This is a genomic window from Cetobacterium sp., assembly GCF_051658645.1.
GTDB lineage: Bacteria > Fusobacteriota > Fusobacteriia > Fusobacteriales > Fusobacteriaceae > Cetobacterium_A.
On sequence record NZ_JBOFMZ010000064.1, the window covers coordinates 57,672 to 115,342 of the forward strand.

A 57,671-nucleotide genomic window follows, 5' to 3' on the forward strand; every position below is an offset into this window, starting at 1 on the left:
GTTAATTTGAAAACAGCATTTTCAGGAAGTACCATTAAACAAATTAGAACAATGAATCCTATCATAGCAATACCAGAAGCTTTTAATCCTTTTTTCTCTTCAGGAGTAATTTGACCATTTAAATCAACATCAACCTTAGGTCCTTTGTAACTTCCTAGTCTAGGCTCAACAATTTTATCAGTAAGCCAACCACCAACAAACGTAATAAAGAATGTTGATACAAACATAAAGAAGAAGTTTGCAGTAGGAGTAACTGAGTATCCAGGTAAAACGATTTGAGCAGCAGCAGTAGTTATTCCACCAAGTAAAGGATCAGTAGTTCCAATTAAAAGGTTAGCAGAGAATCCACCAGAAACTCCAGCAAACGCAGCGGCTATACCAGCAAGTGGATGCCTTCCAAATGATAAGAAAATAACTGCTCCAAGTGGAATAAGAACAACATATCCAGCATCTGATGCAATATTAGACATAACACCAGCAAATACAACTATTGCAGAAACTAGTTGTTTAGGTGTTGAAATAACAATTTTTTTAATTAAAGAGTTTAATAGTCCAGTTCCTTCAGCTAATCCAACTCCAAGCATAGCAACAACAATTGATCCAAGTGCCGCATGACCTGTAAAGTTTTTAACTGTTGTACCAAATATTTCTCTAATACCACTTCTTGTTAGAAGATTTTGAACATAAGTTGTTTTTTCAATAACCTCACCGGAAGTCCTTGAAATTTCTTTATAGTTAACAGAAACACCCATGTAAGAAAGAAGTACAGAGAAAATAACTGTAATAACAAAGAAACCAAAGAACATTGCAACTGGATGTGGCAATTTGTTTCCAGTTACTTCAACAAAGTTTAAGAATTTTTCGAAGAAGCTCATTTTTTTTGTAGAATTTTTAGCCATTTATTCCTCCCTAAATATTAAAGTATGTATAAACATATGAAAAAATTGAAAATTTTTTTTCAAATTTTAGATTTATAAAATATATAACTCCTATTCATATTTTATAATCTCAAATAATTTTAACATAAATTTAATTATAAATCAATATAAATTTTCAAAAAAAAACAAAAAACCGCATTTTTTTTTTCATAAACATGCGGTTAAAAAACTTAAAGTTTGTTTAAAGAACAATTAATTAGAAAAACTACTTGCATTTTCTCCAGCGAGCTTTCCAAATACAGCTATATCAACAACAGCATTTCCACCTAATCTATTAGCACCATGGACTCCTCCAGTAACTTCACCAGCAGCATAAAGCCCACTTATTGGTTCGTTATTAGATAGAACTTCGGCTTTTTCATTAATTCTAATCCCACCCATAGTATGATGAACAGCAGGAGCTACTTCAACACTATAAAAAGGTGGAAGATTTAAACTTGTTTTTAAACTTTGTCTTTTGAAATCAAGATCATTTCCAGATTTCACATTTTCGTTATATTTAGTGAAAGTTTTTTGTAATTTTTCAGAAGAAATATCTAATTTATGAGCTAATTCTTCTACTGAATGGGCTTTTGTTAAATAGCCTTTCTTTTCATAACTATCAATAGCTTTTAAACTTTTCTTAACATTTTCATCAAATACAAGAAAAGCACTTTTGTTTTTTTGTTCAAGTTCAGCTTTTGAAACAACATCTCTTGTGTCTAATTCATTCACGAATCTTTCACTATCTCTATTGATAAGTATAGCTCCATTACCTCTAACAGCTTCTGTAATCATAACACTGTTAGAAGGAATAACAGTTGGATGAGTTTGAATTTCATTCATATCTACAAAATCAGCATTAACAGATTTAGCTAAAGTTATACCATCACCAGTAGCACCTTTGTGATTTGTTGTACCAAAACCTTCTAGAGAAGAGTTATTTTCAACAATCATATCTGAATTTGCTCCAAATCCACCAGTGGCAATAACAACAGCAGTAGAGTTAATTATATATTTTTGTCCGTTAGGAGCTTTTACAACAACTCCTCTAATAGCTTCACCATCATAAATAAGTGATTCAGCAAAAGTAGAAAGCCTAATATCCACACCAGAAATTTTAGCTGATTTAGAAAGAGCAGCAATCATATTTGGCCCAACAGATGCTCCACCAGTAGGTCTATGAGTTCTATCAACACTTTGTCCTCCCATTCTTCCAAGGTCGTTTAGGTCAACTCCTTTTGCAATTAACCAATCTACAATTTCAGAAGATGAGTAAGCCATTTTAGTTACTAAAGCTTTATTATTTGTATTTTTTCCACCTTTCATAGTATCTTCAATAAAAGTTTGAACAGAATCTTTTATATTCTTAGATTTTTGAACAGATGTTTCAGCTGCATTAAATCCACCAGTAGCATAATTTGTATTTCCACCTAAAATAGCGGCTTTTTCAATTAAAATAACTTCAGAACCTTTATCTTTAGCAGCAATAGCAGCACTAAGACCAGCTCCCCCACCACCAATTATAACAATATCAGTAGTAATATCGTTATAAACGACAACTTTTTTTTCTCTAGTTTTTAAATCAGCATCAGAGTCTTTAACAGCTCTAGTTATAGCTCTTTTTAGTCCAATACTAGTAGCTGTAGCTCCAGCGATATTATCTACTTTAACAGATTGAGTTTCAATAATTTCAGAAATAATAGAGTTCATTCCATCCATTGTAAAACTACTTTCGTTTTGTTCTAAAATTTCAATATTTTTAATTTCATCATTTGTAATTTTGACTTTAACTTTGATATCCCCATTGTACCCCTTTGCAGAAGAGATATACTCTTTTGCACTAATTAAGCATGTCGTAAAAATAAAAATACTTAAAAATATTAATTTTGTTTTTTTGAAAAATGTCATAAAATACCCCACTCCCTTTTGTATTTTTTTAAATAATTTTTTTACCGTGATATTCTGTATTAGGAATTAAATTTTCAACTTTATTAAAATTATACTTTGTAATCCCACCACAAACTACAATTTTAATTTTATCTTGAGCTATTTTGATAAATTTGTTTAAAAGCTCTGCTCCCTCAATAGCTGTATCTTTTTTTCCAGAAGTTAAAATTCTATCAATGCCCATTTCTGCAAGTTTTAAAATATCATCTTCTGGATATTCTACTTCATCGATAGCTTTATGGAAAGTTATACTCATAGGTTTAGTAAGCTGAACAAGTGTTTGAAGTAAAGAATAGTCAATTTTTTTATCTTTATTTAAAACACCAAAAACAACCCCCAGAACACCAAGCTCTTTACATATTTTGATATCCTCTTTCATAATTTCAATTTCACCTTTTGAATAACAGAAATCTCCACCTCTAGGTCTAATCATAACAAAAGTAGGAATTGCTAGCTCTCTTATTTTTTTTATAGTTCCAAACGAGGGAGTTGTTCCACCTTCATGTAAGTTTTCACAGAGTTCAATTCTATTGGCACCTTTTTCAATAGCAGTTAAAGCTTCATCGTATGATCCAACACAAGCTTCTAAGATAATAGGTGAATCAATAACCTCAATAAAATCACCAGCAGAAATTTCTCCCCCAAGAATTACTCTTGCAAAAACACCTTCACGAGGCATAATACAATCCCCTACTCTATGGTATATTTTACAATGATGATGACATTGCTTACCTTTTTGAGTTATTTCAAGAAGTGCATCTCCTATTTTTAATGTAGCTCCAACAGCTAAATTTTTTAAATCAACACCTTCAACAATAAGATTTTCACCAAAAGCTCCAAAATCAACATTGCCACCTTTTTTATTGAAGTCGTTAATTTTTTCAACTTCTAATAAGCTTATTTGTCTATGCCAATTACCAGCATGAGCATCTTTTTGAAGCCCAAAATTTTGAATAAGAACACCTTTTTCAATTACACTTTTTTCGGTACCTTTTTCTTCACTAATACAAATTGCAATAATTTTACCCATTTTATCCTCCTATTTCATTCATACCTTTTGTTTCTATTTTTTTAATATCTTCAATACTTTTAATGCAATCCATTTGATGTTCTTTTGGTTTTTTATTATATATTGCATCTTCTATAATTTGAGCTAAATCTTCGGTTGAAACATTTGCTTTTAAATATGGAATAAGATCAATTCCTTCATTATAATGTAAGCAAAGTTTTAAGAAACCTTCAGACGTAACTCTAACTCGGTTGCATTTGTCACAAAATCTATTTGAAAGTGGACTTATAAATCCAATCTCACCAAGGAATCCATTTATTTTATAATAATTTGCAGGTCCATCGGTTTCTAAATTGTTGTGTTTTTCTAAAATATAGTGTTTTTTTATTAAAGATAATACTTCTGAATTTTTAACAGAAGTAAATTTTTTACCTTCTCCAATAGGCATAAGCTCAATAAATCGAACTCCAATATTTAAATTTTTTGTTAGATTTACAAAATCAAATATTTCATCATCGTTAACATCTTTCATAATAACTACATTTAAACGAACTTTTTCAAAGTTTTTTAAACATGCTTTTTTTATGCTTTCAAAAACAGTATGAAAATCACCACCACGTGTTATTTCATTATATTTTTTTGGATTTAAACTATCTAAGCTAATATTGATTCGATTTAATCCATTCGCTTTAAATAAATCAATATTTTCTAAAAGTTTAAAGCCATTAGTTGTAATAGCAATTTTATCGATTCCATTAATCTGATGAATTTTTTTTAAGATATCTAAAAAATCACTTCGAACACAAGGCTCGCCTCCAGTGATTCTAATTTTTTTAATTCCAATTAAAGAAAATGCTTTTACAATTTTTTCAATTTCATCACTTTTTAATAAATCTGAATTGTTATGAAATTTTGTAACTTTTTCGGGAAGACAGTATTGACACTTTAAATTACAATGATCTGTAATTGAAAGTCTTAAATAATTAATCTGTCTTTTACTTTTATCAAACATATATTCTCCTTAAACAACTAATTATTAATTTTTATAATTACTTTGAAACTCTATTTTAGATTTTAAGAATTCTTCCATTTCTTGTAATAACTGAAATAATGTAGCTCTGTTTTCAAATTCAGCTCGAGTTTTTGGTAAGGGGAAATTTGAAAAAAGTTCGGTTAAATTTTTATGTTCTTTAATTAATGGAACTGTATTTCCATCAATGCTAACACTATCTGCGACTTTCCATATAAAATCAGCAATAATAAGACTATATTCATGAGTTATATATAATCTGCTAAAACAAGTTCTCATTCTTGTTAAAATTCTATATTGTCTTCTTCTTAAAGAGAAAAAGTCTAGATTTTCATTACATTTATCAAAAAGAGAGTTATCATAATCTAATAAAGAAAATTTTCGTCCCTCTTCAATTGTGGATTTTAATAGTTTGAAATTTTTATTTTCATTTACAGAAACACAGCTACACTGTAAACTTTCAGCTATGTCAATTAAAATTGTTTTTAATACTGAATCTACTTTTGATTTAGTATTATCAATCGCCTTTGAGTTAGTTGGCATATATAGATTAAGCAAGTTTCCTATAAAAAGTCCTAAAATTAAAACATAAAATTCATTTAGTAAAAAATTAACAGAAATAGCTTTTTCACTTAAAATATGTGTTGCTAAAACTGTAGTAACTAAAAACCCTTGTGTAATTCTAAATTTTATACAAAGTGGCATAAAAATAAGAATGAAGAGGCCAAATGTGACATACTGGTATCCTAAGAAAAAAGATAGAAATATAAAAAGTGACATTCCTAAAATAACAGCTAAAAAACGTTCGATAGTAATTTTGATACTATCACTTTTTGTAGCTTGTATAGATATAATAGCAATTATACTAGCTGTTAATCCATATTTTATACCAAAATAATCTGCAATATAATAAGCTAAAAAAGAACCTAAAGCAGTTTTAATAACTTTGTGATCAAAATATTTAAACATCAAAAACCTCCTGTATACTTTTTTCTGAATTGAAGTGGTGTATAAAGAAATTTATTCTTAAAACTCAATGAAAATTTACTTGAATTTGAAAAGTTTAATTTCGAAGAAATCTCAGTGACACTTAGTTTAGTTTCAAGAAGAAGAACTGACGCATATTCTAATTTTTTATTGATAATATATTTTGATGGACAGAGCTCAAAATTGTTTTTAAAGAGTTGCAACAAAGCATTTTTATTGTACCCAAAAACAGATTTTAATTGATTAATAGATAAATTAGTATTTTCTAAATTATCATCAATATATTTGGTTATTTTTATTAGATTATCTTCTGATAAAACCTTAAATTTTAGTCTCTTTTCTTCTTCTAAAAGTTCTAAAATAATATTTGTTAAAAAATTTAGAACTAAGATTTTATTATTTTCTAATAAACTTAGTTTTTTAAAAAATTGAGATGATTGTTTATCAATTTTCCAAGGTATTTTTTTTATAGAACAGTTAATCTTCTGAATATTAAAATCTTTTAGAAATTTATCTTTTATATGAATTGTAAGATAGTTCACATCATTTGTCAAAACTTTATATTGTCCTAAAGAGATTCCCTTAGTTATAAGAGCTTCATTTTCATTCAAAATAATTGTATCTTTTTTAAAACCAATCTGTCCGAGTTCACAAAATCTTATTGTTAAACCAAAACTAGATAACAGTGAAGGGCTAAAATCTTTAAAAAAATTTTTTCTTATTGAAATAATATCACAGTATGCATCTGAATAGATATCAAAAAACTCTTTTTCAGAAGAAAAACCTTCTAATTTTTCTTGAAACATCTCTTTATTAAAATCAAATACATTAGATATTATAGTTGAATTTCTTTTTAAAAAATTAATTAAAGAAGCTTCATAAAAACCGTTTTTCTGGATAGCTTCAATACTTTGAAAAGCGTCTAATTTTAGTATTTCTCGATTTCTATAATAGTCCACAGCTAGTTTGAAATTTTTTTCTTTTGTTTTATTTGTAATAAAGATAATAGATTCTTTTTTATTTAAAATATCAAATATGTTAAAATTATTACTCATCATTTTTTCATGAAAAAAAGTTATTATCTCAAGTTGATCATCTAATAAAAATTCCTGTATATTTTCAATTAAAAACTTATATAAATTTAAAATTTTTAAATACTCGTAATAAATATTTTTATTATGATTTTTTATTATATTTTCCAATTTATTTATAATATTTTGGTCCATAAATTCACTTCCTTAGAGTTTATTTATTATAATATATCAAAAAAAAATTAAAAACAACCTTTTTGTTTTTTTTATTGTGAAAAAAAGTACTATTTTTGAATTTAGAGATACTTTTTAATGTACTAAAAGTGAAAATATGATTTTTTATATAAATAACTATAGTTTTTGTTTCATAAAAAAGTGACTAAAAGATATTTTTTATAAACTTCAAAAATTTTATACTCTCATATAAGTTAATTATTTTATAGGAGGTTGGAATTGAGTATAAAAGTCAATAAAAGAGAGTATAATTTTAAAGAAAATACTTTACTTTTAGACTTTTTAAGATCTTTAGATATAGCTATTCCAAGTTTATGTCATGATGATAGAATAGATCATAATGAACAAGAATGTGGAATATGTGTTGTAGAAGTAAATGGAGAGTTAAAAAAAGCTTGTCATATAAATTTACAAGATAATATGGTTATAAAAACGCATAGTGAAAAAGTTCTTGAAAAACGTAGAAAAGTATTAGAAAGTATAATTGAAAATCATGCTCTTGATTGTTTAGGATGCAAAAAGTCAGGAGAGTGTAAGTTACAAGATTATTGCTATGAATATGAAGTTCATCAAAGCAAAAATAGTTATGAAGAAGAACTATCAATAGATAATTCAAATCCATTTTACACAATTAATCCAAACAAGTGTATCGCTTGCGGAAAGTGTGTAGAGGTTTGTAAAAATCTTCAAGGAAGTAATATTTTAGAACTAAAAGAGATTTCTGGAAGAAAATATGTAGGACCTAGAGAAGATAAATTGGTAAATAATACAAAATGTATGTCTTGTGGTAACTGTGTAAGTGTTTGCCCAGTGGGAGCATTATTACCGAAAGAAAAAGAAAGTTTTAGAATATGGGAAACAAAAGAAGTAAGAACAACTTGCTCGTATTGTGGAGTGGGGTGTCAAATAGATTTTGTTGTTAAAGATAATAAAATAGTAGATGCAAAGCCGTCTAATATAGCACCTAACGATGGACTATTATGTGTAAAAGGAAAGTTTGGTTATAAATTTGTAAACCATCCAGATAGAATAGAAACACCTTTTATTAGAAAAAATGGTAAGTTAGAGCCAGCAACTTGGGAAGAGACATATTCTCTAATAGGCAGTAAAATGAGTGAAATAAAAGAAAAGTATGGTGCAGATGTATTTGGTGGATTAACTTCGGCTAGATGTACAAATGAAGATAACTATATTTTCCAAAAACTTTTTAGAGCAGTAATAGGAACGAATAACGTTGACCATTGCGCTCGTCTTTGACACAGTTCAACAGTTGCCGGGTTAGCAACTACGTTGGGAAGTGGAGCTATGACAAACAGTATTGAAGAAGTCGTAGACTCAAAAGTTATCTTTATAATAGGGTCAAATCCAAGAGAGAATCACCCTGTTATAGGAGCTAAAATAAGAACAGCTAAATTAAATGGCGCAAAAGTGATTGTTGCCGATCCTAGAATGATCGATTTAGCTGATGATGCAGATGTATTTTTACAAATTAAATTAGGAACAAATATAGCACTTATAAACGGAATGATGCACGTAATAATAAAAGAAAAACTTTATAAAAAGGAATATATAGAAAAACAAACTGAAAATTTTGAAGAACTATCTCAATTAGTACAAAAGTATACTCCAAAATATGTTGCAAATATTTGTGGAATAGATGAAGAGTTAATAGAAAAAGCAGCAAGAATATATTCAGAAGATGTAGCTTCTATATTTTATGCAATGGGAATAACTCAACACAAACATGGAACAAATGGGGTTATGAGTTTATCTAATTTAGCTCTTTTATGTGGAAATATAGGAGTTAAATTTGGAGGTATAAATCCTTTAAGAGGTCAAAACAATGTGCAAGGGTCTTGTGACATGGGTGGACTTCCAGATTCATATCCTGGATATCAAAAAGTTTATAATTCAGATATTAAAGCAAAATTTGAAAAAGAATGGAACGTTGAGTTATGTGATAGAGTTGGATATACGATTCCAGAAATGATGCATAGAGCAGCTCATAAAGATTTAAAATGTTTGTATATAATGGGAGAGAATCCAATGGTTTCAGATCCTGATATAAACCATATAAAGCATTCTTTAGAATCTTTAGATTTTTTAATAGTTCAAGATATATTTATGACTGAAACAGCAGAGCTTGCTCATGTAGTTCTACCAGCACTATCTTTTGCTGAAAAAGATGGTACGTTTACAAATACAGAGAGAAGAGTTCAAAGAGTTCGGAAAGTTGTTGAAAGAGATGGTGTAGAGCCAGACTGGAAAATAATAAATAATATTATGAATTTATTGGGATATGATGAAGTTTATTCTTCACCAGAAGAGATAGCAAAAGAGATAGCAAAAGTTACACCTCAATATAAGGGATTAACTTATGAATTAATAGAAAATATAGGAGTACCTTGGCCAATTAAATCGAATGGAGAGGGAACCGCTATTTTACATTTAGATAAACCAATAAGAGGTAAAGGTATGTTTGTACCTTCTGAGCAAGAGCTTTTAGGAGAAAATCCTTCAGCAGAATATCCATATTTAATGACAAATGGTAGAAATTTATATCATTATCATACAAGAACTATGACAGGAAAAGTAGATGGACTAAATGAAAAATCTCCAGAATCATATATTGAGATAAATCCAGAAACAATGAGAAAACTAGATATATTAAATGGTGAAATGATAAAAGTTATATCTAGAAGAGGAGAAATAACAACAAAAGTAGCTGCGAACGAAGGAATACTTCAAGAGTTATTCTTCATGCCTTTCCATTTTGCAGAGGGAGCTTGTAACGTTTTAACTGGTGCAGATCGTTTAGATGATAAATCTGGGATACCAGAGTTAAAAGTAACTGCGGTAAGAATCGAGAAGTTAATTTAGTGGAGGATTTATGAATTATCAAATAGAGATTGATGGAGTTTTAACAAATATAAAATCTACTCATACAATATTAGATAGATGTAGAGAGTTAGGTATACATATACCTACTCTTTGTCATCATGAGGATTTAGGAAGCCAAAAAGTTTGTGGAATATGTTTAGTTGAATGTAATGGAAGTTATATAAAATCATGTGAGACATATCCTGAAAATGGGATGGTTATAAAAACTAATACTCTTGAAATATGGAATAAAAGAAAAGATATCTTAAACAAAATTATGGAAACGCATCCAAATGATTGCTTAACTTGTGAAAAATCAAAAGGAGATTGTGAATTACAAAATGTTGCTTTTGAATATAATATTGTAAACAGAAATAAAGAAGAGATTAATAAATATGAAATAGACAATAGTTCATCTGGAATAACAAGAAATTTAAATAAATGTATTTTATGTGAAAAATGCGTAGCTGTCTGCAAAAATGCTCAAGGGTTAGGAATTTACGAAATTATTCAAAAAGATGGAGTTAAAGAGATTGTAATTAAAGATGGTAAAAAATTAGGAGACAGTGATTGTGTATCATGTGGACAATGTGTTAAAGTTTGTCCTGTAGGTGCTTTAACAGAGAAAAATAGTGTTACACATCTAAACAATTTATTAAAATCATCAGAAAAACATATAATAGTTCAAATGGCACCAGCTATAAAACATACAATAGGAGAAGAGTTCTTTATTGAACCAGGAGTAGATGCTACATCTAAAATGGTAGCAGCATTGAAAAAATTAGGTTTTGATAAAGTCTTTAGTACTGATTTCTCAGCAGATGTTACAATAATGGAAGAGGGTACAGAATTAATTGAAAGAGTAATAAAAGGTAAAGGAAAGTTACCAATGTTTACATCTTGTTGCCCAGGATGGGTAAATTATGTAGAGCAATCTTATCCAGATTTTATAGATAATTTATCAAGTTGCAAATCGCCACAACAGATGTTTGGAGCTCTTGCAAAATCTTATTATTCTGATAGTGTGAATATAAAGAAAGAGGATATATATGTTGTAGCAATTATGCCTTGTACTGCTAAAAAAGGCGAAAGCGAAAGAGAGCAGATGAGAGAACATGGAATTAGAGATGTAGATTTAGTTATAACAACAAGAGAGTTTGCTAAATTGATAAAAATGAACGACATAGATTTTGAATCACTACCAAATGACTTAACTTATGATTCATTTATGGGACTGGGTTCAAGTGCAGGTAGAATGTTTGGTTCTTCTGGTGGTGTAATGGAAGCTGCTTTAAGAACAGTAACTCATATATTAACTGATGGTAAGTTGGACAAAATAGAGTATAAAGCTTTAAGAGGTTTTGAAAATATAAAGTCAGCAGAGATTGTTTTAGAAGATAAAACAATTAAGGTTGGAGTTATAAATGGAATAGGCTCTGCTAAAAAAGTACTAGATGCGATTCAAAAAGGTGAAATTTATTTTGACTTTATAGAAGTTATGGCTTGCTATGGAGGTTGTATTAGTGGAGGAGGAGCTCCAATTCCAGATAACTTAGAGATTAGAAAAGCTAGAATGGAAGGAATGCATAGTTTTGACTCTAACTCTACGTTAAGAAAATCTCATGAAAACATAGAAGTACTAGATTTATATAAAAATTATTTAAAAGAACCTTGTGGTCATAAAAGTCATCATATATTACATACAACATACTCTAAAAAAAGATAAACACAAAAAATAGGATATTAATATATAGGATATTAATATTCTATTTTCTTTTAAATAAAAAAAAGGAGAAGCTATGAAAAAAATTTTAATAATAGTAGTTTTATTAGCTGCTACAAAAATATATTGTAAAGATCTTTTAATGGGAACAACAACATCTTTAGATGATACTGGATTTTTAACAGAAATATCAAAAGTTTTAAAAGCAGATTCAGGAATCGAGCTGAAATGGATAGCGAAAGGAACAGGGGAAGCTTTAGAATTAGGAAAAAGAGGAGATGTAGATATTTTATTTACACATGATCCTTCACGAGAGGAAAAGTTTATAAAAGATGGTTATGGAACAAAAAGACATCCTTTGATGAATAACTATTTTGTTTTTGTAACTAATAAAGAAAAAGATATAGCAGCTTATCCAAAAAGTTCAGTAGAATTATTAGAAAAAATTAAAAAAGAAAATTTGATATTCGTATCAAGAGGAGACAACTCAGGAACGCATTCTAAAGAGCGTAGTTTATGGAAAATGGCCCAAATAGAGACTGATTTCAAAAATTACAAAGAAGCTGGATTAGGAATGGCTAAAACATTGAATTTAACTTCAGAGTTAAAAGGAATAACACTATCGGATAAAGGAACTTATTTAAAAGTTAAAAATAAGTTTGGATTGGAAGAGATTCCTTTAAATGAAAAAGAATCATTGAAAAATATATACTCAATTTTAGAACTGTCAAATGTGGATTCTTCTAAAAAAGAGGACATAGAAAAATTCTTGAAATTTATGGAATCTAAAAAAGCCATGAAAATAATAGAGAACTATGGAAAAACTGAATTTAAAGAACCGTTATTTAATGTGGAGAAGTAATTTGAATAAAGAAATTTTTGAAATAATTTATTTATCTTTATTTGTAAGTGGTTTAGCTAGTATTTTAAGTTTCTTATTAGGTTTTTCTATAAGTATATGGTTATTTTTAAAGAAAAATACACTATCTAAAAGGTTGTTAGAATTTTTTAGAGCTCTTACAGGAGTTCCAACAGTAATTTATGGGCTGATAGTTTTGTTACTTCTTTCTAGAAAAGGTATTTTAGGTTTTTTAAATGCTTTATTTACACCAACAGCAATTATAATAGCTCAGTTTTTACTCTTACTTCCTTTAGTAGTAACTCTTTCTTCTGAAATTTTAGAAAAAGATGGAATACGTATATTAAATACTTGTAAAATTCTACATATACCAGAAACAAAGATAAAAAAAGTTTTTTTTAAAGAGTTAAATAAGAGTTTTTTAGGAGTTTTGTTTATAGCTTTTTCAAGAGCAATATCAGAAGTAGGAGCTGTTATGATTGTAGGTGGAAATATAAAAGGATATACAAGAGTTATGACAACTTATATTTCATTATCTACATCTATGGGTAATTATTCCAGCTCTTTAATAATAGCTGGAATTTTGCTTTTTTTATCTTTTTTTGTAAATGTTATAGTGAAAAGGGTGAAATAGTTGATAGAGATAAAAGAAATTAAAAAATACTATAAAGATAAGCTTATTTTAAAAATAGATAACTTTATTTTTAAAGATAAAAAAATTTATTCTATAATGGGAAAAAACGGTTCGGGAAAGAGTACACTTTTAAGCGTTTTAGCTCAAGTTATAGAGAGTGATAAAAAAATTATTTATTACAAACAAGAAGATCTTATTTTATGTCCTCAAGAAGTTGTTTTTTTAAAAGGAACATTATTTTACAATTTAGTAGAACCTTTTAATTTAACAGGTCTATATTTAGACAAACAAAAATTAGCAAATTTTTTAGTAGACTTTGGATTAGATAATTTAAAAAATTCAGAAATAAAAAATTTGTCTGGTGGAGAAAAAGCAAAAGCACAATTTATAAGAACACTACTTTATAATAAAGAAGTAGTACTTTTAGATGAACCGACAGCGAGTATGGATAAAAAAAGTAGTTTTATTGTTGAAGATGCTATACTAGATTTAAAGAAAAAAGGAAAGATAGTAATAATAGTAACTCACGACTATGAGCAAGCTTGTAGAATAAGTGATTATATATATGAAATGGATAATGGAGAATTAGTATTGAAAAAGGAGTTTTTATGTCGGGAAAATTAAAAGTTTGTGAAGAAGCACCAGTTGAATTAAGATTAAATAGAGAAAAACTTGTGACATTTATGTGCACACCTTATAATTTAGAGGATTTAGCATTAGGGCATCTTTACACAAGAGGTTTAATAAACCAAAAAGAAGATTTAGAAAGTGTTGCTGCTTGTAAAGATTTAAAATTAATAATGGTATATACAGACAAAGAAGTAAAAGACGATTTGTTTACAATTCCTAAAGTTGTATTAAGTGGATGTGGTAGCGGTGCTCTTTTTGATGAAAAAGTTATGACAAAAGAGAAGATAGAGTACAAGAATAAAATTTCTTTAGAGTTGATAAAAAAAACAGCTAGAAATATGTTGGAATCAGCAGAGATGTACAAAAATACAGGTGGAATGCATTCGGCATCAATCGGAACTTTGGATGGAAAAGCAGTTTCAAGAGAAGATATAGGAAGACATAATGCTGTTGACAAAGCTATTGGAGCAGCTTTAAATGCAGAATTTGATTTAAAAAATTGCATAATAACAACAACAGGAAGATTATCATTAGATATGGTATTAAAAGCAGTAGCAACTAAAATTCCAGTTATTGGAACAATAAGTATTCCAAGTAGTCTTGCAGTTCAGTTAGCACAAAAATTAGGTGTTTGTTTAATTGGAAGAGTTGCTAAAAACGATCCGATTGTTTATACTTTTCATGAGAGATTAGAAGTGAGGGAAAATGAAATTTTTTAAAACAGTAAGCTTAGAGTTTGCAATAGAAAATATAAAAATGAGAATAGAAAAAGAGTTAGAAAAAGAGGAATTACCTCTACATTTAGTTTTGAATAGAGTTATAGCGGAAAATATTTTTGCAACAATGAACCTACCATCTTTCACAAGATCAACAGTAGATGGTTATTGTGTAAAGGGTCAAGATATTTATGGTGGCAGTGAATTTTCTCCAATACCGTTAAAACTAATTGGAGAAAGTGAGATGGGTTTAGAAAATAACTTATCTATTGAATCAGGAGAGTGTATCTATGTTCCTACAGGTGGAATGTTAAGTAATAATTCAGACACAATGGTTATGATTGAAGATTGTGAAACTTTAGGAGATGAAATTTTAATAAATAAAGGAATAGCACAATTTTCAAATGTAATTTTTGAAGGAAGTGAAGTAAAAAAAGAAGAGTTATTAATAAAAGAAAATCAGAAATTGAACTCTTCTCACATAGCGGTATTAGCTTCTATGGGAATAAACAAGGTAAAAGTGTTTAAAAAAATTAGATTTTCAATAATATCAACAGGAGATGAAGTTGTAGAGTTAGGAAATGAGTTGAAAAAAGGAGAGATATATGATATTAATACTCATATATTTAGAGCTTTAATAGAAGAGGGATTTGGAGAAGTTCAAAGTACTTTTTTAGTTAAAGATAACTGTAACGATTTATCACGGACTTTAAATAAAGCATTAGAGAATTCTGAGGTTGTTATGATTTCAGGTGGAAGTTCTGTTGGAGTAAGAGATTTTACAGAAAAAGCAATAAAAGATATTGGTGGAGAAATTTTTGTTCATGGAATAGCTTTAAAACCAGGAAAACCAACAATAATTGCCAAATATAAAGATAAGTTTGTATTTGGTATGCCAGGACATCCACAATCAGGAGTAAGTGTATTTAAAGCTTTAATAGAACCCATTTTTTTAAAGAAAAATAGAGTAAAAGTTTATGGAGAGTTACAAGAAAATATATATGGTGATCCAGGAAAAACAACTTATATAAATGTACGATTAGAAAATGATACAAAAAAACTATTCGTATACCCAATTAAGAGTAAGTCAGCTATGGTGAAACCTCTTTTAGAAGCAACGGGGTATATAGTAATTCCAGAATATAAAGAGGGACTTTATAATGGTGAAATGGTGGAGGTTGTATTAAATGACTAAAAGAAATATATATATTGATAATATTGATGTAGACAAGGCTTTAGAAAAGTTTTTTTTTAATTTAGATATAAAATCAGAATTAGAATTCATTTCTACAATAGAATCTGTAGGAAGAGTAACATCAAGAGCAATTTTTGCAAAGTATTGCTCTCCAACTTATCCTGCAAGTGCTATGGATGGAATATTTTTATTTTCAGAGAAAATAAAATTCGCTGATGATATGAATCCAGTTTATTTAACAGAAAATGATTTTAAATATGTTAACACAGGAAATACTCTTGATTTATCTACTGGAGATTGTGTTGTTATGATTGAAGAGTTAATTCATTCTGGAGAGGGAAAATTTAAACTAATAAAAAGTGCAAAACCTTGGCAACATATTAGACCAGTTGGAGAAGATATTGTAAAAGGTGAGATGATTCTAAAATCAAATCATAAAATCCTTCCACAAGACTTAGGAGCTTTAATAACTGCTGGAATAAAAGAGATAGAGGTTTATAAAAAACCATCTGTTGCAATAGTTCCAACAGGAGATGAGGTTATTGATATATTTAAAGAGGATTTTAAAGAGAACTCTGTAATAGACTGTAACTCTTATATTTTTTCAGCTCAAATAAAAGAGTGGGGTGGAGTTCCAACTATTGAAAAAAAATTAAAAGATAACTTTGAAGAGATGAAAAGTGAGATATATAGTTTATCTAAAAAATATGATATTGTTTTAATAAATGCAGGTTCGTCAGCGGGAAGTAAAGATTACGCCAAAAGTGTAATAGAAGAGATAGGTGAAGTTATAGTTCACGGTGTTGCAATAAAACCAGGAAAACCAACAATTCTAGGTAAAGTAAATGGAAAACCTGTTGTAGGAATACCAGGATATCCAGTTTCAGCATATTTAGCTATGGATATATTTGTAAAACCTCTTTTAGAGAAAATTACTTTTTTATTAAATGAAGTTAAATATATTGATGGAGTTTTAGGTAAAAAAATAGTTTCATCTTTAAAACATAAAGAGCTTGTAAGGATAACTTTACAAAAAACAGAAAAAGGTTATATAGCTATGCCATTAGCTAGAGGAGCAGGTATAACAACAAGCTTATCTAAAGCTGATGGAATATTAGAAATTCCAAAAGAAGTTGAAGGGATTTCAGCTGGAGAGAAAGTAAAGATAAAACTATTAAAGCCTTTAAAAGAGATTGATGATAACTTAATATCTGTTGGAAGTCATGATATTGTTATGGATCTAATTGGAGATTCAATAAAATTATGTTCGACTCATGTTGGAAGTTTTGGTGGAATATTGGCTATTAAACAAGAAAATGCACATATAGCACCTATTCATATGTTAGATGAAGAAACTGGAGAGTATAATATAAGTTTTATAAAAAAATATTTTCAAAATGAAGATATGTTTTTAATAAAAGGTATTGAAAGAGTTCAAGGGATTATAGTGAAAAAAGGAAATCCTTTATCTATAAAAAGTATAGAAGATTTATTGTCTAAAAAAGTAAAATTAGTTAATAGACAAAGAGGTGCAGGCACAAGAATTTTATTTGATTATCTTTTAAAAAAATTAAATGTTAACATTAAAGAGTTGTCAGGGTATGACTATGAAGTATCAACACATTTAGATGTAGCAATGGCGATAAAAAATAATATGGCTGAAGCTGGTCTCGGAATAATGGAAGCTGCAAAAATAGCAGATTTAGATTTTATTCCTATTGGAAAAGAAGAGTATGATTTTTTAGTTAATCCAAAAATGAAAAATGATAGTAAAATACTTCAGTTTGTAGAATTTTTAAAATCAGATTATTTTAAAAATGAAGTAGAAAAACTAGATGGTTATTCTCTAAAAAATCCAGGTGAAATAATAGAAGTTAAAAAATCAAAATAAAAAAAAGCTCGAATTATTTGAGCTTTTTTTTGTTAAAAATTAAAGAATATATCTATTGTTTCATCATCAGGCTTCTTTCCTAAATAAGAACCAATTATGAATACAACTAAACTCATAAAGATAACTGGAACAATTTGGTGAAGTCCAGAGAATGTTACTTTGAAAACTGAGAAATATATATATGATGCTACCCCGAAAATCATAGAAGAGATAGCGCCAACAGCATTTGCTCTTTTCCAATATAATCCCATGATAATAGGACAGAAAAATGCTGCTTCTTGACCAGCAAGAGCAAAAAGATTTATCCAAACTAAAAGATCAGGAGGATTAAGTGATAATAAAAATACAATAAGACCTATAAATAGTGATGTAAATAGTGAAAGTTTTTTTATTGTTTTATCTGTAGGTTTTTTATTAATATAGTTCATGTATAAATCCTTAACAATTGTTGCTGAAGAAAGAATCAAGAAAGAATCCACAGTAGACATTATAGCAGCTAGAGGGCCACCAATAAAGACTCCAGCTAAAATTGGATGTAAGTTACCAATAGCGAGCGTGGGGATTATTTTATCGCCAATTGCGACCCCAGGAAGGATAGCAGCTCCCATCACACCTATAAGATGCATTAAAAGTAAAAGAACGCCAACAACTGATGTACCAATAATCATTGCGTTATGCATAGATTTACTATCTTTGAATCCCATACATCGAACTGATGTAGCAGGTAAACCCAAAATAGCAACGCCTACTAGCATCCAGAATGATAATATAAAAGGTTTTGCAATATCTCCACCAGCATCAGGAGTTAATAAAGCAGGATTTGTATTTTGTATTGTTCTCATAATATTTTCCATTCCACCACCTGTTTTCAATAGAGTGAAGAATAAAATACCAGATGCAATTAACATAACTCCACCTTGAATAGCATCAGTTAAAGCAACTGCTCTAAATCCACCAATTGTAGTATAAGTTATAATTACAAATGAAAAGATAACTAAACCAACAACATATGGTAAACCTGTTACACTTTCAAACAGACGAGCACCGCCAACAAAGTTAGCAACAATAGTACCTATAAAAAAAATTAACATAGTAACAGATCCTAAAATAACAACAACATCATTTTTATAACGAGCTCTTAATAAATCAGTTATAGTTAATCCATTGATTCTTCGAGAGATAATAGCCAAACGTTTTCCTAAAATTCCTAAAGTTAAAAATGCAGTAGGAGTTTGAATACAAGCTAAAAGAACCCATCCTAATCCCATTTTATAAGCAATTCCAGGTCCACCTATAAATGAACTCGCTCCAATATATGTAGCAATAATTGTCATAGCTAAAACAAAACCACCCATATTTCTGCTTCCGATAAAGTATTCTGTCATAAAGTCAACGTTATCACTATTTTTAATTTTATTAACTTTCCAAGCGACACCCAACATTAAAAAAAGATATAAAATAATTGGTAAAAGTATAAGCATAAAAAATTCCCCCTTAATCTAAATCAATATCTTTAAAAAATAATTTTACAGCTATAAAAACTAGAAAATTGATGACAACCAATCCTAAAACACACGAATAGAAAAACCAACTAGGTAAACCAAAAATAAAGGTATTGTTATCCCACTTATAGATAAAGGCAAAAAAATACCACCAACAAAAATAAAAAACATAAAGAATAATTGTAATAATAGCTTCTTTGTTAATTTGATTAATCTTTTTTTTCACTTAAAATCCTCCCTAACGTAAAAAAAGAGAGCTAAGTTGCTCTCTTTAAATTTTTAGAACTACTGTCTTTCACTTTTTAACTTTTCAGCCATAGCTTTAGCAATATTTTCTAATCTTTTTTGATCTTCTAAAGTTGGTTCTCCTTTAGCTTCAACAGATTCACCAATAACTTCAATTCCAGGAAGAGCAGCAGCAAAAGCTTCAATACCTTTTACACCACCACCACTCCATAGCATATTTCCAAAGATTCCAAGATATCTATTTTTTAAACCATAATTTTTTAATTTATGTAAAAGCCCTTGTAGAGCTGGATAAACATCGTTGTTATGAGCTGCAGATCCAATAATAAGCCCCTTATATTTCCAAATATCGCTGATAATATAAGAGTGATCAGTTTTTGAGGCATCGTATACTTTTATATTTTTAATTCCATTCCAAGAAAGTTCTCTAGCAATGACATTTGCCATTTTTGCAGTTGTTCCATAAAGAGTTCCATAAACAATTATTACTCCCTCTTCTTCTGGTGTAAAACTAGCCCAATTAGAGAAATGTTTAATAACTACAGAAACATCGTGTCTCCATAAAATTCCATGTGAAGGACAGATATATTTTATTTCAAGTGCACCTAATTTTTTTATTGCATTCAAAACTTGAGTTCCATATTTACCAACAATATTAGCATAATATCTTCTCATTTCATCTTCGTAGAATGAAAAATTAATTTCGTCATCAAAGATTCCACCATCTAAAGTACCAAAACTTCCAAAAGCATCATTAGAGAATAAAATCTTATCAGTTATATCATAAGTAACCATTGATTCTGGCCAATGTACCATTGGAACCATTGCAAATGTTAAAACATGAGTACCTAAATTTAAAGTATCACCCTCTTTAATACAGATAAACTTTGTTTCGTCAAAATTATGAATAAAAGCTTTAATCATTTTTAAAGTGATTACGTTTCCAATTATTTTGGCTTCTGGAAATTGTGACATAACATCACCTAAAGAACCAGAATGATCAGGTTCCATATGATTTACTATTATGTAGTTAAGAGGTTTTCCTTTTAATATTCCGTTTATTTTCTCAATAAACAAACCAGCTGTAGAGAAATCAACCGTATCAATAATACAAGTTTTTTCGTCATTTATTAAATATGAGTTATAAGCAACTCCCTGTGGTAATGGCAGATAATTTTCAAATCTTTCTGTTTTTCTATCGTTAGTTCCAATCCAGAAAACTTTTTCTGTAATAGGTGCGTGATAATGCATATTTTCCTCCTTGATAATTTTATTTAATTAATATAATAATTGTATATATTTTAATCTAAAATCATTAAAAATTCAACTATAATCGTAAAAATAAACAAAAATTAAATATAGATTAACAAAAAGTGTACAAAATAATATAAATAATACATAAAAGTGGGTTATATAGATACGAAAATACAAAAAAAGTTTTACGAAAATATCTACAAATGGTATAATTAAAACAAAACTGATACACAATTATTTTAAAAAGGGAGTGTGAAATGGATCCGATATTTTTTGAAATAGGAAGTTTTAAGTTAAGTTACTATGGATTGTGTTATGCAATAGCATTTTTTGTAGGAATAGAGCTGTTGAAAAAAGAGGGTATAAAAAAAGGAATATCAAAAGCTGTAATAGAAGATTATGCTTTTATAGCTATGATTTCAGGTCTTCTAGGAGGAAGGCTTTATTATGTTTTATTTAATTATAGTTATTATTTAAGTAATCCAGCAGATATAATAGCTGTATGGAAAGGTGGAATGGCAATTCACGGCGGAATACTAGGTGGATTTATTGGAACTCTAATATATTCTCAAAAAAAGAAACTTAATACATTTCAATTAGGAGATATGGTAGCACCGTTCATGCTTTTAGGTCAAGGTATAGGAAGATTTGGAAATTTGGCAAATGGAGAGGTTCATGGAGTTCCTACTTTCACACCTTTAAGTATAATATTTAAGATAAAACCTAGCTTTTATGAGTGGTATAATAAGTATAATCTTTTAGACTTAGCTCAAAAATCTGAATATAAAGAATTAGTTCCTTGGGGATTAGTATTTCCAACGACATCTCCAGCTGGTTCAGAGTTTCCTAATTTACCTCTTCATCCAGCGATGCTTTATGAAGCAGGACTTAATTTTATAGGTTTCTTTTTTCTATATTTTTGTTTAAAAAATAAAAATTATGCGACAGGAACAGTTTGGTGGTCATATATAATTGTATATAGTATAAATAGAATAATCGTAAGTTTTTTCAGAGCTGAAGATCTTATGTTATTAGGACTTAGAGCACCTCATATAATAAGTTTAGGAATGTTAATTATAGCTATAATAATGATTTTTATTATTAATAAAAAATCTTGGAGGGGAAAATAGTGAAAAAAATCTTAGGAATTCTGTTCGTGTTTACAATTTTATTTGGAGGTTGTACAAGTTTAAAAAGTAAAAATAAAAAAGTAGTAGGAAAAGAATACATTCTTATCCAAGAAAATGTAATGCCTAATATATTAATAGGATTTGATGAACACAATTTTTATGGATTTTCAGGAGTAAATAATTATTTTGGTAGATATAATAGAAAAGGAAATAAAATAAAAATAGAAAAATTAGGTGCTACATTGATGGCTGGTTCTGAAAAAGTTATGAAAATAGAAAAGGAATATTTAGATAAACTTGATCAAATAGTAGCAATAAGTTTTGAAGAAAATATATTAGTCTTAAAATTAAAAGATGGATCTTTATTAAAATTTAAAGAAAACAAAAAAAGATAGATACTTATCTTTTTTGTTTTTTTTGTTAAAATTAGTCTAAAATTCTTTTTCTTGAATTTCCTCTTATATCAACTTCAATAATTCTTTCAACAGTATTATTTCTATGACCTATTAAGTAACGAGTCATATTAGCAGCAGAACAAGAGTGGTTTGGAATTATTTGAACAATATCACCAATTTGAAGCTTAGTATCTCCATCTTTCTTTACTTTAGCTACCTCTTCTGATAATCCAATTATAGTAAGTTCTGGATGATTTTTGATAATTCCAAATCCTTTTGTTAGAGAATTACCATGAGCACCTTGATCGAGTCCAAGACACTTGCTTCCACAGTCCAATATAAATAAATCTTCACTAGGATGAGATACAACAGTTGCTAAGACAGTAAGAGCACAATCCTCTTCTTTTGCAGCTCCTAAAGCAACTTGTATAGCATCAAAAAAAACATAGTTTCCAGGTCTAGAAATTGTTATTTCTTCTGATTTAATAGCTTGTTCAAAAGTTGGAGTAGTTCCAGTAGCAACAAATTCAATATTAGCACCAACTTCAATTAAAAGATTTTTTGCTAAAGTCATAATATCAATCTCTTTTTTAGTAATTTCTTCAATATAATCTTTTGAGAATCCATAAACTTGTCCAGTATGAGTAGAAATACCTTTAAATACTAAATTCTCATATTTTTGTAATGATTTAAAAAGATTGACAGCTTCTTCTGGAGAAACTCCAAATCTATTTAATCCAGTATTGATAATTATTTGATAACTTATTTTATTTGTTTTAAGTTTTTTAGAAAGTTCTGTAGCTGGAATTTCATTATCAAAAGCGACAAATAGCTTACAACTATTATTTAATTTTATAACTCTATCTAAATTGCTATCTCCAATAACAGGATAAGCTAACATTACTTTTTTAACACCACTATTTTTTATAACTGCTTCAGCTTCATCAAGAGTTCCAACGAGAACGCCCTCTGCACCAGCTTCAATTTGTAATTTTGTAATTTCACTACTTTTATGAGTTTTTAGCATTGGAAAAAGTTGAACAGAATTTTCATTTGCCAAAGTTTGATATTTTTTAATATTATTTTCTAAAATATCTAAATTTACTAAAAAGCTAGGCGTTGTTAACGATAATATATTTTTCATGTAAATCCTCCTAATTAAATTTCTAATAAAAATATACACCACTTATAAATTAAAGTCAAACTTTATTTTTATAGTTTTATAAATTTTTAATTTAAAAAATGATGGTTGTAAAATTAAAAACAACTTGGAAAAAGGAAGACTATTTGATACTATTGTATATGTAATATATAAATATCTTTAAAAGAAACAATATTTAGAGGGAGGAATTATGAGCATTTTATTTGGAGTTGTATTTTTTATTTTGGGAAGTTTAATAGTTTATGTTTTTCAAAAGAAAATATTTAAGGGAATAACTGAAGAGGATGTTGTTTGTGAAGTAGTTCAAAAAGCTTTTATAAGAGTAAAAAATTCAGAGCATAACGAACATAAATTGGTAAGAGAATTACTAAAAAGTGATGCTTTTATAAAAGATTTATCATTAACAGCAAAATTTCAAGGATCAATAGTTGGTTACATACTTTTTACTAAAATAAAAGTTGGAGAAGAAACTTTATTAGCACTAGCACCACTCGCTGTATTACCAAAATATCAAAAAAAAGGAATTGGTAAAAGTTTAATAGAAAAAGGACATAAGGTAGCAAAGAATCTAGGATATAAAGGAGTTGTTTTATTAGGAGATCCAGGTTATTATAAAAAGTTTGGATATTCATCAGCTTCAAAATGGGGTATAAAAAGCCCTGTAAAAATAGCAGATGAAAATTTTATGGCAATTGAGCTTTACCCAGATTCTTTAATAGATATAAAAGGAGTTGTTCAATATCCAAAAGAATTTGGAATATAATGTAAAAATGCAAGGAAAAATCCTTGCATTTTTAGATTTAAACAATATCACAAATTTCGTTAAAGCTTAGTCTCTTTTCTCTTGGATTGAGTGTTTTACTTTCATCAAAATAACCAATTGATAAAAGCATAACAACAGTTTTATCTTCATCAATCCCAAAAGACTCTTTTACTTTATCCTCATTGAAGCCTATCATTGGATGAGTATCAACTCCAATATTTTTAGCACACAACATTATAGACATAGCAAGAATAGAAACATCTCTAACAGCCATAGCATTTCTCTTTACTTCTGTTGGATATAATACAGTTTCACACATATTAATAAGTTGAGAAACTTTCTCTTCATTCATACCAGCTTCAATTTTTATATTCCACATGGGATTGTCTCTACCATATCCAAAAGTGTCACCAACTAAGATTAAAGTCATAGCAGCTTCTTTTATTTTAGGTTGTGTACATGCTGTAAATAACTTTTCTTTTGCTTCGGGTGATTGAACAGCAATAATTCTCCAAGGTTGAAGATTGAATGATGATGGAGCTAAAACAGCTTCATTGATAATTTCTTCAAATAGTTTTAAATCTAAGTCTTTATTTGGGTCAAAAAAATTCACACTTCTTCTTTTTGATACAACATCTTTAAAATTCATAAAACACCTCCGAAAGATACTTATAATTTAATATACTCTAAAGAAAACAAAAACCTTTAATTATTCAATAATAATTCTTGGAATTCTATTATTTAAAAGAGTAGTATATTCATAGTGTTCCATATTCAAAAGAGCATTACATTTGCTAAAATCACGGTAAATTTCAAGCTTATCTCCAAGCTGAACAGAGTTATCTATTAAAACAAAAGATGTATCCATACTAATGTGAACAATAGGAAACTCTTTTTCATTTATATGACAAAGTAAGTTTGTATTTCTTTTAGAAAATCCATCACCATAACCAATTTTAATTTTAGCAACTCTAGAAAAGCTTTGTGTATCAATATCCTCTTTTCTTTTATATCCAATAAAATCTAAATCTGAAAACTCTTTGATATTATAAATTGGTCCAGAAAGAGACCAAGAACGCTTTATGTTATGATTTTCAATTCCAGAATCGAGCATACCTAAAAGACTTATTCCACATCTAATATGTGTAGATCCTTCTCCAAGACCTGAAATAGAAGCAGCACTATTTTGTGAGTGTATAATTTGAAAACGATTTCTGCCTATAAAATTTATAGATTCTATAAATTTTTTTTGAATATCTATCATTTCTTTAAAAGTAGAACTAAAAAAGTGTGTCATAGCACCTTTAAAATGTATATTATTTTTTAAAATGATAGATTTTATTCTAGAAATTTCATTTTCTGTGAATCCATTTCGAGCAAATCCAAAATCAAATTTGAGATGAAGTTGAGAAAAACTTATATTTTGAAAAAGCATATCTTCAAGCTCAGAAAGACTATTGATACACATCTCTAAATTAGGATGTTTTTTTAGAAGAGATAAATCTTCAATTGTTTCAAAAACAACTATTTTTATATTTTTTATGTTTAAAGATAGAAGTTCTATTGCCTCTGATTCTCTAGCAACAGCAAAATATCTACATCCAGCTTCAACTAAAATATTAACAACTTCTTTTAAACCATGCCCATAAGCATTTGCTTTTACAACAGATATAATATCTTTATTCGCACTTTGTTTTATGTAATTAAAGTTATGAATAATACTATTTTTACAAAGCTCTACTTTAAAATTATCTTTTCCCATAAAACACCTCACTTTAAATTTTGTCAATAATATTATTACCACAAATTATATCAAATTACAAAAAAGAATTGAAAAATAATAGAAATTAAGATATTCTATAGTGAAATAAAATAAAAGGGAGAAATAAAAAATGAGTATAAGACAAAGTAGGAAAAAAACCGCAATTGGTTTAGAAGGTATAGTTTGTATCATAGTACTTTCAATATTAATTTATCTTTTGTCGAGTAAAATGGGTGGAATCAATATGATTAATACAATCATGAAAACAGCTCATGATTTACTACTAAATACAGTATTCTTTATAATGGGAGTATCTGTTATTGCAGGAGCATTTGCAGGTGTTTTATCAGAATTTGGAGTAATAGCTATATTAAATAAGATACTATCGCCTCTTATGAAGCCACTATATAGACTTCCTGGAGCAGCAGCAATAGGGATTTTGACAACTTATATTTCAGATAACCCAGCAATATTGAGTTTATCAGCTGATAAGGGATTTACAAAGTATTTTAAAAAATATCAACTACCAGCATTGACAAACTTGGGGACATCGTTTGGAATGGGATTTATAGTTTCAACATTTATGATAGCTCAAAGTGCTAGTATGAATGAAAATCTAGTTTTCCCTGTTATATTAGGAAACTTAGGTGCATTTATAGGAAGTATTGTAAGTGTAAATTTAATGGTGAATTTTACTCGTAAAATATTTAATGAAGAGGGAGAGTCTCTAGAAGAGGAAAATTCAGAAGTTAATTTTTTTGAATATAGAGATATTAGAGATGGAAATGTTTTTGAAAGATTATTAGAAACACTATTAGAAGGTGGAAAAAATGGTGTTAAGATGGGAATGGAGATTATACCAGGAGTTTTAATAATATGTACAACAGTACTTTTACTAACAAATGGACCTGGAACAGATGGCTATACAGGAGCTGCATATGAAGGAATAGCTCTTTTACCATATGTTGGAGAAAAATTACAATTTATATTAAAACCTTTATTTGGATTTACAAGTGCAAAAGCTTTGGCATTTCCAATTACATCATTAGGAGCAGTTGGAGCAGCTTTAGGATTAGTACCTCAATTTATAGCAGATAAAGCTATAACATCAAGAGAGATTGCAGTTTTTACCGCGATGGGAATGACTTGGAGTGGATATTTAAGTACTCACGTAGCTATGATGGATAGCTTAGGATATAGAAAACTTACAGGTAAAGCTATATTTAGTCACACAATCGGTGGAATAGTAGCAGGTATTGTAACTAATTTATTGTATACAATCTTTATGTAAAAATAAATTTATGGGAGTAAAAAATGAAAGATTATAAAATTGACTTACACATTCATACAAATGTAAACCCTCATGCTTTTAGTACTTTAGAAGAGAACATTAGTGCTGCTTCAAAAAAAGGAATGGAAATTATAGCAATTACAAATCATGGACCAGCTTTACAAGATACTCCTCATTGGTGGCATTTAGTAAATATAGCTATTTTACCAGATGTAATTGATGGAGTAAGAGTAATTAAAGGTGTAGAGGCAAATATTTTAAACGAATTTGGAAAAATAGATATAAATCAAAGAGTTTATGACCATATTGAATTAGTTTTAGCTGGATTTCATGTTGTAGATGAGTATGGAAATATTGACAGCATTGAAAAGAATACACTTGCTATATTGAATTTGATAAAAAAGCAAAAAGCTGATATAATAGTTCATCTAGGAAATCCTATTTTCCCAGTAGATTATGAAAAAATAGTAAAGGCTGCAAAAGAGAATAATGTGGCTTTAGAAGTTAATAATACTTCTTTAGGAACAATAACAAGAGTTGGGTCTAGAAATAATTGTAAAGCGATGTTAGAATTTGCAAAGAAAGAAGGTTGCAAAATATCATTAGGTACAGATGCTCACTATTCTGGACACATTGGAGAGTTTCAAAGGGCTATTCAACTTTTAGAAGAAGTTGATTATCCAGAAAATTTAATAATAAATAGCTCAATAGAAACTTTTGAAGAGTTTTTAAAGCTAAGACAAGAGTTGAGAAGTAAAAAAGTAGACTCTTAATTTTGGGAGGAAAAATATGCAAAAAAATAGACTGTGTGAATTGTTAGGAATTAAATATCCAATTATCCAAGGAGCTATGGCATGGATATCAAATGGAAATCTAGCTGGAAATGTTTCGAAAGCTGGAGGACTAGGAATTATTGCAGGTGGAGGAATGCCGCCAGAAATATTAAGAGCAGAGATTAGAAAAGCAAAATCAATCACAAATAATCCATTTGGAGTTAACTTGATGTTAATGATGGAAAGTGTTGCAGAGCAAATAGATGTCTGTATTGAAGAAGGTGTAAAAGTTGTTACAACTGGAGCAGGAAATCCAGGAGTATATATGGAAAAATTAAAAGGTGCTGGAATAAAAGTTATACCAGTAGTTGCATCAGTTGCATTAGGAAAAAGAATGGAAAAAATAGGAGCAGATGCAATTATAGCAGAAGGTCTAGAAGCTGGAGGACACATAGGAGAAATAACAACTATGGCATTAGCTACACAAGTAGCTAGAGAGGTCTCTGTGCCAGTTATAGTTGCAGGTGGAATAGCAAGTGGAGAGCAATTTTTGGCTGCTTTATCTTTAGGTGGAGAGGGAATCCAAGTTGGAACAATTTTTATAGTTGCTCACGAGTGTGATGTACATGAAAATTATAAAAATTTAGTTTTAAAAGCTAAAGACAGATCAACAGTTACAACAGGAAATTATACTGGTCATCCAGTAAGAGTTTTAAATAATAAATTCTCTAGAGCAATTTTAGAATTAGAGGAAAGAGGAGCTTCAAAAGCAGAGATAGAAGATTTAGGTAGAGGAAAATTAAAATTAGCAGTTGTAGACGGAGATGTTGTAAATGGAAGTGTTATGTCTGGACAAGTTGCTGGATTGGTAAAAGAAGCTTTAAGTTGTGAAGAGATTATAAATAAATTGATGAGTGAATTAAAAAAAGAAAAAATAAAATTAGATTTAAGAGTTTCAGCTATAAATTTCTAAGAGTAGAAGAAAAGGGTGGAGCTATCTACCCTTTTTTTCTAAAAAAAGTTAAAGGAGAGGGTTATGTATAATAAAGTTATGGAAACAGTAGAGTTTCTAAATTCTAAAGTAATAAATAGACCTAAAATAGCTATAATATTAGGCTCGGGTTTAGGTGGATTAGTAGATTATGTAGAGAATAAAATTATAATACCTTATGAAGAGATTCCAAACTTTCCAATTTCAACAGTAGCTGGACATGCAGGAGAGCTTGTATTTGGTACAATTAATGGAATTGAAGTTTTAGTTATGAAAGGAAGATTCCATTACTATGAAGGTTATACTATGAAAGAAGTAACTTATCCTCAATATGTATTTAAAAAATTTGGAATAGAAACTATGATAGTAAGCAACGCCGCTGGTGGAGCAAATAGAAATTTCAAGCCAGGAACATTAATGATTATAAATGACCATATTAACTTATTTGGAACAAATCCATTAATTGGAAAAAATGATGAGAGATTTGGTCCTAGATTCCCAGATATGTCAGAAACATATAGTAAAGCTTTAATTGAAAAAGCAAAATTAGTTGCAAATAGATTGAACATAGAGTTCAAAGAGGGAGTTTATTCTGGTTCAACAGGTCCTACTTATGAAACAAGCGCAGAAGTTAGTATGATGATGGGAATGGGAGCTTCAGCAGTTGGAATGTCAACAGTTCCAGAATCAATAGTAGCGAACTACTTAGGTATAAAAATATTGGGAATTTCTTGTATAACTAATATGGCTACAGGAATAGCAACAAAGCCACATTCTCATGAAGAGGTTGTAGAAATAGCAAATCAAACAGGAGAAAAATTCTGTAAATGGATTGCTGAAACATTAAAAAATATATAGTTTCAATGGGAGGGTGTTTATGAAAGCAGCGTTTTTTGATATTGATGGAACAATTTACAGAAATTCTTTATTAACAGAACATTTTAAAAAACTTATAAAGTATGAGCTATTAGACATTAGAGAATATGAATCAAAAGTAAAGCATGCATTTACAAATTGGGATGAAAGAGTCGGAGACTACGATAGATACCTTGAAGAGATAACAACTTCGTATGTAGATGCAATAAAAGGATTATCATTACAGTATAATGATTTTATTTCAGACCAAGTTTTAGAGTTAAAAGGAAATAGAGTTTATACATTTACAAGAGATATGATTAAATGGCATAAAGACCAAGGGCATAAAGTTATATTTATATCAGGAAGTCCAGATTTCTTAGTTTCAAGAATGGCTAAAAAATGGGGTGCAGATGATTACTGTGGTTCTATTTATCATTATGAAGAGGGAAAACTTTCTGGTGAAATATCGCCAATGTGGGATTCTAAAAATAAAATGATAGCGATAAATAATTTCTGTCAAAAATATAATTTAAATTTAGCTGAAAGTTATGCTTATGGAGATACAAATGGTGATTATAGTATGCTAAGTTTAGTTGGAAATCCAAGAGCTATAAACCCTTCAAAAGAGTTACTATTAAAAATAAAAAGTGATGAAAATTTAAGAGATAAAACAGAAATTTTCGTAGAGAGAAAAGACGTAATTTATAAAATTTCATCAGCAGTAGAAATTTTATAAAAAAAATCTTGACTTTAATACAAAAAAAGTTTACTATTGTTTAATAATAAAAATAAAGTTTCAAAAAGGAGGAAGTTATGTCTATAAATTTCAATAATAATTATAATTGCAATAATAATAATAATAGCAACAATAATAATTCATTGACATTTGTAATTAATAATTTCCATTACTTTGAAACTAATAAAGATTAATAATTTAATACGAATATTTAAAATTAGTTTACCTAGAAATAGGTGTACTATATTTTGTTAAATTAAAGCTTTTAATAGTTCCAGTAAATGGAATTATTATGAGCTTTTTTATTTTTATAAAAAAATAGTGGAGGAAGAAAATGTATAAGGCAAAATTAGGTATTATAGAAACAGAAATTGCAATAAAAAAGGTAAAAGACTTTTTTGAAAGAGATTTAGCTAAAAAATTAGAGTTAACAAGAGTTTCAGCTCCATTGTTTGTAACTCCACAAAGTGGATTAAACGATAACCTAAATGGAATAGAAAGAGCAGTATCATTCAATACAAAATGCAAACAAGATGCTGTTATAGTTCATTCTTTAGCAAAGTGGAAAAGAATGGCACTTTATAAATATGGATTTGATTCTGGAAAAGGGCTTTATACAGATATGAATGCTATAAGAAGAGACGAAGATTTAAGTCCAATACACTCATACTATGTTGATCAATGGGATTGGGAAAAAGTTTTAGAAAAATCTGAAAGAACAACAACAAACTTAAAAGAAACAGTAAATAAAATATATTCATCTTTAAAAGATACAGAAAATTATATAAGAGAAATTTATCCAGAACTTTCAAAAAAATTACCAGAAAAAATAGAATTTGTAACTTCTCAAGAGTTAGAAAAAATGTATCCTGAGATGACTTCTAAAGAAAGAGAGCATGCTCATGCAAAAAAACATAGAGCGATATTTATAAGCGAAATTGGAAAGATTTTGGAATCTGGAGAAAAACATGATGGAAGAGCACCAGATTATGATGATTGGGATTTAAATGGAGATATAATTGTTTATTATGAACCTTTAAAAATAGGGTTAGAACTTTCATCTATGGGAATACGTGTATCTGAAGAGTCTTTAGTTAAGCAATTAAAATTAGCATCAGCAGAGGATAGAAAAGAGTTAGATTTCCATAAAAAATTGTTAGCTGGAGAGTTACCATATACAATAGGAGGAGGAATAGGCCAATCAAGATTGTGTTTATTTTTCTTAGATAAACTTCACATTGGAGAAGTTCAAGCTTCATTATGGACAAAAGAGATATTAGAAGAATGTAGAGAAAAAAATATTCCACTTTTATAGAATGTAAAGAACCCATCATGATTTTCATGATGGGTTTTTTTAAAGATTATACATCTTTTCTATTTTTATAAGTTGTATGGAATAAATGATGATTTCTTCCTTTTTCCTTATTTATATAATTTTCATACATAGATATTACCGTTGGGTTTTTATGAGATTTTCTAATCTCTGAATTTTTATCTTGAGTGTATAAAACATTTCCTCTTAATTCTTTAAAGTCTGAGTCATTTTTAACTGATTGCTTTAAGTGAGGCTGTCCACCACCATTAATACATCCACCAGGACAAACCATAAACTCAACAAAGTGATAATTATTTTTTTCTACTAAATTCTTTTCAAAGAATTCAAATATATTAGTACCACCACTTACAATAGCTAGGTTATAATCATTACCTGCAATTGTAACAGTTGCTTCTTTAATTCCTTCAAATCCTCTAACAGCAGTATACTCAATATTTTCAAAAGAAGTACCTTCAAGAATATCTTTAACTGATCTTACAGCAGCTTCCATAACTCCACCAGTGATTCCAAATATTGTACCAGCACCAGTATATTCTCCCATTATAGAATCAGCTTCTGAATCTTTTAATTTATTAAAATCTATATTATGTTTCTTTATAAGATCAGCAAGCTCTCTAGTTGTAAGAACAGCATCTATATCTCTTATATTATGAGTTTCCATCTCTTCTCTTTCACTTTCATACTTTTTAGCAGTACAAGGCATTATAGAAACAGTGAAAATAGATTTAGAATTTAAATTTTGAGCAGCTGGATAGTAATTTTTAGTAGCCGCACCAAATATTTGTTGTGGAGATTTTGCTGTAGATAAATTTTTGATATACTCTGGCTTATAGTTTTCTATAAATCTAACCCATCCAGGGCAGCAAGAAGTAAACATTGGGAAAGTTCCATTATTTTGAACTCTTTCTATTAATTCAGTTCCTTCTTCTACAATCGTTATATCTGCAGCGAAATTAACATCAAATATTTTTTTGAAACCTATAAGTTTTAAAGCTGAGTATATTTTTTTAGTAACGTCTACACCTATTTCTAATCCAAAAAGTTCTCCTAAAGCTGTTCTAACAGAAGGAGCCATTCCAACAACAACGTGCTTTTCTGAATTTTGAAGAGCAGCAGTTACTTTTTCAATATGAGATATTTCTGTTAATGCTCCTACAGGGCAAGAAACAACACATTGTCCACAAAGTAAGCAATTAGTATCATCAAAACATCTTAAATTTTCAGGACCAACTAAAACTTTATCATCTATTTTATTTAATTGTATTATATTTGTACCGATTTTTTCTCTACACACTGTAACGCATCTACCACATCTTAAACATTTACTTCTATCTAAAGAGATTGCTTTACTTCTATTATCTAAAGAGTCAGCATTTTGAGTGCAATGAGCTTCTTCGGTTCTTTTAGCACCAGTTTTCTTAATTAATTCCAAAAATTCGCAGTTTGAAAGTCTTTTACAACTTCCACAATTAAAGTTGTGTTCGTTTAATAGTTCAATTACTCTATCTTTTTTAGCTTCTTGAACCAATCTAGATGCAGTATTTATTTTCATTCCCTCTTCTACTTTAGTAGAGCAGGCTTTTAAAAGTTTTTTAGTGTTCAAATCTTCAACTCTACAGATACCACACTCTTCTGTTCCTGAACAGTCTTTAATAAAGCACAGAGTATCAATTTCAATATTATTTTCTTTTGCTACTTCTAATATTGTTTTGTTTGAATCAGATGAAAATATTTTATTGTTTATACTGAAATTTACTATCATTAAATCCTCCTAGTGATTTAACCTTGAAAATTGACTTGAAAATTGAGCAATAATTTTCTATTCAGATTTGATTTTATATGATAATAAAAGAATAGTCAAGCTTTTTTTTGAACTATAGTTCAATCTTTGAATATGAATTCAAAAAAGTGTTGACTATTTTTAAAAAGAGGTGTATCATTTTCGTTGAGCAATGAACGAAAAATTTTCTAAAGAATTAACCTTGAAAGAAGAAACTAAAAATTTGGAGGATTTTGTCAAAATGAATAAAGAAATTTCAATTGAAAGCTTTAATCTCTTACTAAAAAAGATGTCAGCAAATTATAGAATTGTGGCACCTAAAGCTTTTGAGAATGAAGGAAGATATAGCTATGATGATGATGTAAGATATTCAGATATAAATAATATAGAAGAAGTAATTTTTAATAAAAAATCAGCAGGATCACCAAAAGAAATTCTGTTACCAATAATACATACTGTATCAATAAGAGTTAAGAATCAAGTTATAGAAACTGCAACTAGTGAAGATGATAGAGATATACTTTTATTTGTTCATCCTTGTGATATACACGGAATTACTAGAATAGATAATACTTTTAAAGATGATGAGTACTATCAAAGCAGAAGAAAAAAAATTAAATTTGTACTAATTGAATGTGTTGAAAATGGTTGGGATAGCTGTTTCTGTTCTAGTTTAGGAACAAATAAAACTGAGGATTACTCAGTTGCACTAAAATTAGTAGGAAATAAAGTTCAAATGTCATTTAAAGATGATACTCTTAAAGAGTATATAAATGAATTCGAAAATATATCTGAATTTAATTTCAATTTTGTAGAAAAAAATAAAATAACTGTTAATGTTCCAAACTTAGAGAGTTGGGATAAAATGGCATTAGATAAAATAAAAAATTCGAAAATATGGGATGAATTTAAAGATCGTTGTATTGGATGTGGAAGTTGTAATATGGCTTGTATGACTTGTACTTGTATGAATACAGTTGAAGTACCTTCAGAAGATTCTAAAGATGTAATAGTAAAAAAGAGAGTTTGGAATGGATGTCAATTAGTAAAATCAAAAGCATTAGAGAAAGAAACACTATCTCAAATTGTTCCAAAAAGAGTTGTTCAAAGAGTATTAGACAAATTCTATAGACCTAAATTAAAAGAATCTAAAGAACAAATTTGTGTAGGATGTGGTAGATGTGTGGATGTTTGTCCAAAAAACATAAGTTTTGCAGCTACAGTTAACAAATTTACTAAAGAATTAGATAATATCTACAAAGAGTTTGGGAGAAGTGAGGACTAATATGACAAAGAATATGAGAGATATAGATATAAATAAATTACGTAAAAATTGTTTTAGACAATCTAAAGTTCCAGGGGAGTTTATGTTTCAAATGAGAGCTCCAGGTGGAACAGTAGAAGCAAAGCATCTTTTACTAGTTCACGAAATAGCTCAAAAATATGGAAATGGAAATTTCCACTTTGGTACAAGACAAACGTTCAACGTAATGGGAATAAAATATGAAAATATTGAAGCAGTTAATTCAATGGTTGAAGAATATATAAAAGCAATTGAAATTGAAAGATGTGGATTAGATTTAGAAGTTGATAGTTGTGGTTATCCTTGCTTAGCTCCTAGAAATATAGCTGGTTGCGTAGGTGCAGATCACTGCATTAAAGCTAATGCGAAAGTTCCAGCATTAGCTAATAAAATTGAAAAAGTAATATTCCCAAGTAATTATCATATAAAAGTAGCTATTGCAGGATGCCCAAACGATTGCGTAAAAGCTCATATGACTGACTTTGGAATTTTAGGAGTTACTATTCCACAATATAATGCAGAGAGATGTGTTGGTTGTGAAGCTTGTTTAAGAGCTTGTAAGCATCATTCAACAGATGCTTTAACTTTTAAAAATGGAGTTATCACAAGAAATGAAAATCTTTGTATTGGATGTGGAGAGTGTATCGAAGCTTGTCCAACAAGAGCATTCACTCGTACAAAGGATGTTTTCTATAGAGTACTTATAGGAGGAAGAACAAGTAAAAAATCTCCTAGAGTAGGAAAAGTATTCGTAGACTTTATAACAGAAGAAGTTCTTTTAGCTATTCTTAAAAATTGGGAATCGTTCTCAGCACATGTGTTAAATGGGTCTCCTAAATATCTTCACGGAGGACATCTTATGGATATGGCTGGATATAAAACATTTAAAGAACTTATGTTAAAAGATATTGAATTAAATCCAGAAGCAAGAGTAGCTGCAAGAGTTAATTGGAATGAAATGGAATACAGAGCAAATTATAACGTTAAATAATTAAGTAAAATAAAGGTACTGTAAATAAGGACAAATATATCTTGTTTTTTAAGACGAAAAAAGTATATAATTGTAATGTTATGTACTTTTGGAGGTAAAAAATGAGAGTATTAATTGACAAATTATACAATACAAGTAATTTAGACAAAAATGAATTAGAGATGTTATTAAATAATCTAACTTCTGAAGATAGAGACTATTTAATAGATAAAGCTTATGAAGTTAGGCAAAAAAATTATGGAAAAACAGTTTTTTTTAGAGGTTTGATAGAAATTTCAAACATCTGTAAATATGATTGCTTTTATTGTGGGATAAGAGCTTCAAATAAAAAAGCTAAACGATATAGATTATCAAAAGAAGAAATTTTAGAGTGTTGTAATACTGGTTATTCTTTAGGATATAGAACATTTGTTTTTCAAGGAGGAGAGGATAGCTATTTTAGTGATGAAATTTTAGAAGAGATTATAATTACTCTTAAAAAACAATATTGTGATATAGCAATTACCCTTTCTTTAGGAGAGAGATCAGAGGATTCTTTTAAAAGATTATATAAAGCAGGAGCTGATAGATATCTTTTAAGACATGAAACAATGAATAAAGAGCTATACCAAAAATTACATCCTAGAATGTCCCTTCAAAATAGAATAAACTGTTTAAAATCACTTAGAGATATTGGATATGCAGTAGGAAGTGGATTTTTAATAGGATTACCTGGTTTAAAGTTATCTGATTATAAAGAAGATTTGATGTTTCTAAAAGACTTAAAACCTCATATGGTAGGAATTGGACCATTCATTCCACACGAAGATACACCGTTAAAGGATGAAATTGGTGGAACTGCAGAAGATACAATTACACTTCTAGCTATAATAAGATTACTATTACCTGATGTATTGCTTCCAGCAACAACGGCGCTGGGAACAATAGATCCTAAAGGTAGAGAAAAGGGATTTAGAGCGGGAGCTAATGTAATTATGCCAAATCTATCTCCTATGGAGTGTAGAGAAAAATATTCTCTTTATAAAGGGAAAGTTTTTCTAGGCAATGAATCAGCACAGGAAAAAATAAAAATTGAAAAAAGTGTTATAGAAGCAGGTTTCGAACCAATACTTAAAAGAGGAGATAATATAAGATGGAAAAGGAAATAAACTTTATAAACCAAGAATATATTGAAAATTTATTAATTGAAGCTAAAGATACAAACTATAAAGAGATTAGTAGAATTTTAGATGCAGCACAAAATAGAGAGGGCTTAACTCATAAAGAGGTAGCTTCACTATTAGAAATTAAAGATGAAGAGCAAAAAAGAAGACTTTATAAAATCGCAGGAGAGTTAAAAAAGTCAATTTATGGAAATAGAATAGTTGTTTTTGCTCCACTTTATGTAAGTGATTACTGCGTGAACAATTGTACTTACTGTGGATATAAAAGAGATAATGATTTTCCTAGAAAAAAACTTTCAAGAGATGAAATACAAAAAGAAGTTAAACTTTTAGAAAAAATGGGACATAAAAGATTGGCACTAGAGTTAGGAGAAGATCCTATAAATGTTCCTATTGAATATACTCTAGATGCTATTGATGCTGTTTATACTACGAAGTTTGAAAATGGTGCAATAAGAAGAATTAATGTGAATATAGCAGCAACAACTGTCCAAAATTACAAAAAGTTAAAAGATGCTGATATAGGAACATATATTTTATTCCAAGAAACATACCATAAACCAACTTATGAAAAGGTACATCCAAAATCTTTAAAAGGAAATTATGAATATCACTTAACCGCTTTTAATAGAGCGATGGAGGGTGGAATAGATGATGTTGGTGGAGGAGTTTTATTTGGATTAGCTGATTACAAATATGAAATAATATCTTTAATGCTTCATAATGAGTATTTAGAAGAAAATTATGGAGTTGGATTCCATACAATTTCTGTTCCAAGAATAAAAAAAGCAGAGGGAATGAGCTTAGAGGAATATCCACACCAGATAGATGATGATACTTTTAGAAATATAGTTGCTATAATAAGGCTGGCAGTTCCGTATACAGGAATGATTCTTTCAACAAGAGAAACAGCAGAGCTTAGAAGAGAGCTAATAAAGTATGGAATATCACAAATTAGTGCTGGTTCATCAGCGGATGTAGGAGGTTATTCAGATAGAGAAGAAGGTAAAACAAGAACTCAATTTGAACTAGCTGACCATAGAACACCATTAGAAGTTTTAAAAGAGCTTCTAGATGAAGATTACATCCCGAGTTATTGTACAGCTTGCTATAGAATGGGAAGAACTGGAGACAGATTTATGGAGCTTGCAAAAAGTGGAAATATCCAAAATGTTTGTTCACCAAATGCTCTTTTGACTTTGATGGAATATGCAATGGATTATGGAGATGAAGAGTTAACAGAGAAAGTAAAAACAGTAATAGCTAGAGAGTTAGAAAATATAAGTAGAGAAGATATAAAACAGTTGACTAAGGAAAAATTAGAGAAGATAAAAAACGGAGAAAGAGATCTATATCTTTAAGGAGAAGCGATGAAAAATACACCCAACTCAAATAGATTGCATATAGGGATTTTTGGTAAGACAAATTCTGGAAAATCTTCTCTAATAAATGCTATAACAGAGCAAAATATATCTATAGTCTCAGAAGTAGAGGGAACTACAACTGATTCTGTAGTAAAAGCAATGGAGTTTTTACCATTTGGACCTGTTCTTTTTATAGATACAGCTGGTTTAGAAGATAATACTACTTTAGGCAAATTAAGAGTAAAAAAAACATTAGAAGAGCTTAAAAGAACTGATTTTGCAATATTGGTAATGGAAGCTCAAAAAATAGATTTGAAATTTTATAAAGCACAAGAAAATCAGTTTAAAAAATACAATATACCTTTTATATTTGTATTAAATAAAATTGATCTTTTGTCAGATATAGAGATAGATAGAATAAAAAATCTTTTCAAAAATGTAGTTTTAGTTTCAACTCTAAATAGAGAGAGTATTTTAAATTTAAAAAATGAAATTTTAAAAAATATAGAGAAAGCAGTAGAGGAACCGAAATTGTTGGGAGATTTAGTTCAGTACAACGGAAAAGTTTTAATGGTTGTTCCAGTTGATTCTGAAGCTCCAAAAGGACGTTTGATTTTACCACAAGTTCAATTGATAAGAGAATGTCTTGATCATGGTATAAAAAGTTATGTAGTGAGAGATACAGAGCTTCAAAGTGCCTTAGAGGATATAAAAGATATTGATTTAGTTGTAACAGATTCTCAAGCTTTTAAAAGCGTTGATAAAATTTTAAATAATCGAGCTAGATTAACAAGCTTCTCAATCTTATTTGCAAGACAAAAAGGAGATTTAGAAGATTTAGTTAAAGGAGTAAAAAGCTTAAAAAACTTAAAAGATGGAGATAAGATTTTAATATCTGAAACTTGTACTCATAATACATCTCACGAAGATATAGGAAGAGTAAAAATTCCAAAACTAGTAAAACAGTATTGTGGAAAAGATATTGAATTTAATTTTGTTGCTGGAAAAGATTTTCCAGCGAATTTGTCAGAATATTCTTTAGTTATTCATTGCGGTGCTTGCATGATAAATAAAAAACTTATGCAAAGCAGAATAGATGAATCTCAAAATTCGTTAGTGCCAATAACAAACTATGGTTTAGTTATAGCAGAAGTAACTGGAATTTTAGATAAATCTCTAGAGATATTTAAATAGAAAAACCCTCATTGATATAATATGTCAGTGAGGGTTTTTTTTGTTTACTATTGACTTCATTATTAATGTGGGGTAATATTAGTATCAATTAAGATTTGAAAAATTAAAATAGGAGGACGATATGATTTTTAATCCAGTAATACTATCGGTTACTACTATGATTCTACTCAGCTTATTAAAATTAAATGTAATTTTGGCAATACTAATTGCAGCGTTAGTTGCAGGAGTGACTTCAGGAATAGGAGTTAATGAAACAATGAGGGTATTAATTGGAGGTATGGGAGGGAACTCTGAAACAGCTTTGAGCTATATTCTTTTAGGAGCTTTAGCAGTTGCTATTAATAGTACAGGAGTTGCAGGACTACTTTCAAGAAAGATTTCAAAAATAGTGAGCGGGAAGAAATGGATGTTAGCTTTAATAATAGCAGTTATAGCTTGTTTTTCACAAAATTTAATTCCAGTTCATATTGCATTTATACCAATTTTAATTCCACCATTACTAAAACTGATGAATGGATTAAAAATGGATAGAAGAGCAATGGCTTGTTCTTTAACATTCGGATTAAAAATGCCGTATGTTGTTTTACCAGTAGGATTTGGATTGATTTTTCATGGAATAATAAGAGATCAAATTGTGAGTAATGGTTTAAATGTACAATTAAGTGATGTATGGAAATCAACTTGGATTTTAGGGATAGCAATGATAATTGGACTTTTGATTTCAATTTTTATAAGTTATTCAAAACCGAGAGAGTATAAAAATCTTTCTATTGCTGGTATGCAAGAGGATGTTCCAGATAAAATGGAACTAAAACACTGGTATACAGTAATCTCTGCAATTATAGCTTTTGGAATTCAACTATATACAGGGTCATTACCACTAGGTGCAATAGTAGCAATAGCTTTTATGGTAGCTACAAAAGTTATAAAATGGGATGCTATTGATGGATTAGTAAGTGGTGGAATAGGAATAATGGGGCTTATAGCTTTTATAATGCTAGTAGCTGCTGGATATGGTAGTGTAATAAGAGAAACTGGTGCAATCGCTCCACTTGTACAAAGTGTTGTGGGAGTAGTCGGTGGAAGCAAAATTTTAGGTTCGTTTGTTATGCTTTTAGTTGGACTTTTTGTAACATTAGGAATAGGAACATCTTTTGGAACAGTACCAATACTAGCAGCAATCTATGTTCCATTATCTATAGAGTTAGGAATTTCACCTTTAGGAACAATAGCTTTGATAGCTTGTGCAGGAGCATTAGGTGATGCAGGATCACCAGCATCAGATTCAACACTAGGACCAACAGCAGGTTTAAACGCTGATGGTCAGCATGATCACATAAGAGATACTTGCATACCAACATTTTTACACTATAACATACCTTTAATAATAGCAGGTGTAATTGGAGGAGTACTATTTTAATCTAAAAGGGGGAGGATTTTTTTGAAATTATTAATAGGAGACAAAAAATTAACTTTAGAGGATTTAGTAAAAGTAACAAGACAAAATTATGAAGTAATAATTTCTGATTCAGCAAAAGAAAAAATAGCAATAGCAAGAAAATTAGTAGATGAACATGTTGAAGAGGGAAAAGTAACTTACGGAATAACAACAGGATTTGGAAAGTTTTCAGATAAAGTTATTTCAAAAGAGGAAACCGCTACTTTGCAACGAAATTTAATAATAAGCCATGCTTGTGGAGTTGGGAATCCGTTACCAATAGATACAGCTAGAGGAATAATGTTGTTAAGGGTAAATAACTTAATTCAAGGACATTCTGGAATACGTCAAATAGTAGTAGATTTACTAGTAGAGATGATAAATAAAGAAGTGACACCATATATTCCAGAAAAAGGTTCGTTAGGAGCTTCTGGAGATTTAGCACCACTTTCACATATGGTTTTAGTTATGCTTGGATTAGGAAAAGCTTATTATAAAGGAGAGTTATTAGAAGGAGAATTAGCTTTAAAAAAGGCGAAAATAAAACCATTAGAAAGTTTATCTTCAAAAGAAGGGCTTGCTCTTATAAATGGAACTCAGGTTATGACATCAGTTGGAGCTCATACTGTTTATGATGGAATAAATTTGATGAAACACTTAGATATAGCAGCAAGTTTATCTATGGAAGCTTTAAGAGGGATAATCTGTGCTTTTGACCCTAAAATTCAAGAAGTAAGAGGACATCTAGGACAAATTACAACAGCTAAAAATATCAAAAAAATTCTAAAAGCGAGTTCGTCTATAACAAAGCAAGGAGAGTTAAGAGTTCAAGACCCTTATTCACTAAGATGTACACCACAAATACATGGAGCAAGTAAGGATGCTTTAAACTATATAAAAGATAAAGTTGAAATAGAGATGAATGCTGTAACTGATAATCCAATTATTTTCCCACTTCAAAATGAAGTTTTATCAGGAGGTAATTTCCATGGACAGCCTGTGGCACTACCTTTTGATTTTTTAGCGATAGCTTTGGCAGAGATGGCAAATATATCAGAAAGAAGATTGGAAAGATTGGTAAATCCATCTTTAAACAATGATTTACCAGCATTTTTAGTAAACAATGGAGGGTTAAATTCTGGATTTATGATTGTTCAGTATAGTGCAGCATCTTTAGTTTCAGAAAATAAAGTTTTAGCTCATCCTGCTTCTGTTGATTCAATACCATCTTCTGCAAACCAAGAGGACCATGTTTCAATGGGAACAATTGCAGCAAGAAAAGCCGCTGAAATTTTAGGAAATGTTAGAAAAGTTATAGCTATGGAGATTTTAGGTGCATGCCAAGGAATAGATTTAAGAGTAATAGAAAAATTGGGTAAAGGAACTAAACCAGCTTATAAATTAGTTCGAGAGGTTGTAGAGTTTTATGATAAAGATAGAGTTATGTATATTGATATCGAAAAAGTTGAAGAGTTAATTAAAACTAATAAAATAGTCGAAAAAGTTGAAGAAAGTATTGGTGAATTGAAAATATAAGTTGGGGGAAGTGATAAGGTATGAAAAAGCTAGTTCAGTGTGTTCCAAATTATAGTGAAGGAAAAAATTTAGAAATAATAGAAAAAATAGCAGCACCATTTAAAAATAATAAAAATATAAAATTTATGGGATGTGAACCAGATCCAGATTATAATAGAACTGTTATAACTGTAATAGGAGAACCAGACGATATAATTGAGGCTGTTGTTCAATCTGTTGGAATAGCAGAAGAGTTGATAGACATGAGAATTCAAAGAGGAGAGCACTTAAGAATGGGAGCGACAGATGTAATTCCATTTATACCAATAAAAAATATTACGATGTCTGAGTGTGTAGATATATCAAAAGTAGTTGCAAAAAAAATTTCAGAGAGCTTTAATATTCCAACTTTCTTATATGAAGAATCATCTACAGCACCAAATAGGTATTCACTTCCATCTATAAGAAAAGGTGAGTTTGAAGGAATGATTGAAAAGTTAAAGTTAGATGAATGGCAACCAGATTTTGGAGAGAGATCACCACATCCGACTGCTGGAGTAACAGCTGTTGGAGGAAGAATGCCTCTTATAGCATACAATATAAATTTAGATACAACAAATATAAATATTGCTAAAGAAATTTCAAAAGCAATTCGATTTTCAAGTGGTGGATTTAAATTTATACAAGCAGGTCCAGCTGAAATAAAAGAAAAAGGATATGTCCAAGTTACAATGAATATAAAAGATTTTAAGAAAAATCCAATTTATAGAGTTTTTGAAACTGTAAAAATGGAAGCTAAAAGATATGGAGTAAACGTAATTGGAAGTGAGATAATAGGGTCAGTCTCTATAGAAGCACTTTCAGATTCAATACAATATTATCTAGGTTTAGAAAATTTTAGTGTAGAAAAAATAATAGAAAATGAATTACTAAAGTAGAATTTATGAGGTGGGTATATGAACGCAGATTTAATAATTTACAACATAGGACAGTTAGTTACAGGAAAAGAGTTACCAATAATCGCCAGTGAAAGCCCGATGGAGAATATAGAAATTTTAAAAAATGGATATATAGTTATTTGTGGAAGTGAAATAATGGCTGTTGGTTCTGGAGATGTTCCATCAAAGTTGATAAAATTTACAACAAAATTAATCGATGCTGAAGGATGTGTTGTAACTCCAGGAATGATAGATTCTCATACTCATCTCGTGCATGGTGGATCTCGAGAAAATGAATTTGTAGAAAAAATTTCAGGTGTTTCTTATTTAGAAATTTTAGAAAAAGGTGGTGGAATACTAAGTACTGTAAAAGCAACACAAGATTCAACCGAAGCAGAACTTATAGCACGAGCTAAAAAAAGTTTAAAAATAATGATTTCATATGGAGTAACAACAGTAGAATCAAAAAGTGGTTATGGTTTAGATAGTGAAACTGAATTAAAGCAGTTGAGAGTAAATGAAATTTTGAATCACGAACAAGAAGTAGAGATTATATCAACATTTATGGGAGCTCATGCTTTACCAGAAGAATATAAAGATAACAGAGATGAATTTATTCAAAGTGTAATAGATTTATTACCAATAATAAAAGAAAGAAACTTAGCTGAGTTTTTTGATGTCTTTTGTGAAGAAGGAGTTTTTTCAACTGAAGAAAGTAGAAAAATGTTTTTAGAAGCACAAAAATATGGATTTAAATTGAGAATACATGCAGATGAAATTAAGAATACAAAAGGTGCAGAGTTAGCAGCAGAATTAGAAATGTATTCAGCAGATCATTTGATGGCTATTAGTGAAGAGGGGATAAAGAGTTTAAAAAATAGCAATGTAATAGCCAATCTTTTACCAGGAACATCATTTAGCTTAGGAAAAGAGTATGCACCAGCAAGAAAAATGATAGATGCAGGAATTCAAGTAGCATTATCAACAGATTACAATCCAGGGTCATGTCCAACAGAGAATCTTCAACTTATAATGCAGATAGCAGCATTAAAATTAAAGATGACTCCAAAAGAGATATTTAAAGCAGTTACTATAAATGCAGCAAAATCACTTGGACGTGAAAAAAGAATTGGTTCTTTAGAAGAGGGTAAAAAAGCAGATTTTGTAATGTTTGATGCAAAAAATATAGAGTATATTTTATATCATTTTGGTACGAATCATACAAATAAAGTGTTTAAAAATGGATGCTTGGTTTACAAGAGATAGGAGGAATTATGAAATTAGTAGATTTATCAGTTAAAGATTTTTTAGATAGTGTTGATTCAAAAAGTCCTGCTCCAGGAGGAGGCTCAGTTTCGGCTTTAGTTTCAACTCTTGGTTGTACTTTAGCTAGAATGGTAGCACACTTAACTTTTGATAAAAAAAAGTTTAAAGAGTTACCTTTAGAAGAGCAAGAGTTATTTATAAAAAGTTTCCAAAAGATAGATAAATATAGAATTGCTTTAGAAGAATTAATTGATAAAGATACAGATGCTTATAACTCTGTTATGTCAGGATATAAATTACCGAAAGAAACCGAGGAAGATATAGTTTTAAGAAAAGCTACTATAGAAAAAAGTCTGAAGTTGGCAATAGAGGTTCCACTTGAAATTTGTAGAATTTCAGAAAAAACTTTAAATTTATTAAAAATTATATTAAAATATTGTAATCAAAATGCAATTACAGATTTGGGAGTTTCAGCAATACTTCTATACTCTGGAATAGAGGGTGGAGTTTTAAATGTGAAAGTTAATTTAAATGGATTAAGTGATAATGTATTTAAAAAATCAACTTTAACTAAATTAGATGAGATATTAAAAATTTCAAAACAATTAAAAACTTCAATCTTAGAAGGAGTAAATAAAAGTTTGTAATTTTAAAATTAGGGGGAAAAATGTTAAACATAGCAGTTGTAGGAACGAGCAATATATCTCACGAGTTTGTAGATGCCATAAATAAAGTTGAAGGTTGTAGATTAAAAGCAATATACTCAAGAAACTATGAAAAAGGGCTTCAATTTGGGAAGAAATATTCTGTAGGTGACATAGTTACAGATTTTGAAGAGCTTTCAAAAAGAAAGGATATAGATATAGTTTATATAGCTAGTCCAAATTCTATTCATTTTGAGCAGACAATTCAACTTTTAAAAGCTAAAAAAAATGTATTGTGTGAAAAACCTATGGGAATAAGTGAATTTGAAGTAAAAGAGATGTATACAACAGCTCATAAAAACGGTGTTTCTTTAATGGAAGCGATGAAAAATACATTTTTACCGAACTTTAAATCAATAAAAGAAAATCTTTATAAAATAGGTGTAGTAAGGTCTTTTGTTGGAAATTTTTCACAGTATTCATCAAGATATGATAGCTTGAAAAAAGGTGAAGTTAGTAATATATTTAATCCATCTTATGGAGGTGGAGCTCATCTAGATTTGGGGGTCTATCCACTCTACTTTCTTTTGAGATTATTTGGTATTCCTTCTAAAAGTGAGATGATGAATTATAATTTGAGTACTGAAGTTCCTGGAGCTGGCTGTGTTGTATTAAAGTATGAAACGATGATAGCAACAATAATATATTCAAAAATTACAAATAGCTATTTACCGAGTGAAATCGCTGGTGAGAATGGTTCAATACTAATAAATAGTATATCAAATATAGATAATGTAAAAATCCATTATAAAAATGGGGAAGTTGAAGATATCACAGTTTCTCAAGAGAAAAATGGTATGGTTTATGAATTAGAAGAATTCTTAGATCTTGTGAAAAATGGTAGAGTTGAGTCAAAGACAAATACAGAAGAGATATCGAGAGAGGTTATTAAGATTTTAACTAAAAAATAGAAGCTCACATATGTGAACTTCTATTTTTTTAAGCTTTTATTACTTTATCATTTGACTCCATAAAAGTTAAATACTCTTTTTTAGTCATAACTGGCTTGAAATTATCTAAAATATTTTTTGCTACTTTTGCTTCATTAAATAATAAATCTACAACTGTTAATGCTAAAGCTTTTGATGGCATTAATATTGCAGTTTCTTCATCTACAGTTTTAAAATCTCTTGTGTGAAGAGCTCCATTTATCCCACTAAACATTGGATGTAATGTAGGCATCAGATGAGAAACATCTCCAAAATCAAATGACCCTGTAAAATCTCCACCTTTTATCATATCATTTTTTAATCCTAGATATTCTAAATTTCCTTCTAAAACATCTTCCATTAAATCATGTTTTAATATTGGTAAATACCCAGGTAACTCTGTTATCTCTATTTCTGCACCAACAGCATATGCTCCTGCAATTAATCCTCTGTTTACTTTTTTGTTAGCATCAATCATACCATCTATTGTTCTAGCTCTTACATATGATTCCATTCTTACATCAGCTGGAACAGAATTAACTATATCTCCACCTTTTGTTATAATCGGATGGAATCTTACTCTATCACTATCTTTAAATGTTTCTCTTTGAGCATGAACATTATTTATTCCTAACATTGCTGCATTTAAAGCATTTATTCCTTCGTGAGGTGCTGATCCAGCATGAGACTCTTTTCCTATAAACTTAACTGTTTTTCCAATAAAACCATTACTCACTGGTCCTGTTAAAACTTTTTTATCTCCTAAATCTAAAGCATGAAACATAACCGCCATATTGACATCGTCAAATGAACCATTATATATCAACTCTTGCTTTCCACCAAAGTATTTTATTTTTCCCTCTTGTCTAAGCTTTGTTCTATATTCTAATTCTACAAATTCTTCTGCTGGAGTTGCCATAAAATCTACTTTTCCACCAAGTTCTGATAAAACTCCTGATTTTATAAGTCCAGTTGCTGCTCCAAGCATTCCTGCAATTTGAATATGATGTCCACAAGCATGAACTACTCCTAAATCATTTGAATCACAATGATCATTACAAGAGATAGCATCAAGCTCTCCTAAAATTGCTATTTTTGGACCAGTTGATTCTTTATTAGCTCTAGCTCTACATCCTGTATAAGCAATTCCTTCTTCTACTTCTAAATTCAACTCGTTTTTAAAATAATTTGAAACAATACTTGTTCCTTTAAATTCTTTATAACCAAGTTCAGGATTGTCATACATTTCTTTTCCAGCTTTTAAAATTAAATCTCTATTATCATCAATGGCTTTTATTACTCTTTCTTTAATTTCATTTAAGTTCATAATTTTCAACTCCTTAATTTATATTTGATAATTAAATAACTCCTTGGATTTTTAATACTGTTTGAGAAATTAATGCACATGCAAAGAAAATACTTGTAAATACTACAATCGCAATTATTACTATTTTCCAAGACATAGCTTTTAATTCTTCAATTTTATTTCCCACAGATATTCCTGCGAAAGCTAACATTGGTGTACATAATGGCATAAATTCTACTGTTCCTATTTGAGGAACAAATAGTTTAGATATTGAAAAAGCAGGTATACTAACGAGCATTCCAACTATTGTAGCTAATGCATATGCAGGTAAAGGGAATTTTGGGAAAGCATCTTTAACAGCAAAGCATCCTAAAGCTAATGATATTATTAAAAACATTCCAGGTATTGCTCCTAAAAATTGTTTGTGCATTCCTAATGCTTGACCTGCTAAAACTATAATTCCTGTTATTGACATAAGTATAAAATACAATACATATTTTTTCAAATCTAAACTACGCATATTATCTCACTTCCTTTTTTATAAACTTTGGTGCTAGTTTTTTATAATACCATTCTGTGAATGGTAATGAAATAAATACAAGAATATTTACTCCAGTTATACCTGATAACATATTACTTGTTGACGCATATGCAAAAACTTGATCTGCATATTTTGGTCCAGCGGCTTCTGCAAGAGAAGATGCTGCAGCGGTCATCATACTTCCACTTCCTACACCACAAGCCATAGCTAAAGCTAATGGATGTATACCCGTATATATAGCTACAGATCCAAGTACTCCAAAGAATACTGTTCCTACTATTGTTCCTGCTAAATAAACACCTAAAACTCCATTTCCTTCTGGAGATGCAATTCCATATTTCTCTCCAATTACACCTAACGAGGCTTCTCTACTAATACTTGATCCAGCACCTATAGATTCTCTTGTTAAACCTAATTTTAAAGCTAATGGTATTGCTATAAGAGGAGCCAATACATGTCCAAATTCTTGTGCTAAAAATGCTGGGCCAGCTTGGACAATTTTATCTAAATTAGGTCCTACAAATGTTCCTAATTTTATTCCTAACATTAATAGAATCAGCATAACCATATCACCAGCTATTTTCATCTCTTTTTCTCCGATAATCGCTTTTAATTTACCAATTCGTTTTCCTAATAAATCAGGTGTTAGTAATATTCCAATAACAACTGCAAATAACATTGGAAATAAAGCTACTTTTCCTAGTTGAACTTTTCCAATAATCTCACAAGATAATGAAATAATTGCTACAACTAAAAATACATTAATTCTGTTTCTGTTCATAAGATTCTCACTCTTCCTTAATTTTATTTATTTCAAAAATGTCCTTTATAGAACTTTGATTTAACATAAAATAATACTACTTTTTGAAAGCTAAGTCAACTTTTTTTATACATTCACTTAATAAACTGATATAAATTTGTTGTTAATAAATAGAGTTGAAGTACCTTAAAAAAACTATCTTAATCTACAAGAATCTAATAAATCGCCATCTTTGAATAGATCAACATCACCAGTTCTTGTGATTGCTCCATTTTTTATGAAAATATAACTACCGTTTAATTCTTTTGCAAAATTTATATCATGTGTGCTTAAAACTATTGTTTTTCCAATAGATTTTAAATATATAAGCATCTCTTTCAATTTTTTTTGCTGATAAGGATCTAACCATGTTGTAGGCTCATCAAGAATAATTGCTTCGGGGTCCATTGCTAAAACTCCAGCTATTGCAACCCTTCGTTTTTCTCCGTAACTAAGCATCTGTGGAATTTTAGTTTTTAAGTGTAAAATGTCACACATCTCCATAGCTTTTTGGGACTGAGATTTTACTTTTTCATTATTCCAATTTAAATTCAGAGGTCCAAATTCAATATCACTTTCTACATCAGGTCCAATTAATTGAATATCTGGATCTTGAAAAATATAGCCTACATTTTTTATTAAATTTCTTTTTTCATTTTTATTATAACGAATAAATTCATTTTTAAATAAGAAATCACCTTTAGAAACTTTATTTATTCCTTTTAATAACATAAGAAGCGTTGATTTTCCAGAACCATTTTCGCCCATGATTATAGATATCTCTTTTTCTTTTATATTTAAATTTATACTTTTTAAAATTGGTGTATTTTTATCATACCAAAATTCAACATTTTTTAATTGAAACATCTTTCTAGCTCCTTTAAAATTAGTGTAAATAATATTAAGTACGAGCTACCTAGAAAATAATCGATTATTTTTAAAGAGTAATTTATCTCGTACATTTTAAAAGTGTTTTGGTAATTTCTACAATAAAGAGCTGTATTAAAATTTTCCATATCCGAGTAAACTTTTTTAAACATTCCATTAAATAGGTATCCTGTATCTCGAAATGATTTTTTAAATGAGTTAAAAGCACCTCTATTTATCAAAGCTAATTTCACTTCTTTATAGTTTTTTAACATTATAGTTAAAAATTTAAACATATATATAATTATTTCACATAAAAACTCTGGTATTTTTATTGTTCTGAAGATATAGTATAACTCTTTTATCTTTATATCTAAAGCAAATAAAGATACTGCTGTAAGAGTTGTAAAAACTCTTACAGCAGTATCATAATCTATTTTAAAAATAAGTTTTCCTGATTCGAAAAAAATACTTTGAACAAATAATGTTGGAACAACAAAGACTAATGCAGGTAAAAAAAATGTTATTTTTTTCTTTGACGATACATCTTTCAATATCAATAAGATAAAAGTCCATAAAAATATGAAAGCATGCGATAAAAGATTGTTATTTATTCCTATTAAGACAATGTTTAAAAAACAAAAACTAGCTTTTTTAATAGGATTATTTAATATTTTTTGCATATCTTTTTCCTTTTATATTTCCTATAATATAACCAACGATTCCAGCACCTATTGCTGCTTGAAGAGAAAATAAGAAAGTTTCCATCTCGCCACCTAAAGGTGGAAAAATATTTTCAAACCACGGTTTATATGTTGGATTTATTGACATTATTAAATCTTCAGCTTGAGCATCAGAACCAGCGAAATCACCACCTATAATAAATAGTGGAATAAAAACTATAAGTATAACAACTAAAACAAGCCAAAAAATATTTTTTTTACACATTTTTAATCACCTCATCACTTTTTATAAACTCTTCTTTTTGTAAAATTGAAACAAGTATAACACTTATTATTCCTTCTACAACTCCAAGAGGAATTTGAGTAACTGCAAATAGTGACATAAACTTAATTAAACTTTCTACAAAATTTACTTCTCCATGAGAAAGAGTAAGCTGTAAAGCTGTACAACTGTATGTAGCTAAATTTCCAATAAAAGCCGCTAAGAATATTCCAATTTTTTCTTTACCTCTGTTTTTGAAGAAGTTATAAATGAAATAAGCAACAACAGCACCAACAACAGCCATAGAAATTGCATTTGCTCCAAGAGTTGTATAACCACCATGAGCTAAAAAAGTAGCTTGGAAGAATAAAACAATGGCACCTATAACAAATATTTCAGCAGGACCTAATAAAATAGCTCCTAATGCAATTCCAGTAGCATGAGATGAACTACCAGTTACAGAAGGCAGTTTAATTGCTGAAATAACAAAAATAAAAGCACCGACTAAAGCAATAATCTGTTTTTTTTCTAAGTTTTTTGCAGAAGATTTTAATTTCTTTAGACCATAGAAAAAAAATGGTAAATAGAGTACTGACCAAAATATACTCCATTTGAAAGGTAGATAACCTTCAGCAATATGCATACTATAAGTAGGCACCGTAAATAAAGTAAATAATAAAAAGATAAAACCAAAATATTTTTTCATGTTTCCTCCTCTGTCCACGCAGAATAATAAAATATATATATGGCAGTTCTCCTGGCTCAAATTCATTTTACTTCTAGGCCTTCCCAATAAAATATCAGTGGCATTTCTAGTTTCATCGTCTTTACAGTGGCGGGACCGCATATGCTTTTCACACATTTCTCTTTTAATCGATTTATTTCGAACCATATGTTTAATAATAAACTATTTTTTTGATTTAGTCAACAAATGAATACACTATAATATTAAAAAAATCTAGAGTAAAATTGACTTTTTCTATTAAAGACTTTATAATTAAATGTAGTTTAAATTATAATTCAATAAAAGGATGGTTTTATGAAAAATAACAGTTTTCTACAAAATAAAAGAAAAAGAACTCTTTTCTTTTTAAATGTAATAATGATTTTATTTGTAATATTTCAATTAAGTCAGATTGGCTTAAATAACTCTGAAAGTATGACATTTGTATTGTTTTTGTTTGGAGATCTTTTATTGTTAACTTATCAGATAATTGAAATTATAAAAGGTTATTCAAAAAAGCAATAATTTTATTGCTTTTTTGAAAAATTATTAAAGCGGGAGGATTAAGTGAAAAATTATTTAAACGGGGCACTAGTAATAGGTAGCTTATTTATTGTTGGATGTAGTTCTTTAGTTCAAAAAAAAGAATTGGCAAATATAATAATAATAAATGGAACTATATTAACAATGAATGAACAAAGAGAGGTTTTAAAAGATGGAGTTATTGTTATAAAAAATAATAAAATAATTTCAATAGGAAGTAAAGATTTATTAAAAAAATATAACGCAAAAAAAGTAATAGATGCACAGAATGGAATTGTTATGCCAGGTATGATAAATACTCATACACATGCATCAATGACTGTATTTAGATCTCTTGCAGATGATGTACCAGATAGACTTAACAGGTATATTTTTCCTTTAGAAAATAGAATGGTAAGCCCTGAGATGGCTTATATAGGTGCAAAGCATGGAGCGGTTGAAATGGCTTTAGGTGGAGTTACAACTATGGTTGATATGTATCTGTTTGAAGAGAGTGCTGCTGTTGCAGTAAAAGAAGTTGGATTAAGAGGAATTATGACGCAGAATATAATTAAATATCCAACAGCAGATGGAAAAGAAAAAGGTGAAAGTTTAGCAAGAGCAATTGCTTTTGTAGAAAAATATAAAAATGATGAATTGATAACTCCTGGTTTTGGACCTCATGGTCCACATACAGTTACTAGAGAAGAGTTATTAAAAATAAAAGAGCTTTCAGAAAAGTATAATGTACCTGTTTCAATGCACGTAGCAGAAACAGAGTTTGAATTCAATAAAATAAAAAAAGAGTTTAAAATGACTCCTGTTCAGTATTTAGATTCATTAGGTCTTTTGAATGAGAGATTAATTGCAGCTCATAACATATTTGTAACAGATAGTGATATAGAGTTAATGAAAAAAAGAGATGTTGGAATAGCACATAATATGGTTGCAAATATAAAATCAGCAAAAGGTATTTCACCAGCTTTAAAAATGCATGATATGGGATTAAGAGTTGGATTGGGAACTGATGGTCCTATGAGTGGAAATACTTTAGATATAATTGGACAAATGGGATATGTAGCTAAATTACATAAATTAGATACAAAAGATAGATCTGCATTACCTCCTAAAAAAGCTGTTGAGATGGCAACGATAGGTGGAGCAAGAGCTATTCATAGAGAAAAAGAGTTAGGAAGTTTAGAAATTGGAAAATTAGCAGATATAACAATAGTTGAAACAAGATCTATAAATATGAATCCGATTTTTGATCCATATTCAGCATTAGTTTACTCAGCTAATGCAAGTAATGTTGAATTTGTAATAGTAAATGGAAGAATAATTGTAGAGAATAAAAAGATAAAAACAGTAGATTATAAAAAAGTAATTGAAGCTACAAATGAATTTGGAATGAAAGTAAAAGAGATTGCAGTAACATTATAGAAATGAAAAAAGTGTAGTTCAAAAAATATGAACTGCACTTTTTTTCTTAAATTAAATTATTATTAGCATCTCCAGTTTTATAGAAACTATCTAAATTAGTTAAAGCTGATTCTACCATATCAGATACAGCTTCTTCAGTATAAAAAGCTTGGTGAGATGTTATAGAAACATTTTTGTGAGAGATTAATTCTTTAAGGATATCATGATTAAAGTTTGAGTGACTACAATCTCTATGTAAAATTCCAACTTCACCTTCAATTGTATCTAAAGCGAGAGCTCCAATCTTTCCATTATTTAAAAACTTTAAAAGAACAGATGTATCAATCAATTCTCCACGAGCAGTATTTATAATGATAACACCATCTTTCATTTTTTTTAAAGTTGATTCGTTAATAAGGTGTCTATTTTCTAGAGTTAAAGGTGAATGTAATGATATAATATCACTTTTTTCAAAAATTTCATTTAAAGAAACATAGTGAAGAGTTTCATCAGTTTGGTAAAGATCATAAACATGTACAGTTGCACCTAAAGCTTTAAAATGTTGAGCTACAATTTTCCCGATTTTTCCTGCTCCAACTATTCCAATCGTAGAATTACGAATCTCTTTTCCAATAAGGCTCTTTAAAGAAAAGTTATATTCTGATACGTTAGAAAATGTTTCAGGAATTTTACGAAGTAGATTAAATGCCATCATAACTGTAAATTCAGCAACAGAATACGGAGAGTAAGTAGAATTGCTTACTTTTATATTTAATTTCTTTGCTGAGTTTAAATCAATATTATTATATCCAGTGCTTCGACTTGCAATAAATTTGATTTTGAATAAAGCTAGAACTTTTAAAACTCTAGAATCCACATCGCAATTTCCTAAAAAAGTAACAGCATCGTAGCCTTCTGCTAAATGTACAGTATCATAGTTTAAACTTTGTTTTTCTAAATCAATATTTAGATTTAATTCGTTTTTAAATTTCTCAAAAGCTAATTTTTCATCATCTCTTACAGCAAAAGCTAATATTTTCATAAGATATCATCTCCTAATTTAGATATTTGTTTCGTTTATTGTATCACAAAGAAATAATTCATGTTTAGAAAATACTTAAATATTGATAAAAATAGAAAATCATGATATTATTTTATACAGATATTAAAACAAAAAGGGGAAAAAATGAACGTAGATAGGTATAAGTTAGCAGTTGTTTTAGTGGGGTTAATATTTTTAGGTTGTGGAACAGAAAAAAAATCTGTAATAGGAAAAGGAAATGGATTTTCAGGTGAATTGAAAGTAAATGTTGTAACAAGTGGAGAAAAAATAGAAAATATAGAACTGGTTTCAGATAATGAAACATCTCATATTATCTCAAGAACTTTTCCAATTCTAAAAGCTAGAATTTTAAAAGAACAATCTCCAATCGTAGATAGTGTATCAGGAGCGACATACACATCTTTAGGAATTAAAAGAGCAGTAGCTTCAGCTTTAAAAGATGGTGGAAAAGATTTTGGTAGAATAACGATCAAAACAAAAGCACCAGAAAAACAGATAGCATATTTAGATGAAGTAAAAACAGACTTGATAATAGTTGGTGGAGGACCTGCAGGTTTAGCAGCAGCAATATCAGCGAAAGAAGGAGGATTAAACAATATAATCTTAATAGAAAAATTAGATATATTGAGTGGAAATGGTAAGTATGATATGAATTTCTACGATTTGATTAATTCATCAGCTCAAAAAAATGCAGGAGTAGAGGATTCAGTAGAAAAGCTAATAGCTGACAATGCGAATAAAATGGATACACGAGAAAGAACACGAGTTCAAGCAGAAGGTGCATTTAAGTTGGATTCTTGGCTTAGGTCTATGGGAATTGAATTAAATCATTATTATGGAAAAAGAGGGCATATGGCTGAAAGTAACGCTTATGCTGGAGAAGAAGTTCAAGATGGAATGGAAGCTAAAGTAAAAAGTTTAGGAATTGATGTTAGAACAGGTACAAAAGGAATAGACTTTATTGTTGAAAACAAAGTAATAAAAGGAATAAAAGTTCAAAATAAAAATAACTTTTATGATATAAAAGCAAAAGCCGTTATAATAGCAACAGGTGGATTTTCTGCTAATAAAGAGTTATTGGCAAAGTATTCTCCAGGAACAGAGAAGTTACAAACTTCAAATCAATTAGGAGCAACAGGAGATTTTATACCTGTATTTGAAAATAATGATATTAAATTAGCAAATTTAGAAGAGTTAAACCTCTTTCCATTTATAGTTAAAACAACAAGAGATTTAACTGGTGGTGGAGATGGATTTATGCTTGTAAATTCAAATGGAGAGAGATTCTTGAATGAAAATATCTCAAAAGATAAAAGATTTGAAGCTGCTCAAAAAATATTAGCTCAACCTGAAGGAAAAGCATTTTATATCTATGATGAAAATCTATTCCAAAGTAGTTATCGTTTACAAAAGCATCTTGCAAAAGGATATCATATTAAAGCGGATACTTTAGAAGAGTTAGCAAAAAAATTAGAAATATCAGCTGAAAACTTAGTGCTTACAAGAGATTCTTTCAATAAAGCAGTACGTGGAGAATCAACAGATACTTTTAGAGAAAAACCTTTTAAAAGAGAGTTTAAAACAATAGGACCATTCTATGGAGTAGAAGTTGAGTCAGCTGTTCATATGACTAGGGGTGGAGTGGTTGTAAATGAAAAAACAGAGGTTATAAATAACACTGGAGATGTTGTTTCAGGCTTATTTGCAGCTGGAGAAGTAACAAATAGTAGTGCTGCTTATAGTGCCGCAGTAATATTTGGTCGTATAGCAGGAGAAAATGCAGCAAAGTTTATAAAATAAAATGAAAAGAGTAGGATTATGATAAAAAGAGAATCAATCTTTAAAATTTCATCAGTATTAGTGATGTTGACAATATTTTGGTTTTCACACCAAAATGGAGAAGAATCTTTAAAACAATCAAATTTTATGTTACAGTATCTAAAAGATTTATTGGATATCTTTAATTTAGACGTTAGAAAGTTAGCTCATTTTACAATATATTTTATATTGGGAGCGAATTATTTTTTAGCATTTAAAGAGCTAACTTTTGAAAGTGCAGTAAAATCAATAGGGTTAACTATGCTATATGCAATTAGTGACGAGTTTCACCAAAGTTTTATTCCAAATAGAGGACCAGCAGTTAAAGATGTTTTAATAGATACTTCTGGAGGAGCTTTAGCAATTTTAGTTATAGTAATGTATTTAGATTTTAAAAATAGGAAATATGCTTTAGAAAAATGATTGCTATAAGCAGTCATTTTTTTTCACTCCTAAATTTAATGTTGACAAAGCTGAATATTTTGATATAATTTAATTTGTAATACAAAATATTTAAGTTTGTGGGGGTTGGATGAAAAATATAGCAATAACAATGATTATAATTTTTTTGGGAATCATCTCTATTTTTTTAGGGGTAGCAAGTGTTAATTTATCTGATATATTTATTGAGGGAAGTAATAGTAACAATATAATATTCCTAAGCAGAGTTCCAAGAACAATAAGTATCATAGCTGCTGGATTTGGAATGAGTATTTGCGGGCTTATTATGCAGCAATTGACTATGAATAAGTTTGTATCTCCAACAACTGCAGGAACTGCTGATTCTTCAAAGTTAGGGATTCTAGTAGCATTACTATTTTTTCCAAAATCAACAATGATGTTTAAAATGTTGATAGCAACATTGTTTTCAATAGCAGGAACTTTTTTATTTTTGGGAATAGTTAGAAAGATAAAAGTAAAAGATAATGCCTTAGTACCATTAATTGGAATGATGATAAGTGGAGTATTAAGCTCTTTAACTATGTTTTTCGCATATAAAGGAGATTATATTCAAAGTGTAAACAGTTGGATGTTTGGAGATTTTTCAGGAGTTTTAAAAGGAAATTATGAATTGCTCTATGTAACTGTTCCACTTATTTTGACAGCATTTTTCTATTCAAAAAGATTTACAATATCTGGAATGGGAGAGGAATTTTCTGTTAACTTAGGAATAAATTATAAATCAGTTGTAAATAT

Annotated in this window: 54 protein-coding genes, 1 pseudogene and 1 riboswitch (2 of these 56 cut by a window edge); of the genes and pseudogenes, 33 read left to right on the forward strand and 22 right to left on the reverse strand. The window is 29.1% G+C overall.

The features are described from left to right. From ACRCZX_RS07935 to ACRCZX_RS07965, 7 genes and pseudogenes are all read right to left on the reverse strand, one after another. Positions 1 to 899, reverse strand: the 5' portion of a protein-coding gene (locus ACRCZX_RS07935; RefSeq protein ID WP_438582388.1) for an AbgT family transporter. It extends 709 nt beyond the left edge of the window; only the first 899 of its 1,608 coding nucleotides appear in the window; its start codon is at positions 897 to 899; its stop codon lies off the left edge, out of view. Positions 900 to 1,130: 231 nt separating this feature from the next. Then, the gene (locus ACRCZX_RS07940; RefSeq protein WP_438582389.1) at positions 1,131 to 2,828 is read right to left on the reverse strand and encodes a flavocytochrome c; all 1,698 of its coding nucleotides are present in this window, start codon (positions 2,826 to 2,828) and stop codon (positions 1,131 to 1,133) included. A 28-nt stretch (positions 2,829 to 2,856) separates the two neighbouring features. Further along, positions 2,857 to 3,462 carry a copper homeostasis protein CutC gene (locus ACRCZX_RS07945; protein ID WP_438582448.1) on the reverse strand — a complete coding sequence of 202 codons (606 nt, stop codon included), beginning with the start codon at positions 3,460 to 3,462 and terminating at the stop codon, positions 2,857 to 2,859. 30 nt (positions 3,463 to 3,492) lie between these two features. After that, positions 3,493 to 3,897 (reverse strand): annotated as a pseudogene (locus ACRCZX_RS07950) (MOSC domain-containing protein); the annotation flags it as partial. Between the two features lies 1 nt (position 3,898). Then, positions 3,899 to 4,888: a GTP 3',8-cyclase MoaA gene (gene moaA / locus ACRCZX_RS07955; protein WP_438582390.1), complete on the reverse strand. Its 990-nt coding sequence runs from the start codon at positions 4,886 to 4,888 to the stop codon at positions 3,899 to 3,901. Positions 4,889 to 4,912: 24 nt separating this feature from the next. Further along, the gene (locus tag ACRCZX_RS07960) at positions 4,913 to 5,875 is read right to left on the reverse strand and encodes an aromatic acid exporter family protein (RefSeq protein ID WP_438582391.1); all 963 of its coding nucleotides are present in this window, start codon (positions 5,873 to 5,875) and stop codon (positions 4,913 to 4,915) included. Beyond that, positions 5,875 to 7,119 (reverse strand): helix-turn-helix transcriptional regulator, encoded by a 1,245-nt coding sequence (locus tag ACRCZX_RS07965; protein WP_438582392.1) that lies wholly within the window; start codon positions 7,117 to 7,119, stop codon positions 5,875 to 5,877. The genes ACRCZX_RS07960 and ACRCZX_RS07965 overlap by 1 nt, the downstream gene beginning before the upstream one ends. A gap of 252 nt (positions 7,120 to 7,371) precedes the next feature. Between ACRCZX_RS07965 and fdhF the strand changes: the two genes are divergently transcribed. The 8 genes from fdhF (at position 7,372) to ACRCZX_RS08005 (ending at position 17,686) form a co-directional block, all read left to right on the forward strand. Beyond that, positions 7,372 to 10,038 (forward strand): formate dehydrogenase subunit alpha, encoded by a 2,667-nt coding sequence (gene fdhF / locus ACRCZX_RS07970; RefSeq protein WP_438582393.1) that lies wholly within the window; start codon positions 7,372 to 7,374, stop codon positions 10,036 to 10,038. A gap of 10 nt (positions 10,039 to 10,048) precedes the next feature. Continuing rightward, a complete protein-coding gene (locus tag ACRCZX_RS07975) occupies positions 10,049 to 11,764 on the forward strand; it encodes a [FeFe] hydrogenase, group A (RefSeq protein WP_438582394.1) in 1,716 nt (571 codons plus the stop codon). A gap of 73 nt (positions 11,765 to 11,837) precedes the next feature. Further along, entirely contained in the window at positions 11,838 to 12,623 is a 786-nt protein-coding gene (locus ACRCZX_RS07980; protein ID WP_438582395.1) for a substrate-binding domain-containing protein, read from the forward strand. Between the two features lies 1 nt (position 12,624). Next, entirely contained in the window at positions 12,625 to 13,254 is a 630-nt protein-coding gene (locus ACRCZX_RS07985) for an ABC transporter permease (protein ID WP_438582396.1), read from the forward strand. Beyond that, on the forward strand, positions 13,255 to 13,878 hold the full coding sequence (locus ACRCZX_RS07990) for an ABC transporter ATP-binding protein (protein ID WP_438582397.1): 624 nt from the start codon (positions 13,255 to 13,257) through the stop codon (positions 13,876 to 13,878). Further along, positions 13,863 to 14,603 (forward strand): formate dehydrogenase accessory sulfurtransferase FdhD, encoded by a 741-nt coding sequence (gene fdhD / locus ACRCZX_RS07995; RefSeq protein WP_438582398.1) that lies wholly within the window; start codon positions 13,863 to 13,865, stop codon positions 14,601 to 14,603. The genes ACRCZX_RS07990 and fdhD overlap by 16 nt, the downstream gene beginning before the upstream one ends. Further along, positions 14,590 to 15,795 carry a molybdopterin molybdotransferase MoeA gene (locus ACRCZX_RS08000; RefSeq protein ID WP_438582399.1) on the forward strand — a complete coding sequence of 402 codons (1,206 nt, stop codon included), beginning with the start codon at positions 14,590 to 14,592 and terminating at the stop codon, positions 15,793 to 15,795. The genes fdhD and ACRCZX_RS08000 overlap by 14 nt, the downstream gene beginning before the upstream one ends. Further along, positions 15,788 to 17,686: a molybdopterin biosynthesis protein gene (locus ACRCZX_RS08005; RefSeq protein WP_438582400.1), complete on the forward strand. Its 1,899-nt coding sequence runs from the start codon at positions 15,788 to 15,790 to the stop codon at positions 17,684 to 17,686. Before ACRCZX_RS08000 ends, ACRCZX_RS08005 begins: the two co-directional genes overlap by 8 nt. Before the next feature lie 32 nt (positions 17,687 to 17,718). On the opposite strand, the gene panF is transcribed toward ACRCZX_RS08005, so the two are convergent. The 3 genes from panF to ACRCZX_RS08020 are packed head-to-tail and all read right to left on the reverse strand — an operon-like array spanning position 17,719 to position 20,685. After that, positions 17,719 to 19,167: a sodium/pantothenate symporter gene (gene panF / locus ACRCZX_RS08010; RefSeq protein ID WP_438582401.1), complete on the reverse strand. Its 1,449-nt coding sequence runs from the start codon at positions 19,165 to 19,167 to the stop codon at positions 17,719 to 17,721. Between the two features lie 13 nt (positions 19,168 to 19,180). Next, positions 19,181 to 19,414 (reverse strand): YhdT family protein, encoded by a 234-nt coding sequence (locus ACRCZX_RS08015; RefSeq protein ID WP_438582402.1) that lies wholly within the window; start codon positions 19,412 to 19,414, stop codon positions 19,181 to 19,183. Between the two features lie 59 nt (positions 19,415 to 19,473). Beyond that, complete coding sequence (locus tag ACRCZX_RS08020) at positions 19,474 to 20,685, reverse strand: FprA family A-type flavoprotein (protein WP_438582403.1); 1,212 nt, start codon at positions 20,683 to 20,685, stop codon at positions 19,474 to 19,476. A gap of 260 nt (positions 20,686 to 20,945) precedes the next feature. On the opposite strand from ACRCZX_RS08020, the gene lgt reads away from it, so the two are divergent. Continuing rightward, positions 20,946 to 21,818, forward strand: coding sequence for a prolipoprotein diacylglyceryl transferase (gene lgt, locus ACRCZX_RS08025; protein ID WP_438582404.1), 873 nt, complete (start codon positions 20,946 to 20,948; stop codon positions 21,816 to 21,818). Further along, positions 21,818 to 22,213, forward strand: a complete 396-nt coding sequence (locus tag ACRCZX_RS08030; protein ID WP_438582405.1) for an META domain-containing protein — start codon at positions 21,818 to 21,820, stop codon at positions 22,211 to 22,213. Before lgt ends, ACRCZX_RS08030 begins: the two co-directional genes overlap by 1 nt. A gap of 31 nt (positions 22,214 to 22,244) precedes the next feature. Here the strand turns inward: ACRCZX_RS08030 and ACRCZX_RS08035 are convergent, their stop codons facing one another. Further along, entirely contained in the window at positions 22,245 to 23,357 is a 1,113-nt protein-coding gene (locus tag ACRCZX_RS08035) for an alanine racemase (protein WP_438582406.1), read from the reverse strand. Positions 23,358 to 23,565: 208 nt separating this feature from the next. On the opposite strand from ACRCZX_RS08035, the gene ACRCZX_RS08040 reads away from it, so the two are divergent. Further along, a complete protein-coding gene (locus ACRCZX_RS08040) occupies positions 23,566 to 24,138 on the forward strand; it encodes a GNAT family N-acetyltransferase (protein ID WP_438582407.1) in 573 nt (190 codons plus the stop codon). 37 nt (positions 24,139 to 24,175) lie between these two features. Here the strand turns inward: ACRCZX_RS08040 and ACRCZX_RS08045 are convergent, their stop codons facing one another. Both ACRCZX_RS08045 and ACRCZX_RS08050 read right to left on the reverse strand, forming a co-directional pair. After that, positions 24,176 to 24,787: a nitroreductase family protein gene (locus ACRCZX_RS08045; RefSeq protein ID WP_438582408.1), complete on the reverse strand. Its 612-nt coding sequence runs from the start codon at positions 24,785 to 24,787 to the stop codon at positions 24,176 to 24,178. Positions 24,788 to 24,847: 60 nt separating this feature from the next. Next, on the reverse strand, positions 24,848 to 25,900 hold the full coding sequence (locus ACRCZX_RS08050; RefSeq protein ID WP_438582409.1) for an alanine racemase: 1,053 nt from the start codon (positions 25,898 to 25,900) through the stop codon (positions 24,848 to 24,850). A 130-nt stretch (positions 25,901 to 26,030) separates the two neighbouring features. Between ACRCZX_RS08050 and ACRCZX_RS08055 the strand changes: the two genes are divergently transcribed. From ACRCZX_RS08055 to asnA, 6 genes are all read left to right on the forward strand, one after another. After that, on the forward strand, positions 26,031 to 27,191 hold the full coding sequence (locus tag ACRCZX_RS08055; protein ID WP_438582410.1) for a CD0519/CD1768 family membrane protein: 1,161 nt from the start codon (positions 26,031 to 26,033) through the stop codon (positions 27,189 to 27,191). A 23-nt stretch (positions 27,192 to 27,214) separates the two neighbouring features. Further along, complete coding sequence (locus tag ACRCZX_RS08060; RefSeq protein WP_438582411.1) at positions 27,215 to 27,964, forward strand: phosphatase; 750 nt, start codon at positions 27,215 to 27,217, stop codon at positions 27,962 to 27,964. A gap of 16 nt (positions 27,965 to 27,980) precedes the next feature. Further along, positions 27,981 to 28,937: a nitronate monooxygenase gene (locus tag ACRCZX_RS08065; RefSeq protein WP_438582412.1), complete on the forward strand. Its 957-nt coding sequence runs from the start codon at positions 27,981 to 27,983 to the stop codon at positions 28,935 to 28,937. Positions 28,938 to 29,000: 63 nt separating this feature from the next. After that, the gene (locus ACRCZX_RS08070; protein ID WP_438582413.1) at positions 29,001 to 29,813 is read left to right on the forward strand and encodes a purine-nucleoside phosphorylase; all 813 of its coding nucleotides are present in this window, start codon (positions 29,001 to 29,003) and stop codon (positions 29,811 to 29,813) included. A gap of 19 nt (positions 29,814 to 29,832) precedes the next feature. After that, positions 29,833 to 30,549 (forward strand): HAD family hydrolase, encoded by a 717-nt coding sequence (locus ACRCZX_RS08075; RefSeq protein ID WP_438582414.1) that lies wholly within the window; start codon positions 29,833 to 29,835, stop codon positions 30,547 to 30,549. A 334-nt stretch (positions 30,550 to 30,883) separates the two neighbouring features. Beyond that, positions 30,884 to 31,864 (forward strand): aspartate--ammonia ligase, encoded by a 981-nt coding sequence (asnA, locus tag ACRCZX_RS08080; RefSeq protein WP_438582415.1) that lies wholly within the window; start codon positions 30,884 to 30,886, stop codon positions 31,862 to 31,864. Positions 31,865 to 31,910: 46 nt separating this feature from the next. Here asnA and ACRCZX_RS08085 read toward each other — a convergent pair whose 3' ends face one another. Next, positions 31,911 to 33,647 carry a [FeFe] hydrogenase, group A gene (locus ACRCZX_RS08085; RefSeq protein WP_438582416.1) on the reverse strand — a complete coding sequence of 579 codons (1,737 nt, stop codon included), beginning with the start codon at positions 33,645 to 33,647 and terminating at the stop codon, positions 31,911 to 31,913. A gap of 259 nt (positions 33,648 to 33,906) precedes the next feature. Here ACRCZX_RS08085 and ACRCZX_RS08090 point away from each other — a divergent pair, with 259 nt between their 5' ends. The 11 genes from ACRCZX_RS08090 to ACRCZX_RS08140 all read left to right on the forward strand — a co-directional run bounded on the left by ACRCZX_RS08090 (position 33,907) and on the right by ACRCZX_RS08140 (position 46,452). Then, positions 33,907 to 34,950, forward strand: a complete 1,044-nt coding sequence (locus ACRCZX_RS08090) for a 4Fe-4S dicluster domain-containing protein (RefSeq protein WP_438582417.1) — start codon at positions 33,907 to 33,909, stop codon at positions 34,948 to 34,950. Position 34,951: 1 nt separating this feature from the next. After that, positions 34,952 to 35,959: a sulfite reductase subunit C gene (asrC, locus tag ACRCZX_RS08095; protein WP_438582418.1), complete on the forward strand. Its 1,008-nt coding sequence runs from the start codon at positions 34,952 to 34,954 to the stop codon at positions 35,957 to 35,959. Between the two features lie 101 nt (positions 35,960 to 36,060). Further along, positions 36,061 to 37,107 (forward strand): [FeFe] hydrogenase H-cluster radical SAM maturase HydE, encoded by a 1,047-nt coding sequence (hydE, locus tag ACRCZX_RS08100; protein WP_438582419.1) that lies wholly within the window; start codon positions 36,061 to 36,063, stop codon positions 37,105 to 37,107. Next, complete coding sequence (hydG, locus tag ACRCZX_RS08105) at positions 37,092 to 38,483, forward strand: [FeFe] hydrogenase H-cluster radical SAM maturase HydG (protein WP_438582420.1); 1,392 nt, start codon at positions 37,092 to 37,094, stop codon at positions 38,481 to 38,483. The genes hydE and hydG overlap by 16 nt, the downstream gene beginning before the upstream one ends. 9 nt (positions 38,484 to 38,492) lie before the next feature. Beyond that, positions 38,493 to 39,680 carry a [FeFe] hydrogenase H-cluster maturation GTPase HydF gene (gene hydF, locus ACRCZX_RS08110; RefSeq protein WP_438582421.1) on the forward strand — a complete coding sequence of 396 codons (1,188 nt, stop codon included), beginning with the start codon at positions 38,493 to 38,495 and terminating at the stop codon, positions 39,678 to 39,680. A 121-nt stretch (positions 39,681 to 39,801) separates the two neighbouring features. Beyond that, complete coding sequence (locus tag ACRCZX_RS08115; protein WP_438582422.1) at positions 39,802 to 41,100, forward strand: Na+/H+ antiporter family protein; 1,299 nt, start codon at positions 39,802 to 39,804, stop codon at positions 41,098 to 41,100. Between the two features lie 21 nt (positions 41,101 to 41,121). After that, a complete protein-coding gene (gene hutH, locus ACRCZX_RS08120) occupies positions 41,122 to 42,654 on the forward strand; it encodes a histidine ammonia-lyase (protein WP_438582423.1) in 1,533 nt (510 codons plus the stop codon). Positions 42,655 to 42,674: 20 nt separating this feature from the next. After that, positions 42,675 to 43,571 carry a glutamate formimidoyltransferase gene (ftcD, locus tag ACRCZX_RS08125; protein ID WP_438582424.1) on the forward strand — a complete coding sequence of 299 codons (897 nt, stop codon included), beginning with the start codon at positions 42,675 to 42,677 and terminating at the stop codon, positions 43,569 to 43,571. Positions 43,572 to 43,589: 18 nt separating this feature from the next. Next, positions 43,590 to 44,837: an imidazolonepropionase gene (gene hutI / locus ACRCZX_RS08130; protein WP_438582425.1), complete on the forward strand. Its 1,248-nt coding sequence runs from the start codon at positions 43,590 to 43,592 to the stop codon at positions 44,835 to 44,837. An 8-nt stretch (positions 44,838 to 44,845) separates the two neighbouring features. Beyond that, on the forward strand, positions 44,846 to 45,484 hold the full coding sequence (locus ACRCZX_RS08135; RefSeq protein WP_438582426.1) for a cyclodeaminase/cyclohydrolase family protein: 639 nt from the start codon (positions 44,846 to 44,848) through the stop codon (positions 45,482 to 45,484). A 20-nt stretch (positions 45,485 to 45,504) separates the two neighbouring features. Beyond that, positions 45,505 to 46,452 (forward strand): Gfo/Idh/MocA family protein, encoded by a 948-nt coding sequence (locus tag ACRCZX_RS08140; protein ID WP_438582427.1) that lies wholly within the window; start codon positions 45,505 to 45,507, stop codon positions 46,450 to 46,452. Positions 46,453 to 46,480: 28 nt separating this feature from the next. Here ACRCZX_RS08140 and ACRCZX_RS08145 read toward each other — a convergent pair whose 3' ends face one another. The 7 genes from ACRCZX_RS08145 to ACRCZX_RS08175 all read right to left on the reverse strand — a co-directional run bounded on the left by ACRCZX_RS08145 (position 46,481) and on the right by ACRCZX_RS08175 (position 51,634). After that, complete coding sequence (locus tag ACRCZX_RS08145; RefSeq protein ID WP_438582428.1) at positions 46,481 to 47,797, reverse strand: amidohydrolase; 1,317 nt, start codon at positions 47,795 to 47,797, stop codon at positions 46,481 to 46,483. A gap of 31 nt (positions 47,798 to 47,828) precedes the next feature. Then, entirely contained in the window at positions 47,829 to 48,296 is a 468-nt protein-coding gene (locus tag ACRCZX_RS08150) for a hypothetical protein (RefSeq protein ID WP_438582429.1), read from the reverse strand. A 1-nt stretch (position 48,297) separates the two neighbouring features. Next, entirely contained in the window at positions 48,298 to 49,098 is an 801-nt protein-coding gene (locus ACRCZX_RS08155; protein WP_438582430.1) for a DUF3100 domain-containing protein, read from the reverse strand. 174 nt (positions 49,099 to 49,272) lie between these two features. Continuing rightward, positions 49,273 to 49,983, reverse strand: coding sequence for an energy-coupling factor ABC transporter ATP-binding protein (locus tag ACRCZX_RS08160; RefSeq protein WP_438582431.1), 711 nt, complete (start codon positions 49,981 to 49,983; stop codon positions 49,273 to 49,275). Next, positions 49,971 to 50,666: an energy-coupling factor transporter transmembrane component T family protein gene (locus ACRCZX_RS08165; protein ID WP_438582432.1), complete on the reverse strand. Its 696-nt coding sequence runs from the start codon at positions 50,664 to 50,666 to the stop codon at positions 49,971 to 49,973. Before ACRCZX_RS08165 ends, ACRCZX_RS08160 begins: the two co-directional genes overlap by 13 nt. Then, positions 50,647 to 50,931, reverse strand: coding sequence for an energy-coupling factor ABC transporter substrate-binding protein (locus ACRCZX_RS08170; RefSeq protein WP_438582433.1), 285 nt, complete (start codon positions 50,929 to 50,931; stop codon positions 50,647 to 50,649). Before ACRCZX_RS08170 ends, ACRCZX_RS08165 begins: the two co-directional genes overlap by 20 nt. Further along, positions 50,924 to 51,634 (reverse strand): energy-coupling factor ABC transporter permease, encoded by a 711-nt coding sequence (locus ACRCZX_RS08175; protein WP_438582434.1) that lies wholly within the window; start codon positions 51,632 to 51,634, stop codon positions 50,924 to 50,926. The genes ACRCZX_RS08170 and ACRCZX_RS08175 overlap by 8 nt, the downstream gene beginning before the upstream one ends. A 24-nt stretch (positions 51,635 to 51,658) precedes the next feature. Next, positions 51,659 to 51,836, reverse strand: a riboswitch (cobalamin riboswitch). 131 nt (positions 51,837 to 51,967) lie between these two features. Between ACRCZX_RS08175 and ACRCZX_RS08180 the strand changes: the two genes are divergently transcribed. Then, positions 51,968 to 52,177, forward strand: coding sequence for a hypothetical protein (locus tag ACRCZX_RS08180; RefSeq protein WP_438582435.1), 210 nt, complete (start codon positions 51,968 to 51,970; stop codon positions 52,175 to 52,177). A gap of 42 nt (positions 52,178 to 52,219) precedes the next feature. After that, a complete protein-coding gene (locus tag ACRCZX_RS08185; protein WP_438582436.1) occupies positions 52,220 to 53,614 on the forward strand; it encodes an amidohydrolase in 1,395 nt (464 codons plus the stop codon). A 46-nt stretch (positions 53,615 to 53,660) separates the two neighbouring features. On the opposite strand, the gene ACRCZX_RS08190 is transcribed toward ACRCZX_RS08185, so the two are convergent. Next, a complete protein-coding gene (locus ACRCZX_RS08190; RefSeq protein ID WP_438582437.1) occupies positions 53,661 to 54,635 on the reverse strand; it encodes an NAD(P)-dependent oxidoreductase in 975 nt (324 codons plus the stop codon). Positions 54,636 to 54,779: 144 nt separating this feature from the next. On the opposite strand from ACRCZX_RS08190, the gene ACRCZX_RS08195 reads away from it, so the two are divergent. The 3 genes from ACRCZX_RS08195 to ACRCZX_RS08205 form a co-directional block, all read left to right on the forward strand. Beyond that, entirely contained in the window at positions 54,780 to 56,456 is a 1,677-nt protein-coding gene (locus ACRCZX_RS08195; RefSeq protein ID WP_438582438.1) for an FAD-binding protein, read from the forward strand. An 18-nt stretch (positions 56,457 to 56,474) separates the two neighbouring features. Continuing rightward, a complete protein-coding gene (locus tag ACRCZX_RS08200; protein WP_438582439.1) occupies positions 56,475 to 56,897 on the forward strand; it encodes a VanZ family protein in 423 nt (140 codons plus the stop codon). A gap of 109 nt (positions 56,898 to 57,006) precedes the next feature. Next, positions 57,007 to 57,671, forward strand: the 5' portion of a protein-coding gene (locus ACRCZX_RS08205) for an ABC transporter permease (RefSeq protein WP_438582440.1). 289 nt of this gene lie beyond the right edge of the window; 665 of the gene's 954 nt are visible here — the first part of the coding sequence; it begins with the start codon at positions 57,007 to 57,009; the stop codon falls past the right edge of the window.

Bases quoted from the DNA above. Each gene is read 5' to 3' on its own strand.
- asrC (WP_438582418.1), top strand. From the start codon at position 34,952: ATGACAAAGAATATGAGAGATATAGATATAAATAAATTACGTAAAAAT.
- ACRCZX_RS08060 (WP_438582411.1), top strand. From the start codon at position 27,215: ATGAAAGATTATAAAATTGACTTACACATTCATACAAATGTAAACCCT.
- ACRCZX_RS08180 (WP_438582435.1), top strand. From the start codon at position 51,968: ATGAAAAATAACAGTTTTCTACAAAATAAAAGAAAAAGAACTCTTTTC.
- ACRCZX_RS08160 (WP_438582431.1), bottom strand. From the start codon at position 49,983: ATGTTTCAATTAAAAAATGTTGAATTTTGGTATGATAAAAATACACCA.
- hutI (WP_438582425.1), top strand. From the start codon at position 43,590: ATGAACGCAGATTTAATAATTTACAACATAGGACAGTTAGTTACAGGA.
- ACRCZX_RS08005 (WP_438582400.1), top strand. From the start codon at position 15,788: ATGACTAAAAGAAATATATATATTGATAATATTGATGTAGACAAGGCT.
- asnA (WP_438582415.1), top strand. From the start codon at position 30,884: ATGTATAAGGCAAAATTAGGTATTATAGAAACAGAAATTGCAATAAAA.
- ACRCZX_RS08020 (WP_438582403.1), bottom strand. From the start codon at position 20,685: ATGCATTATCACGCACCTATTACAGAAAAAGTTTTCTGGATTGGAACT.
- ACRCZX_RS08200 (WP_438582439.1), top strand. From the start codon at position 56,475: ATGATAAAAAGAGAATCAATCTTTAAAATTTCATCAGTATTAGTGATG.
- ACRCZX_RS08150 (WP_438582429.1), bottom strand. From the start codon at position 48,296: ATGCGTAGTTTAGATTTGAAAAAATATGTATTGTATTTTATACTTATG.
- ACRCZX_RS08000 (WP_438582399.1), top strand. From the start codon at position 14,590: ATGAAATTTTTTAAAACAGTAAGCTTAGAGTTTGCAATAGAAAATATA.
- hydF (WP_438582421.1), top strand. From the start codon at position 38,493: ATGAAAAATACACCCAACTCAAATAGATTGCATATAGGGATTTTTGGT.
- ACRCZX_RS08145 (WP_438582428.1), bottom strand. From the start codon at position 47,797: ATGAACTTAAATGAAATTAAAGAAAGAGTAATAAAAGCCATTGATGAT.
- ACRCZX_RS08090 (WP_438582417.1), top strand. From the start codon at position 33,907: ATGAATAAAGAAATTTCAATTGAAAGCTTTAATCTCTTACTAAAAAAG.
- ACRCZX_RS08055 (WP_438582410.1), top strand. From the start codon at position 26,031: ATGAGTATAAGACAAAGTAGGAAAAAAACCGCAATTGGTTTAGAAGGT.
- ACRCZX_RS08035 (WP_438582406.1), bottom strand. From the start codon at position 23,357: ATGAAAAATATATTATCGTTAACAACGCCTAGCTTTTTAGTAAATTTA.
- ACRCZX_RS08190 (WP_438582437.1), bottom strand. From the start codon at position 54,635: ATGAAAATATTAGCTTTTGCTGTAAGAGATGATGAAAAATTAGCTTTT.
- ACRCZX_RS07960 (WP_438582391.1), bottom strand. From the start codon at position 5,875: ATGTTTAAATATTTTGATCACAAAGTTATTAAAACTGCTTTAGGTTCT.
- moaA (WP_438582390.1), bottom strand. From the start codon at position 4,888: ATGTTTGATAAAAGTAAAAGACAGATTAATTATTTAAGACTTTCAATT.
- fdhD (WP_438582398.1), top strand. From the start codon at position 13,863: ATGTCGGGAAAATTAAAAGTTTGTGAAGAAGCACCAGTTGAATTAAGA.
- ACRCZX_RS08195 (WP_438582438.1), top strand. From the start codon at position 54,780: ATGAACGTAGATAGGTATAAGTTAGCAGTTGTTTTAGTGGGGTTAATA.
- ACRCZX_RS08170 (WP_438582433.1), bottom strand. From the start codon at position 50,931: ATGTGTAAAAAAAATATTTTTTGGCTTGTTTTAGTTGTTATACTTATA.
- lgt (WP_438582404.1), top strand. From the start codon at position 20,946: ATGGATCCGATATTTTTTGAAATAGGAAGTTTTAAGTTAAGTTACTAT.
- ACRCZX_RS07980 (WP_438582395.1), top strand. From the start codon at position 11,838: ATGAAAAAAATTTTAATAATAGTAGTTTTATTAGCTGCTACAAAAATA.
- hydG (WP_438582420.1), top strand. From the start codon at position 37,092: ATGGAAAAGGAAATAAACTTTATAAACCAAGAATATATTGAAAATTTA.
- ACRCZX_RS08050 (WP_438582409.1), bottom strand. From the start codon at position 25,900: ATGGGAAAAGATAATTTTAAAGTAGAGCTTTGTAAAAATAGTATTATT.
- panF (WP_438582401.1), bottom strand. From the start codon at position 19,167: ATGCTTATACTTTTACCAATTATTTTATATCTTTTTTTAATGTTGGGT.
- ftcD (WP_438582424.1), top strand. From the start codon at position 42,675: ATGAAAAAGCTAGTTCAGTGTGTTCCAAATTATAGTGAAGGAAAAAAT.
- ACRCZX_RS08065 (WP_438582412.1), top strand. From the start codon at position 27,981: ATGCAAAAAAATAGACTGTGTGAATTGTTAGGAATTAAATATCCAATT.
- hydE (WP_438582419.1), top strand. From the start codon at position 36,061: ATGAGAGTATTAATTGACAAATTATACAATACAAGTAATTTAGACAAA.
- ACRCZX_RS08155 (WP_438582430.1), bottom strand. From the start codon at position 49,098: ATGAACAGAAACAGAATTAATGTATTTTTAGTTGTAGCAATTATTTCA.
- ACRCZX_RS08165 (WP_438582432.1), bottom strand. From the start codon at position 50,666: ATGCAAAAAATATTAAATAATCCTATTAAAAAAGCTAGTTTTTGTTTT.
- ACRCZX_RS08115 (WP_438582422.1), top strand. From the start codon at position 39,802: ATGATTTTTAATCCAGTAATACTATCGGTTACTACTATGATTCTACTC.
- ACRCZX_RS08070 (WP_438582413.1), top strand. From the start codon at position 29,001: ATGTATAATAAAGTTATGGAAACAGTAGAGTTTCTAAATTCTAAAGTA.
- ACRCZX_RS08140 (WP_438582427.1), top strand. From the start codon at position 45,505: ATGTTAAACATAGCAGTTGTAGGAACGAGCAATATATCTCACGAGTTT.
- ACRCZX_RS07965 (WP_438582392.1), bottom strand. From the start codon at position 7,119: ATGGACCAAAATATTATAAATAAATTGGAAAATATAATAAAAAATCAT.
- ACRCZX_RS08040 (WP_438582407.1), top strand. From the start codon at position 23,566: ATGAGCATTTTATTTGGAGTTGTATTTTTTATTTTGGGAAGTTTAATA.
- ACRCZX_RS07940 (WP_438582389.1), bottom strand. From the start codon at position 2,828: ATGACATTTTTCAAAAAAACAAAATTAATATTTTTAAGTATTTTTATT.
- ACRCZX_RS08085 (WP_438582416.1), bottom strand. From the start codon at position 33,647: ATGATAGTAAATTTCAGTATAAACAATAAAATATTTTCATCTGATTCA.
- ACRCZX_RS08045 (WP_438582408.1), bottom strand. From the start codon at position 24,787: ATGAATTTTAAAGATGTTGTATCAAAAAGAAGAAGTGTGAATTTTTTT.
- ACRCZX_RS08135 (WP_438582426.1), top strand. From the start codon at position 44,846: ATGAAATTAGTAGATTTATCAGTTAAAGATTTTTTAGATAGTGTTGAT.
- ACRCZX_RS08075 (WP_438582414.1), top strand. From the start codon at position 29,833: ATGAAAGCAGCGTTTTTTGATATTGATGGAACAATTTACAGAAATTCT.
- ACRCZX_RS07975 (WP_438582394.1), top strand. From the start codon at position 10,049: ATGAATTATCAAATAGAGATTGATGGAGTTTTAACAAATATAAAATCT.
- ACRCZX_RS08175 (WP_438582434.1), bottom strand. From the start codon at position 51,634: ATGAAAAAATATTTTGGTTTTATCTTTTTATTATTTACTTTATTTACG.